Source organism: Duganella sp. GW821-FHT07G03 (genome assembly GCF_059418605.1).
The window spans coordinates 225144-269453 of sequence record NZ_JBWKQE010000006.1 but is presented as its reverse complement, the minus strand read 5'-3'; the positions used below and the strand labels follow the sequence as shown (position 1 = coordinate 269453).

The window sequence follows — 44310 nt, the reverse complement described above, 5'->3', positions numbered from 1 at the left end:
GAAAGTTAACAGCTTCCTCAAATGTTTACAAGAAATTTGAGGGGAAGGTTCAGGGTCAAGTCTGACATTCGGACACGAGCTCTGCCGTAACGCTTGATTACGGCAGAGCTCGTGTCCGAATGTCAGACTTGACCCCAGGGTTTTGCAACTTATTTCATGCCTTTGATCTTGTTCTTGTCGTCGACGAACACGACCTTCGGCTTGTAGTCGCGGGCCTGCTCTTCCGTCATCGGTGCGTAGGTGCAGATGATCAGCAGGTCGCCCAGCTGGGCGCGGCGGGCGGCGGCGCCGTTCAGCGAAATCTCGCCGGTGCCGCGCAGGCCAGGAATGGCGTAGGTGGCGAAACGCTCGCCATTGTTCACGTTGTACAACTCAATCTTCTCGTTGACCCAGATATCGGCCGCGTCCAGCAAATCCTGGTCGATACCGCACGAACCCTCGTAATTCAAATCCGCCTGCGTGACCGTCACACGGTGCAGCTTGGAGCGCAGCATAACTCGTTGCATAGACATCTTCTTCATCCCTCGATTAGTAAAAATTTAAGCTTTGCATCATAACAAACAGCCCTGCCGTGACGCGAGGCCGCCATCCTACCATTAGCGGCCCAGCGCGTCTCATTTCGCGCCGCCGCCACCGGCCCAACAACCACAGCCGCCACGCTTTGTGGCATATTGCCAGCTAGCAAAATGAAATGCAGGTTGGCAGCAATGAGATTAACCCGATTATTCGCCCTCACCGGCGCCGTGCTGGCGGTGCTGGTGTGCGGCATGCTGGGGCGGCTGCTGTGGGGCGAGTGGGAACACTACCGTGCCGCAGGCAGCGGCCACCACGCGCTGCAACTGATGCAGCGCGCCATGATCGCCGCGGAAAAACTCTCCTTCGAACGAGGCCCGGTCAACGCCGTGCTGGGCGACCACGTGCCGGCCGATCCGGCCTACCGCGCGCGCCTGCTGCGCGCGCGCGCCGACACCGACCAGGCGCTGGCGCAGCTGCGGCGCGAACTGGCCGCCGCGCCGGTGCCCGCCGCGCTGCCCGGCGCCCTGCCGCCAGCGCCACTGGGACCGCTGTACCAGGCGCTGGCCGCGGCGCGCCAGACGGTGGACCAGCTGGCCGCGCTGCCGCCGGCCCAGCGCACGCCGGAACGGCTGGGCGAAACCGTCGAACGCATGTTCCGCCTGGTGCCGCTGGCGCTCGACGCGGTGACCGGCTACACGCGCGCCTCCGAACAAGTCTATCCCCGCATCGGCCGCATCCTGACCAAGGCCCGCCTGACGGTCGAACTGCGCGAGTTCGCCGGCCGCCTCGGCTCGGCGCTGACGGTGCCGCTGGCCTCCGGCCAGCCGCTGACCGAGAGCGACCACGAACGCCTGCAATTCCTGCGCGGGCGCATCGAGCAGCTGCGCCAGCTGATCAAGATCCCCAGCGGCGACATCGACACCGAGCCGCGCGTGCTGGCGGCGGTGGCGCGCATGGACCAGCTGTACTTCGACACCGGCCAGCGGCTGGTGGTCGAGATCGAGCAGGCCAGCCGCGCCGGCCGCGCCTACGGCATGGACACCGGCCAGTTCGCGCAACGCTATGTGCCCTGCATGACGCCCATCCTGGCGCTGCGCGACGTGCTGCTGGAAGAGGCGCAGGCGCAGGCCCTGCGCGATTTCCAGGACGCCCGGCGCGAACTGATGCTGGCCCTGCTGGTGGGCGCGGCCATCCTGCTGGCCCTGACCCTGCTGCTGCTGATTTTGCGGCGGCGGGTGGTGATCCCGCTGCTGCGCGCCACGCGCGCGGTGGTCCGGCTGGGCAACGGCGACTTCTCGCTGCCGCCCAGCGGCGCCCGCCGCGACGACGAGATCGGCGACATGCTGCGCGCGCTGGCGACGCTGCGCGCCAACAGCATGGACCGCCAGCGGCTGGAGCAGGAACGACTGCACCTGATCGAGGAACTCAAGGTGCGCGCCGATACCGACTACCTGACGGGCATCCTGAACCGGCGCGCCTTCACGGCGGCCGGCAACCTGCGCCTGCGCGGCGCCTGCGAACGCAACGAGACGCTGGCGGTGATCTTGTTCGATGTCGACCACTTCAAGTCGGTCAACGACTCCTACGGCCACGACGCCGGCGACCAGGTGCTGATACGCATCGCCGAGGTGGTGCGCGACAGCCTGCGCGACGGCGAGATCGTGGCGCGCTACGGCGGCGAGGAATTCGTGGTGATGCCCGCCTGCTGCGGGCTGGAGGCGGCGCGCGCGCTGGCCGAGCGGCTGCGGCTGGCGATCGAACAGGAGCCGCTGACGCTGTCCGACGGCTACATCCTGCGCGTGACGGCCAGCTTCGGCGTGGCCGTGGCGCACGGCCCGCACGCGGCGCTCGACGACCTGTTCCACGCCGCCGACCTGGCGCTATACCGCGCCAAACACAACGGCCGCAACCGGGTCGAGAGCCAGGTCTAGGCCTGGCTTACTTCGCGACCTTGTCGGACTTGGGCGGCTTCACCGGCGTGAAGTTCAGGTCGCGGAAGTCGTAGCTGAAATCGGTCTCCATCGAGACCGGCGCCATCTTCATGCGCTCGATGCTGGCGTCCGGGTTCAGCGCGAACGTCACGTACGCATCGGCGTTGAAGTTGCGCTCCTTCCAGCGCACGATGAAGGTGTCGTGCTGGAAGTGCTCCAGCTCCCCCGTCAGGTCGGGCGTGCGGGTGAACGTCATGATGTGCCGCTTGCCCTCGGCGCGTATGGTCACCTTGCCGTACCACGGGTCTTCATACTCGCCGTCGTAGGACGCCAGCGGCAGCGACGGCGTCGACTTGGCGCTGCGCGCGCCGACCTCTTTGCCCTGGCGCTCCAGCTCCTCCTTGTGCGCCACCGCTTCCTGGTCGGCGTACAGCTTGATCCAGTCGCTGGCCGGCACGTCCAGGTACTGGTCCAGGATGCGCCAGTACAGCGACGCCATCGCCGGGCTGTTCTCGGCGTTGGTCAGGATGGCGATGCCCAGCTTCTCCTCCGGCACCATCAGCACCGTCGAATAAAAGCCCTGCAGCGCGCCGCCGTGCATGGCGATCTTGCGGCCCTTGTAGTCGCGCAGGTTGAAGCCCAGGCCATAGGCCGCGAAGTTGGGCTTGGTCGCGGCCAGCGCAGGTTTCGGCTCGCGGATGCGCATCGGCGTCTGCTCGGACCACAACTCGCCCAACTGCTTGGCGCTGATCAGCTGCGTGCCGTTTTCCAGCTTGCCGCCATTGAGCAGCATCGCCATCCAGCGCGCGATGTCCTCCGCACTGGTGTTGATGCCGACCGCGCCCACCGCGTTCTCGACCAGCATCGGCTTGACCACGGCCGCCTTGTCGTTGATCTTGCTGTGCGGCGCCGAGTAGTCGGACGTGGCCAGCATCTCGGCCACGCTGGTCTTGGTGCCATTCATGGCCAGCGGCGCCAGGATGCGCTCCTGGATCGCCGCGCCCCACGGCTTGCCGGCCTTGGCGGCGATGATCTTGCCGGCCACGATGTAGAGCAGGTTGTCGTAGGCGTAGCTGTTGCGGAAGCTGGTGGCCGGCTTCACGTAGCGCAGGCGCGCGATGATTTCGTCGGTGCTGAAACTGGTGGTCGGCCACCACAGCAGGTCGCCCGCGCCCAGACCCAGGCCGCTGCGGTGCGTCAGCAAATCGCGCACCGTCATCGCGCCGGTGACGTAGGAGTCGAACATCTGGAAGTCCGGCAGATGCTTGGTGACCGGATCGTCCCAGGCGAGCTTGCCCTCGTCGACCAGCATCGCCAGCGCGGCGGCGGTGAAGGCCTTGGAGTTGGAGGCCACTTCGAACAGCGTCTTGCCGTCCACCGGGGTCGGGTCGCCCAGCTTGCGCACGCCGTAGCCGTTGGCGGCGATCACCTTGCCGTCCTTGACGATGGCGATCGCCATGCCGGGAACGTCGAAGGTCTTCAGCGCCAGGTTGACGTCGGCGTCGAGGTTGTAGGCCGGCGCGGCGGCCAGCGCCGGCACGGACACCGCCAGCACCAGCAATGCGGTTGCAACAGTACGGGAGAATTTGAGCATCGTTATTTTTTAAATTGTTTGTCGACCGATCCCTGGGTGACCGGATGATAGTGCTCGCGCGCCTGGGCGTAGACCGACTTGGCCCATTCCCGGTCGCCGGGATTTTTCAGCAGCGCGGTGTACAGCGGCACCACGAACTTCTGGCGGCCCACGCTCATCAGGAAGGTGGTCAGCGGTTCGCGCACGTTGTAGCCGGCCTTGATCGAGGCCAGGTAGAAGCGGTAGGCGATTTCATTGTTGCCGCTCTTGCCCAGCGCGAAAGCCTGGTCCAGTTCCCGCAGCTGCGTGGCGTTGGCCTTGCCGTCGATATCGTTCAGGAAGTGCATCCATTCGAGCGCGATCCAGTTCTTGCCGTTCAGGTCCCTGGTCGGCAGCTCCCCCTTCAGCCACGCGCTGCGCTGCGCATCGAGCGCGGCCAGGCGCGGCGAGGCCGCGTGCTTGGCGCTGGCCGGAATGCCGGCGCCGTACAGCCACTCGTCCAACTCCGCCGGCGCCATCACTTCAGGATGCGCATCCAGCAGGTTTTTCTTCAGGTAGACCACGAATTCGTCGGTGGTGGCGGACTTGAACGCGTGCTGGTCGAACCAGCCGCGCAGGAAGGGATCGAACACCTCGCGGCCGGCGCGCTGCTCCAGGGTGCGCAGCAGCCACGCGCCTTTCGGATAAACCAGGCCGCTGTCGGTGTAGCTGGCGGCGCTGGTGTCGGCGTCGCGCGTGACCAGCGCCTGCTTGGCCGCCGGGATGGACGGCAGCGAGGCGAGCGCCTCCTCCTGCTCCACTTGCAGGTTCATCTCCGCCACTTCCTCGCCGTACAGCTTCTCGACGATGCGGGTGGTGACGTAGGTAGTGAAGCCTTCGTTGAGCCAGAAGTGCTTCCACGAGGCGTTGGTCACCAGGTTGCCGGACCAGGAGTGCGCCAGTTCATGCGCGATCAGGTCGACCAGGCTGCGGTCGCCGGCGATCATGGTCGGCGTGAGGAAGGTCAGGCGCGGGTTTTCCATGCCGCCGATCGGGAACGACGGCGGCAGCACGATCATGTCGTAACGCTCCCACCGGTACGGGCCATACAGGCCTTCGGCGGCGCTGATCATCTTCTCGGTGTCGGCCAGCTCGTAGGCGGCGGCGTCGATGCGGGCCGGCTCGGCGTAGACGGCGGAGCGCGGGCCGATGTTGCGCACGTCGATCTCGCCGATGGCGATCGCCAGCAGGTAGGACGGAATCGGCTGCGCCATCTTGAATTTCCAGCCGCCGGCGCCGGTCGATTGCTGGTCGTTCTCGGCGCTCATCACCACCCGCATGCCGGACGGCGCTTCGATGCGGGCGCTGTAGGTGAAGCGCACCGCCGGCGTGTCCTGCACCGGCGCCCACGAGCGGGCGTTGATTTCCTCGGACTGGCTGAACATGAACGGACGCTTGCCGGACATGGTCTGCTGCGGCGACATCCATTGCAGCGCTGCGGCCGACGGCGCGGTGCGGTAGTACACGCGCACCTTCTGCGGCTGGAACGACAGCGCGATGCGCAGCGCCCTGCCCTTTTCGGCGTCGGGCTTGTCCAGCATGAAGGAGGCGGCGCTCCAGCGGCCGTTCGGGTTCAGCACCTGCACCTTGGCGATATTGAGTTCGTTCGTGTCCAGCACCAGCGTGCGGGCCGCCGGGTCGATCCAGTTCAGCGTCAGCTCGGCGTAGCCGGCCAGGGTCTTGTGGCCAAAGTCGGCCTTCAGGTCCAGATACAGGTCGCTGGTGCGGACCTGGTCGTAGCGCGCGTAGCTCAGCGGATCGGCGTGGGCGGCGCCCAAGGCCATCAGCGCCGACAGGACGAACGCGGACAGTGGTTTTTTGATAGGCATGGTGGTCTTTTCAATGTGGTCCGAAGCGCGAAGCAGAATAGCATAGCCATGTATCGGCGGTGTGTACGCGGCTGCACCGTATGCTATCATTCAGGCCGTTAGTGGGGAGTAGTCGGCTTGCGCCGCCCCGGCGCAAGAACCTGTGTCAACATAATCGGTCCGCAGACCGTGGTGCAGGTGGTTGAAAAACTTGACGAGACCATGATCGAGGTGCGGCCATGATGGGCCGGAGTCGCGCCTGGATCATTGGTTAATCGTTTCCGGCCCGCGTACTACATACCATCCCATGGAAGCCTTCCTCGTCTCTACCGGCATCGTCGCCCTCGCTGAAATCGGCGACAAAACCCAGCTGCTCGCCTTCTGCCTGGCCGCCAAGTTCCGCCGTCCGCTGCCCATCGTCGCCGCGATTTTCGTCGCCACCATCGCCAACCACGCCTTCGCCGCCGCCGTCGGCGCCTGGATCACCAGCCTGCTGGGGCCCGATATCCTGCGCTGGGTGCTGGGCCTGTCCTTCCTGGCGATGGCCGCGTGGACGCTGGTGCCGGACAAGATCGACGAGGACGACCTGCCGCTGGCGAAGTACGGCGTGTTCCTGACCACGCTGATCGCCTTCTTCGTCGCCGAGATGGGCGACAAGACGCAGGTGGCCACGGTGGCGCTGGCGGCCCGCTACGACAGCCTGGTGGCGGTGGTGTGCGGCACCACCTTCGGCATGATGCTGGCCAATGTGCCGGCGGTCTACCTGGGCGACAAGATCGCCCACCGGGTGTCGCTCAAACTGGTGCACGGCATCGCCGCGCTGGTGTTTGCCGTGCTGGGCGTGGCCACGCTGCTGGGCGCAGGTTCCAGCCTCGGCGTGTAAGGTCAAGGCTTTTTTACTCCGTTCCGTGTGTTACCGCACGGAGATAAAAGAATTAACAATCTATTATACTTGTCACTTGATTACCGACAGGGCAGGGAATGCGATTGATGAGCAAAATAGCGGCGCTGTTATTGAGCGCCTCCGCGTTGAGCGTTCAAGTCTATGCCGCCGAGACGGCGCCGGTGGCCGCACAGGCCAGCGGCAACGTCAGGACGGTCAAGCCGGCGCCGGGCAAAACCAATATGGTGTCGGTGCCGGAGCCGGTGAACTACAAACTGACACTGCTCGGGATAGCGGTGCTGTTGCTGTTCGCGCGCACCAGCAAGAAGCGCGAACAGCCGTGGACCAAGTAAGCGGGCTTACTGCACGTTCAGCGTGACGTCGTCGATCAGGAACGCCGTCGATACCGTCGCATCCTCCACGCCCTCGAAGTAAATCCTCACCGTCTGCCCTTTATAGGCCGACAGGTCGAAACTCTTCTGCACATACGTGCTGCCCTTGTTCAGATTCGAATACGTCGCCAGCGTCGCCAATACCGCGTTGGCGCCGCTGCGTACCTGCACCTTGAGCGTGTCGTAGGCGGTGCTGGTGGTGGTCTCGCTGGACACCACTTGCAGCCAGAACGCCAGGGTGGCGCTGGTGGCGTCGGCCGGTATCGTCACGGTCTGGTACAGCGTATCCGTATGGGCGCTGCCATAGCCGTCCAGCCAGGCCTTGTAGCTGCCGCCGTGCGCGGCCTGGCTCGAATCGGAGCTGATGACGCCCGACGTCGCGGTCCATGAGGCGGCGCCCGATTCAAAGCCGCCGTTGACGATCAGCTGCGTGGCGGCGGGCGGCGTGGTGCCGCCACCACCGCTGGTCTGTGTAACCCACACCGGCGCCGACCACAGGATGTTGCCGTCGTTCTGGGTGATCTTGGCGTAGTAGAAGTGCTCGCCCACGGCCGGCGTGATGCTGGTGCTGGCGGTGGCCGACAACTGCGTCACCGTGCCGTTGCGGCCGGGGACACCCTCATACATCTTCACCGTCGATACCGTCTTGCCGCTGCTGCTGGCGAAGTTGGCGACCAGGTTCAGGGCGCCGCTGTTGGTGAAGCGCTCGCCCATCACGTGGCCGTTGGCGGTCAGGATCAGCTGCGAGGTCTTGTCCATGGTGGCGAACACGCGGCGCGCCTTGATGGCGGCGATCATGCTGGCGGTGCTCAGCGGCGTGCCATTGGGCAGCAGCACGCCGGTGCGGTTGGTGTAGGAAGCGCCCCAGTTGGCGCAGTGGTTATCCTGATCGCTGGAGAAGGCGACGTGGTAGCCCGCCTCCAGCGCCTTGTTGCAGGCGCCTTCGTAGGTGCTGCGGCCGGTCTCGGTCTCGCTGGTGTTGGTCGAGAAGGCCGAGGTGTTGAGCACTTCGCACAGCGCCATCGCCTGGTCGCCGTCGGCGGTGTAGCCCAGCGCCGTACCGTTGACCAGGAACTGGCCCGACGATTCCGGATGGTTGAACTGGCCGACGTAGCCACGCTGGCGCATCAGCGTGTACAACGCGGCGTAGTCGTTCTTCGGCGTCAGCGTGTCGGCGATCAGCTGGCCGCTGCCGTTGCTCTCCCAGCCCAGCAGCTCGGTGGTGTTGAAGATGTTCATATGGCCGCCGTTGTTGATCACGCCCCACTCCAGCCCATACATGCCGAGGAAGCTGGCGTGCGCGCTGTTGAAGTTGGCGGCGGCGGCCAGGCCGGACTGGAACAGCGCCTTGGCGACGGCCGGATCGGCCGCGGCGTTGGTGCTGTCGGAACCGTCGAACATGTGATTGTGCTCGGAGGCCATCAGGAAATCGAGGCCCTTGTCCATCGCGTACTGGTAGGCGTCGGCCGGTCCCAGCGCCGCGCTTTGCGGCGCCTGCGCGCCGGTGCAACTGCCCAGCGGGCCGCCGCCGTCGCTGTGGTTGGTCTGGCTGTGCAGGTTGCCCAGGTAGACCGTGTAAGGCAGCGACGCGGTGGCGGCGACGGCGCCCTGCACCACGCGGCCATTCGCGCGCGCGGCCGCAGAATGCAATGTCGGCAGCGCCTTGAAGGCCGGCATGGCCTGCGCCGGATTGTGGCCCACCGAGATGTCCCAGCTTTGCTCGACGGTCTCGCCGCCGGTGACGGCCTGCATGCGCGCCAGATAGACGCCGTCGGTCAGGATCAAGCCGTCGGCGCGGCCGTCCCACGCGATGCTGACGTCGACCGGCTTGCCAGCGATGCGCTGCACACCCCGCCACTGCTGCACCACCACGCCGTCGGGGCTGACCAGCTCCAGGCGCCATTGCACGTCCTGCTCACGCTCCAGCAGGGGGAAGTCGAAGGCGAGCTTGAAGGTACGGGCTTCCGGCCGTTCCCGGTCGGCGCCGTCGGCGGCGAAGGGCGCGTGCAGCGTGGCCTCGAACTCATGGTGATCGGCCTTGGACGCGTGGACCGCGCCAATCGCGCCGGAAGACAAAATCAACATCATCGCGAGCCGGGACAGCATCTTAGATTTGTTCATCACTTCTTTCTCTCTGCGGTTGGGAATCCAAAATTCTGGCAACTATGCATGACAGGAAGATGACGAACCAATTCGAATTTACTTGGCTATTCAGAGGTGTTTGGAATAAATGCGGTGGCGCCTGGGGCCGCACGCGACAACGGCGCGGAGTTAATTTTCCGCGCCGTTGTAACGAGGATGAAAATGTCCAGAATGGGACACTCTGTTAAGAATTGAACGTGGCCGGCACCAGCAATTCGACCTTGTGGATGCTGGCGGTATCGAGCAAATCGATCGCCATGCCCAGCTGGCGCACGCCGTCTATCGCCATGATCGGCGCGCCGGGTTCCGCCGACTTCATCACGCGTATCACATACGACGCCGCGCCGTAGCGATAGGTCAGCGTGAAGTGATCCCACTCGGCCGGCATGCGCGGCGCCATCGTCAGCTGGGTCGCGGTGCGGGTCAGGCCGAGCAGCGATTCCAGTATCAGCCGGTACATCCAGCCCGAGGAGCCGGTGTACCAGCTCCAGCCGCCACGGCCCACGTGCGGCGCCACCGCGTAGACGTCGGCCGTCACCACGTAAGGCTCGACCTTGTAGCGCGCCATGCCTTCCGGCGTGCCGCCGTGCTGCACCGGGTTGATCATGCGGGCCAGCTCCCAGGCGCGCTCGGTATCGCCCAGGCGGGCGAAGGCCATCGCGGTCCAGATGGCGGCGTGCGTGTACTGCCCGCCGTTCTCGCGCACGCCGGGCACGTAGCCACGGATGTAGCCCGGATTCGGACCGGACTTGTCGAACGGCGGATCGAGCAGCTGGATGATTCCAGAATCCCGGCGCACCAGGCGCTGATTGACCTGCTCCATCGCGCCGCGCACCCGCACCGGATCGGCGGCGCCGGACAGCACGCCCCAGCTTTGCGAGATCGAATCGATCTGGCATTCCTCGTTGGTGTGCGAACCGAGCGGCGTGCCGTCGTCGAAATAGGCGCGGCGATACCACTCGCCGTCCCAGGCGTTGTGCTCGACGTTGGCGGCCAGCTGCTTGGCCTCGCCGCGGCATTCGGTGGCGAAGGCCGGGTCCTGCATCAGGTCCGCCACCTCGGCAAAGCGCTGCAGCACCTCGCACAGGAAGAAGGCCAGCCACACGCTCTCCCCTTTGCCATGCTCGCCCACCTTGTCCATGCCGTCGTTCCAGTCGCAGGAGCCGATCAGCGGCAAGCCGTGCACGCCGAAGCGCAGGCCGTTGCGGATGGCGCGCACGCAGTGCTCATACAACGTTCCGCTCTGGCTGGAACGGCTCGGCATGTCGTAATAGGAGTCCTCTTCCGGCTTGACGGCGCGGCCCTCCAGGTAAGGCGCGCTTTCGCCCAGCACGCCGACGTCGCCGGTGGCGATGACGTAGCGCCAGGCGCCCAGCGGCAGCCACAGATAATCGTCCGAGCAGTGGGTGCGCACGCCGCGGTCGGAAGGCGGATGCCACCAGTGCTGCACGTCGCCTTCCAGGAACTGGTGGGCGGCGCACAGCATCAGCTGGTCGCGCAGCAGCTGCGGTTGGGTGTGGATGGTCGCCATCGCGTCCTGCAACTGGTCGCGGAAGCCGAAGGCGCCGCCGGACTGGTAGTAGCCGCTGCGCGCCCACATGCGGCAGGCGATGGTCTGGTACATCAGCCAGCCGTTGGCCAGCAAGTCCAGCTCCGGCTCCGGCGTGTCGATGCGCACCGCGCCCAGGGTCTGCTCCCAGTGCGCGTGCACGGCGGCCAGCGCCTCGTGCGCGGCGCCGGCGCTGCGGTGCTTCTGCGCCAGGCTGCTGGCGTCTGCGTTGCGGCGGCCGGCCACGCCCAGCACAAAGACGATCTCGCGCTCCTGGCCGGGCAGCAGGTCGAACGGCACCTGGATCGCGGCGCAGGCGTCCAGCCCCGCGCCGATCTTGCCGGACAGGCGGGAGCGGCGCATCGCCACCGGCGCCGCCAGCGAGCCGTTACGGCCCAGGAACTCGCTGCGGTCGCCGGTGTAGGTGCACAGCGTGGCGTCGCAGTTGAAGAAGGCCACGCGGCCGGTGAACTCGGTGTTGTAGGCGTTCTTGGCGAACAGCGCGCCGCTGACCGGATCGGCCTCGGTGACGATGTGCATGCCGGACTTGGAGCGCATGTCGCCCAGCACCCATTCGACATAGCCGGTGGCCGACAGGCGGCGCGTCACCAGCGAGTCGTTGCGCACCTTGAGCACGGTGTACTTGATCGGCGCGTCGGTGGCGACGAAGGTGGTCATCTCGGTGGCGATGCCGGTCTCGGTGTGCTCAAACACGCTGTAGCCGAAGCCGTGGCGCGTGACGTAGCTGCCGTTGCCGCGCGCCGGCAAGGCGGTCGGCGACCAGAACTGGCCGCTCTGTTCATCGCGCAGGTAGAAGGCCTCGCCGCTGCCGTCGCTGACCGGATCGTTGTGCCAGGGCGTCAGGCGGAATTCGTGGGCGTTCTCGTGCCAGGTGTAGGCCTGGCCGCTTTCCGAGATCACGCTGCCGAACTGCGGATTGGCCAGCACGTTGGACCACGGTGCCGGCGTGCGCTGGGCGTCGCTGGTGGTGATGACGTATTCGCGGCCGTCCGGCGTGAAGCCGCCGATGCCGTTTTCCAGCACCAGCTGGCGCGCGGCCGGCGTGGCCGCGCCGGCGTCCGCATACTCGCCGCGGTTGTCCACCATCAGCGGCGGCATGCGCATGGCCGGCGGGCCGGGACGCTTGATCTGCTCGGCCAGCGTGCCGCGGCTGTCGCTGAGGATGGCGCGCGCCACCGATTGCAGCAGGATGCGGTCCTCGTTGGCGATCTGGTCGGCCAGGCGCACGAAGATGCCGCCCGGACGGTCGATGGCCTGGGCGTCGATGCCGGAGGCGATCAGGCCCATGATCTGCTCGTGCAGCACCTGGCGGTAACCCGACTGGTCTTCGTACCAGATCACCAGGTCGACCACCAGCCCTTTCAGGCGCCAGTAGGCGTGCGCCTGCACCAGCTGGCGCGCCAGCTCGATGTTGGCCGGGTCTTTGATCTGCAGCAGCACGATCGGCAGGTCGCCGGAAATCGCGTAGGCCCACAGGCCGGACTGGCCGCGCTGGTTCTTGCCCAGCGTGCCGGCGTCGGCGCGCAGCGCGGCGTTCGGGTAGATGACCGAGTTGGCCAGGCGTCCGTACAGCTGGGCGTCCGCCTCGCTGGCGTTGAGCTGGCGCAGCACCACCTGGCTGTGGGTCCACGCCAGTTCGAACACGCGGTCGGCCAGGTGGCGGTCCTGGTATTTGTCGATCAGGTGCAGCGCGGCGTCGCGCTGCTCGGTCATGCCGGTGACGATGTCGACGATGGCCGTCTGGTCCGGCTTGAGCGTGATGGTGTAGCGGATCGCCACCACCGGATCGAGCACCGAGCCTTCGCTGCCGCCCAGGGCGTCCTCGCTCAGCATCGCTTGCGGCGCGGCGGCGGTGTTGCCGCGGCCGATGAAGCGCGAGCGATCGGTCTCGAACGAGACCCCGGTGACGGCGGCGTCGTGCACCATCATCGAGTGCATCAGCCACGGCATGGCGTCGGCCGGGCCGCGCGGACGGCGCGTGCACAGGATGGCGTTTTCGTCGCGCAGGATCTCGGTCTGCACGAACAGTTTGCTGAAGGCCGGATGGGCGGCGTCGGCGGCGGCCGGCGCCATCACCACCTCGGCAAAGCTGGTCACCTCGATGGTGCGCTCGCGGTCGGACTTGTTGGTGATGCGGGTGCGGCGCAGCTCGATGTCGTCTTCCGGCGAGACCACGATTTCCGTGTACAGGTCGATGTTGCGGTCGGAGCGGCGGAACTCGGCGCGGCCTTCGGAGAAGATCACCTCATGCTTGCGCGGCTCGACCAGCGTCGGTTGATAGGTGGTGGACCAGAACTGGCCGTCGTCCATGTCGCGCACGTAGCAGAAGTTGCCCCAGTTGTCGCGGGTGCTGTCTTCGCGCCAGCGCGTCACGGCCAGGTCCTTCCAGCGGCTGTAGCTGCCGCCGGCGTTGCTGACCATGACGTGATAGCGGCCGTTCGACAGCAGCTGGGTTTCCGGCACCGGTGTGCTGTGCTGGGCCAGCACGCGCATCGGCATGGCCTGCTCCGGCGCGTTGGAGCGGATCGCCGCCAGCTCGGTGGTGTTGGAGTAGAAGGCGCCCGCCTGCGGGCTGCGCTCCTGCAGCACCAGCAGCGTCGATTGCAGCAGCGGATCGGATTCGAAGCGGCGCTGCATCGGCCGGTCGTGCAGCAGGTAGCTCAGCGCCAGCAGCCCCATGCCCTGGTGGTGGACCATGAAGGAGCGGATCACCGCCGCCGTCTGGCCGCGCGGCAGGCGCGAGCTGGTGTAGTCGACCGCCTCGAAGAAACCGTAGCGGCCCATGTAGCCCAGCCCCGCCATCTTCTGCAGGTTGAGGCAGGCCGCTTCCGGCTGCACCATCAATCCCAGCATGGTGGCGTAGGGCGCGATCACCAGGTCGTCGACCAGGCCGCGCTTCAGGCCCAGGCCGGGCACGCCGAAGGCGCGGTACTGGTAATTGAGGCTGGCGTCGACGGTGTTGTAGCCGGACTCGGAGATCCCCCACGGCACGTTGCGGCGCTTGCCGTAGTCGATCTGGGCGTCGATCACCGCGTGGTAGGTATGGTCGAGCAGCGTGCTCGGATAGTTGGGCATCACCAGCAGCGGCATCAGGTACTCGAACATCGAGCCGCTCCACGACAGCAGCACCGGTTTGCCGGCGACGATGCACAGCTGGCGGCCCAGCGCGAACCAGTGCTCCTGCGGCAGCTGGCCCTGGGCGATGGCGACGAAACTGGCCAGCCGCACTTCGGAGGCCAGCAGGTCGTAGCAGCTGGCGTCGAGGCGGCGCTCGCTGACGTTGTAGCCGATCGCCAGCAGGTTGGTGGTGGTGTTGTACAGGAAGCCATATTCCATCTGGGCGTAGGCGCCGCAGCGCTGCGCCAGCTCGGCCAGTTCGCGCATGCGCTCGTGGGCGGCGCTGGCGCCCTGCGCGCACAGGCCGGCCAGCAGCAGCTGGCGATCGCGCTCGGCCGGGGCCAGGTCGTTGGCCAGCACGGTGTCGGCCTGGTTGATCATGGCGGCCAGTTCGCGCAGCGTCGGCACGCGCGCCAGGCTGGTGTCGAAGACGGCGTCCGCCGGCAGCTTGACCCACGGCGCCAGCAGCGCCAGTTCCGTCTGCGCGGCCTGACATTGCTGCGTCAGCGCGGCATGCCATATGGCCGCTTCGCTGTGCGCATCGGCCGGCGTCTGGAACGTGGCGGCGGCCGCGCTCACGCGGGTCAGCCAGGCGTGCAGTTGCTGCAGGTTGCCGGCGTCCGGCGTGGGGCCCAGCGCCGCCAGCAAGGCGTCCAGCGGCTCCGTGTCGGCGGCGCCTTCCAGCGACTCCTGCAGCACGCGGCAGGTGGCGACGATGCCGTCCACCGTTTGCGGTCCCAGTATCGGCTGGTCGTACAGGCCGGTCAGGCCGGCCTGCAGGGTAAGCAGGTGGCCGGCCAGGTTGCCGCTGTCGACGGTGGAGATGTAGATCGGGTGCAGCGGCTTGAGCGTCTGCGTGTCGTACCAGTTGTAGAAGTGGCCCTGGTGGCGTTCCAGCTGGTCCATCGTGGCCAGCGTGCTGGCGGTGCGCGCCATCATCTGGCCGACGGTGAGGTAGCCGAAATCGCTGGCGCTCAGGTTGGCCAGCAGCGCCATGCCGATATTGGTGGGCGAGGTGCGGTGCGCCACCACCTGCGCCGGGTGCTCCTGCATGTTATCGGGCGGCAGCCAGTTGTCTTCCGGGCCGACGTAGCGCTCGAAAAAAGCCCAGATGCGGCGCGCCAGCTGGTGCAGGAAGCGGTGCTGCTCCGGCGTGAGCTGGGCGTGGCGGCGCGCGATCGGGCGGCTGATCCGCTCGGCCACGGCCGGCGCCACCAGCCACGCCAGCAGGAACAGCGCGGCCGGCGCCAAGCTGACAGGCCGCCAGCCCCACAGTGCGCCGCCGACGAACAGCGCCAGCACCGGCGATACCCACATGGTGCGCCAGACGCCGGCCGCGCCTTGCGCCGCGCGCGACAGCGCCGAGGCGCGCCACTCCAGCAGGTGCTTGTGCGAGACCAGCATGCGCCAGGCGCTGCGCAGGATGGCGTCGAGGCTGAAGTAGGCCTCGTAAGGCAGGAACACCAGCATCAGGACGGCGTGCGCGAACTGCATGCCGCCGCGCCGCAGCGCGGCCCGTATGTGCTGGCTCCACAAGGTGTCTTCGGGGCGGCGCAGCAGGTCATGCAGGGTGCTGACGATGGGCGGCAAGAAGATCACGGCCAGCACGGCGGCGGTCCACAGCCACGGGTCGGGCAGCCAGCGCCAGGCGGTGATCAGCGACAGCACCAGCGCCGGCGCGGTCAGGCTGCGGCGCAGGTTGTCGAACAGCTTCCAGCGCGACAGCAGCGACAGCGGATTGCGTTCGCGCTTGCGGTTGGGCGCCGGCACGCGGCCGAACACCCACGAGGCCAGTTGCCAGTCGCCGCGTATCCAGCGCTGGCGGCGGCTGACGTCGTCGCTGTAGCGGGCCGGATAGGCTTCGTACAACTGGGCATCGCTCAGCAGGCCGGCGCGCAGGTAGCAGCCCTCCAGCAGGTCGTGGCTGAGGATGCGGTTGTCCGGCAGCCGGTCCCCCAGCACCTGCTCGAACACGTCGACATCGTAGATGCCCTTGCCGATGTAGGAGCCTTCGAAGAACACGTCCTGGTAAACGTCGGAGACGGTGCGGGTGTAGGGATCGATGCCCGGCTCGCCGCCGCACAGTTTTTCGTACAGCGAGGCGTTCTCGCTCGGCAGGCTGACCGTCACCCGCGGCTGCAGGATGCCGTAGCCTTCCACCACGCGGCCGCGCGCGCTGTCGATGCGCGGCTGGTTCAGCGGGTGCTGCATGGTGGCGATGAACTGCGCGGCGGCGTCGCGCGGCAGCTGGGTGTCGGTGTCGAGCGTGATGACGTACTTGATCGCTTCCAGCTCGCCGACGTCGCCCACCACCACGCTGAACTTGTCGCGCGCGCCGCCGCGCAGAAAGCGGTTCAGCTCCTGCAGCTTGCCGCGTTTGCGCTCGTCGCCCATCCACACGCCCTCCTGCGGATTCCAGCGGCGCGGCCGGTGCAGCAGCAGGAAGGGCGCGGCCGGATCGCCGTTGGGATGGGTGGCGTATTTGCGGTTCAGTTGTCCGATGCAGCGGTGCATCTGCTCCACCAGCGCGGCGTCCCCCGGCAGGGTTTCGGCGGCGGCGTCGGCGAAGTCGGTCAGCAGGCAGTACACCAGGTTGGGATCGCGGTTGGCCAGGAAGCGCACTTCCAGCTGCTCGCACAGGTCGGCGATGTTCTCCTGGCTGTAGACCAGGGTCGGCACCACCACGATGGCGCGCGCGTCGGCCGGCACGCCGTCGCGGAAGTCCATGCGCGGCAGCGGATTGGGGCGGGTCACCAGCGTGGCGATCCAGTTCACCAGGCTCAATGCCAGCTGGCTGCTGCCCAGCAGCGCCAGCACGCCGAGCAGCACGATCACCGCGCCATTGACGCCGTTGCGCGCAGCGCGCTCCAGCAGCAGCGCGGTCGACACCAGCGCGATGGCGGCGATGGCGCCCAGGTAGGACGTCAGCGGCGAGGCGCGCGAGGTTTGCTGCAAGGCCTCCAGCCACGGCCGGCGCATGCCGGTCTGCTTTTCCAGCGCGGCCAGGCCGCCGCCGATCAGGTAGAAACCCACGTGGCCGTGGCGGGCGTCGCCGCCTTCGTAGTGGGCCTGCGCCAGCTGCAAGGCTTGCTGCGCCACTTCGAGTTCCGAGTAGCGCGAGCGCTTGGCGATTTTTTCGATCGCGTGGCGGTACTGGTCGCGGGTGGCGAATTCCATGCGGCCGTAGATGGCGGCCGGGTCCTGGCGCAAGGTCTGTTCGACCACGCTCATGGTCTCGACGAACTCCTGCCAGTCCATGGTGCCGAGGAAGCGCAGGCTGCCGATGCTGTTGGCGATCGAGACCTGCTCGGCCGCCTGCTGCTGGATCTCGGTCTGGATCTGCTGCTCGATGGTCTGGTCGGTTTCGGCCAGGCGGTGCGTGATCCACGACAGCGCCAGGGTCAGCGCCGGGCTTTGTCCCTGCAGGCGGCGCGCCAGCTCGGCCACGAAGGCGCTGCTGATCGGTGGATTGGAGCGGGCCATGTCGGCCACCATCAGTATCAGGCCGCTGGGATTTTTCTCGGCGACGTCGGTCATCTGGTCGGCCCAGCTGTTGGCCAGGTCGCGGTGGCTGCGGTTGTCGGCCACGCGCGCGGCCACGCGCCGCAGGTTCTCGATCAGCGCCAGGCGCAGCATGATGGGTATGGCCCACAGCTCGCCCAGCTTGAGGCTGGCCACTTCCTGGTAGGCGTCGACGAAGCGGCACAGCGATTCGGGATCGACGCGGCCGTCGCCGTGCGAGATGATTTCCAGCGCGATCTTGTAGACCCGCGGCGTGCCTTCCGGCGCGCCCTTGCCCAGGCGCGGCAGCTGCTTGCTGTAGTCCTTGGGCAGGTGGCGGCGGGCGATGCGGATCTGGTCTTCGATCAGGTAGAAATTGTCGAGCAGCCATTCGGAGGCGGGCGTGATCTGGCGGCCGGCCTTGACGGCGGCGGTCAGCTCGTCGCAGGTGGCGTCGATGACGGCGGCGTTTTCGGTCAGCCGCGCCAGCAGGCGGTCGCGGCCGCCGCGCTTGCTCAGTTCGTGATGCGTGGCCAAGGTCTTGCCGTGCGCGGCCATCTGGGCCGCGCTGAACAGTTCGGCGCGCAGCGGCAAGTCTTCGTCGTCGGCGTCGGACAACAGGGAGCCTGAGGGGGATTCGCGGAAGCCCAGCGTGAGGTCGGGCATGAGGGGGGCGGGCTTGTTCAACGGTGTACCTCGTTTTGATTCTGCGAATAGGAAATTATCTGCCTAGGCATGGTACGGGGGCGCACGGCTGGCGACTGTACGCTGACGTACATATGGAATTTCCACGAAAAAAAAGGCCGCTTGCGCGGCCTTGTAAAGGAAGAAAACTTGATCGGCTGTGTTGCCCTAGGCGGCGTGCGCCAGCGGCGCCAGCGCCAATCCGCCGCTGAGGCTGTAGACCTGGGCGTGGCCCAGGCGGTGCAGCAACTGCGCGGCCTTCAGGCTGCGGTTGCCGCTGCGACAGAAGAACACCAGCGGGGTTTGCTCGCCTTGCAGCCACTCGCTGGCGTGCTCGGCCAGACGGCTCAGTGGCACGCTGCGGGCGCTGCGGCCGGCGGTTCCCGGCGTGATGGTGGCGGCGAACTCGTACGGCTCGCGCACATCGATCAGCTCGGTGTCGGGATGGGCTTGCAGGAAGGCGTCGAGCGCCGCGCGGTCGAGTTGCAACGCGGCTTGCGTGGCGGACGCGGCGGGCGCGGCCATGCCGACGCAGAACTGGTTGTGCTCATCGCGCGTCGGGCACAGCAGCGTCTGCGCGCAGGTCAGCGCACGCAGTGCTTCGACGGCGGGCCGCGCACTGAAGGCGAAGCGCACGGCCTGCGGCGGCAGCGCCGCATCGACGGCGGTGCCCAGCAGATAGTGGCGCGCCGCGCCGTCGGCCACGCTGAGCAAGGTCTGCGCGCCGAGCTCGATGGCATGGCCGGCGGCCGGCCAGCCGTAGGCGTCGGTGGCGACGTGGCTGTCGACGTGGCGGCCCAGCGCACTGATCAGCATGCCGCGGTCGATGTCGAGGGAGGTGCTGACGATGGCCTGCACCTGGTAGTTCTGGCAGCGCACATACGATACGATGCGGGCCGTCATGTCCGGCAAGGGATCGATGACGATGCAGCTGCGGCTGGCGGCGTCCAGCACCATCCAGCTGCACGCGCCTTCCACGCCCAGTTGCAGCAAGCCGTCGTGCGGCACGGCCGCGCGTTCGGACGGGATCAGACAGCTGGCGCGCAGCGCGGCGCCGCAGCGCTCGATGCGGCGACAGGCGTCCTCGATGGTGGCTTCGTCGGCCAGCGGGCCGAAGGACATGCGGATCGCGCCGGCGCTGCGCCACAGCGGCGCCTGCATGGCGTCCAGCACGTAGCTGGGCGCGGCCTTGGCCGCCGAGCAGGCGCTGCCGGAGCTGACGCGCACCTGGGCGGCGTCGAACACGTCCATCAGTTCGCGGCTCGACAGGCCGGGCACGGAAAAGTTCAGCGTGGTCGGCAGCGATTTGTCGAAGGGGTGGTTGAACACCACGCCGGGCAAGGCGGCGCGCAGGCTGTCGGCCAGGCGGGCGCGGAAGCCGGCCAGCTGCTGATGGCTGCGGAAGGTGTCGCCGCGTTCCAGCGCGGACAGCACGGCGCCCAGCGCGGCGATGCCGGCCATGTTCTCGGTGCCGGAGCGCTGGCCGCTTTCCTGGCCGCCGCCCATGATCAGCGGCGTGAACGGCGCGCCGGCGCGCACGTACAGCATGCCGATGCCCTTGGGCGCGTACAGCTTGTGGCCGGAGAACGGCGCGTAGTCGATGCGGGTGCTGGCCAGGTCCAGGTCCAGCTTGCCCAGCGCCTGCACGCAGTCGACCAGCCAGTAGGCGGCGCTGCCGGTCTCGGCCAGCAGCACTTCGATCGCGGCCAGGTCGGTGATGATGCCGGTTTCATTGTTGGCGGCCATGGTGCACACCAGCGCGGCCTGCGGCGCCCACTGGCGCAGCAGCGCCAGGTCGTGCGCGCCGTCCTGGTCGACCGGCAGTTTTTGCAGGCTCAGGTTCAGGCCCAGCAGGCGGTTCCAGTGCGCCAGGCTTTCCGGCACGGCCTTGTGCTCGGTGGCGCCGTAGACCAGCAGGCTGCCGATGGCTTCGCCACGCTCGCGGCGTTCGCGCAGCGCCACCAGCGCCGACAGCACCGCCGTCTGGATGCCTTCGGTGGCGCCGCTGTTGAACATCAGGCGGCCGTCGCCCACGCCCAGCAGGCGCGCGGCGCAGGCGCGGCTCTGGTCCAGCAGGACCTTGGCCTTCAGGCCGGTGCCGTGGCTGCTGCTGGGATTGCCGTAGCGCTGGCCCATGGCGTCGGCCGCGGCGGCGATCGCGGCCGGCAGCACAGCGGTGGTGGCGTTGCCATCGAGGTAGATTTCGGTCGTCATGATAGTGGTGCCTGTACTTATGTCATCGATACATATAGCTTACTCAGTCATGGCGAAATATATGTACTAAAATACTCCTGTTACGCACTCCATATAGCATTTTCATGCTGCCATTCGAGGAAAAATAGAATGAACGAACTTGATCGCTATGACTATGCAATTTTGTCGGCGCTGCAGGGCGACGGCACGCTGTCGATCGCCCAGCTCAGCGAGCGGATCGGCCTGTCCTCCACGCCGTGCTGGAAGCGGGTGCGGCGGCTGGAGGAGGAAGGCTATATCGAGAGCCGCGTGGCCATCGTCAACCGCCGCAAGGTGGGCTTGCCGGTGACGGTGTTCGTCAGCGTGCGCACCAGCCAGCACGACGACAAATGGCTGGCGCGCTTCGCGGCCGCCGTGGTCGCCTTGCCGGAAGTGCAGGAATTCCACCGCATGAGCGGCGACATCGATTACCTGCTGAAGGTGGTGACGAGCGATATCGAAGGATATGACCGGTTTTACAAGAAGTTAATCAAGGCGGCGCAGCTGAGCGGGGTGTCGTCGGCGTTTTCGATGGAGCAGATCAAGATCACCACCGCCCTGCCGCTGGAGCTGGTTTCGCACCAATAAAGTGCGGCGGCGGGCTGAGCATGGGATAATCATTGTCCCATATCAAATACTTGATTAAGCCCATGCGCGCATTCCTCGACCGCTGGCTGCCCAGCCCCACCACCGCCAGCCGCCGCGAGCAGCTGCGCGCCGCCGGCGGCGCCCTGTTCGGCCTGCTGCTGACCGCCCTGCTCGGCCTCACCCTGTCGCCCGGCGCCATCTTCCTGGTCGCGCCGATCGGCGCCTCTTCGGTGTTGCTGTTCGCGCTGCCGGCCAGTCCGCTGGCGCAACCGTGGGCCGCCATCGGCGGCAATGTCGTCAGCGGACTGATGGGGGTGATCTGCGTGCGCCTGTTCGGCGACTTTCTGCCCATGCCGCTGCTGTGCGCGCTGGCCGCCAGCAGCGCGATCGCCGCGATGTTCGCGCTGCGCTGTCTGCATCCGCCCGGCGGCGCGGTGGCGTTGACGGCGGTGATCGGCGGACCGGCCATCCACGCGGCCGGCTTCGCCTTCCCGCTGGTGACGGTGCTGGCCGACACTACGCTGCTGGCGCTGATGGCGATGCTGTACAACAACCTGACGGGACGGCGCTATCCCCATGCGCAGCTGGGCGCGCACCCGAATCCGCACGCCACCAAGGATGCGGTGCCGACCGTGCGGCTGGGCTTCAAGCCGGAAGACCTGGACGCCGTGCTGAAGCAGTACAACCAGGTGCTGGACATCAGCCGCGACGACCTGGAATCGCTGTTCATGCAAACCGAGCAGCGCGCCTACCAGCGCCGTTTCGGCATCATCAGCTGCGCCGACATCATGTCGCGCGATATCGTCAGCGCCGAGTTCGGCACCAGCCTGGAAGAAGCCTGGCAACAGATGCGCAGCCACCGCGTGGCGGCGCTGCCGGTGCTCAACCGCGCGCGGCGGGTGATCGGCATCGTCACGCAAACGGATTTCCTGGAGCACGGCGGGCTGGACGACTATCGCGGCATCCGTCAGCAACTTCAGCGATTTTTGCGCAAAAGCGGCGTAACCCACACTGAAAAGGCCGAAGTGGTCGGCCAGATCATGAGCCAGCACCCGACCACCGCGCGGCTGGACACGCCGATCGTCGACCTGGTGCCGCTGATGGCCGACTCCGGCTTCCACCACATCCCCATCGTCGACGCGGAACAGCGCTTCGCCGGCATCATCACCCAGTCGGACCTGGTGGCGGCGCTGTACGAGAGCCGCTTTGCCGAAGCGGCGGCCTGAGCAAAAAAAAAACCGCCACCCGAAGGTAGCGGCCAGGCTGTACTGCTTTGTTATTCTTGGATCTTGTTCTTGAACTCTTGCTGGTCTCCAGCATACTCCGGTTCACATGTGCCTTGCACAATTATATTTGCAAATCCGGATCTAAAATTTCCTCAAAAGAACAATGTATCGCCGATACAAAAATTGTCCCAGCGCCGCCCCGCAATGGCTTATGCTAGGCGCCAATTTTGTGACATCTTGAGGAAAAACCATGACGCGTCGCCGCAACACCCTTGCCGCTTTTGCCCCTCTCGCCGCCGCCGTGATGCTGGCGTTCGCGCCGCCGGCGGTCAACGCCGCCGCACCGGCCGCCGCCGTGCCGCAAGCCAGCGCCGCGCCCGCGCACAAGGCGCTGCTGGCGATCGCCGACCAGTACTATGACGCCACCGCCCGCTTCGAACCGCTGAACGCCACGGAAAACGGCGACAACCGTTACGACGACCAGCTGGGCCTGAGCATCGCCCCGGCCAAGCGCGCCCGGCAGTTCAAGCTGTATCGCCAGTTCGCCACCCGCCTGAAGGCCATCCAGCGCGCCCGGCTGGACAACAAGGACCGCATCAACTACGACATCCTGGTCTACGAGCTGGACCAGCTGCTGGCGATGGAGCGCTTCCCCGAGCACCTGCTGCCGATCAACCAGATGGATAGCGTGCCCGTCACCCTGGCCAACTACGCCGGCGGCGAAGCTTCGCAGCCGATCGGCACCGTCAAGGAATACGAGGCCTATCTGCACCGCATCGGCCAGTTGCCGGCCTGGATAGACCAGGCCATCGCCAATATGCGCGCCGGCATCAAGCAAGGCATCACCGAGCCGAAGGCCATCATGGAGTCGGGCTTGCCGCAGTTCCAGAAACTGGTCAGCGCCACGCCGGAAAGCAATATCTTCTACACGCCGATCACCAAGCTGCCGGCCGCCTTTGCCGCCGCCGACAAGGCGCGCCTGAGCGCCGCCTACCGCAAGACTGTCGGCGAGCAAGTGATGCCGGCGCTGGCCCGCCTGGCCACCTTCCTGGAAAAGGAATATGTGCCGGCCTGCCGCACCACGACCGGCCTGGGCGCGCTGCCGGACGGCGCCGCCTGGTACCAGGCGCGTGTGGCCGGCGCCACCACAACGTCGCTCAAACCCGACGAAATCCATGCCATCGGCTTGAAAGAAGTCGCGCGCATCCAGGCCCAGTTTGACGTGCTGGGCCCCAAGCTGGGCTACACCGGTCCGGCGTCGGGGCTGCCGGTATGGGTGGCGGCGCAGCCGAAGTTCTATCCGTTCAAGACCGAGCAGGAAGTCCAGGCCGTGTATCACCAGCTCAACGACGTACTGGACACCAAGCTGCCGCTGATGTTCACGCTGCTGCCTAAGGCCAAGCTGGACTTGCGTCTCGAGCCTGAGCTGAGCCGCGCCACCGCCTCGGACCACTACACCGCGCCGGCCGGCGACGGCTCGCGTCCCGGCGTGTTCTGGTCGGTGGTCAACGATCCCGCCAAGTACGGCAGCACCGGCATGACCACCTTGTTCCTGCATGAAGGCAAGCCCGGCCACCACTTCCACATCGCGCTGATGCAGGAGCTAAACCTGCCTAACTTCCGCAAATATGGCGGCAACAACGCCTATACCGAAGGCTGGGCGCTGTATGCGGAAACGCTGGGCAAGGAGATGGGCCTGTTCGACGATCCGGCCCAGTACTTCGGTCATCTGAACGACGAACTGCTGCGCGCCACCCGCCTGGTGGTCGACACCGGCATGCACGCGCAAGGCTGGAGCCGCGAGCAAAGCATCCAGTATATGCACGACACGCTGGGCTACGACAACTCCGCCAAGACCGAGACCGAGCGCTACATGGCTTGGCCGGGCCAGGCGCTGGGCTACAAGATCGGCGCGCTGAAGATCGTCGAACTGCGCCAGCGCGCGGCCAAGGCGCTGGGCGACAAGTTCAGCCTGCCGAAATTCCACGCCGTGGTGCTGGGCGACGGCACCCTGCCGCTGGCGCTGCTGGAGGAAAAGGTCGACCGCTGGATTGCCTCGCAACAATAAACCACCGAGGCGGGCCGCAATGGCCCGCCTGTCCGCGCTCCCTGGCCGGACGGGAACCCCTGGCGCCGACTTACGCCGCGCTTGTTTGATATGGCGCAAATAGTTATTCGATAATCAAGCGAGCGAGATCAACACGCGCAATACTGCGGGGTACCCCTCCAAAGTCCGTTGGAAAGAGCGCATGCATTCCCTATTGCCCGCCGTGGTCTCCCTGCTGTTCTTGTGTTACGGCGCCTACGTGCTGCATACGCGCGGGGTCAGTCGTATCAGCCTGGCGTCCTTCCTGCTGTGCGCCACCACGTTCTGCTGGCAATTCACCTGGGCCGTGCTGTTCCAGATCCGCGACGAGCACGAAGCGCTGGCGCTGGCCAAACTGGGCTACCTGCTCATCCTCTTCGTGCCGACCACGCTGTACCACTTCATCGCCGAATTGACGGCGCAGCGCAGCGAGCGCCGCTGGGTGGACCTGTCCTATGCGATCGCCGGCTTGCTGGGCGTCGTCCTGCTGAGCACGGACTGGCTGATCGCCGGCCTCTACCCCTATTTCTTCGGTTACTACCCCAAGGCTGGGCCTTTGCACCCGCTGCACCTGGTGCAGACCGGCGTGGTCGTGGGGCGCGGCCTGTGGCTGCTCTACCGCCGCCAGCAACTGGCCGTATCGACCGAGAAAACCCGGCTGCGCTATTGCCTGGCCAGCCTGCTGATCTATTTCTTCGCCTCGGTCGACTATCTGTGCAATTACGGCGTGCAGTTCTACCCGCCGGGTGTGCTGTTCGTGGCGACCAGCCTGGGCTTGATTGCCCAGGCGATGGTGCGGCACGACCTGCTGGCCGACCCGATGGAGGTGGCCGCCACCATGGCCCACGAAATGCGCACGCCGCTGGCGACCATCCGCAACCAGTCGCGGGTGCTGGCCAAATGCCTGCCGGATTTACTGGCCGGCTACCAGTGCGCGCTGGAAAACCGGCTGATCGAACCAATGTTGCGGCCTGCGCAACTCAATTACCTCAGCAAGCTGCCCCAGCACATTGAAGCGGAAATCAGCCGTTCCAATTTCATTGTCGATATGTTGCTGGCCTCGGCCCGCGCGGGCACCCTGAATCGCAACGACTTCGCCGATCATTCAATCAAGAAATGTGTCGACGAAGCCCTGGCCTGTTATCCGTTTGAAAGCTCAATGCGCGACAAGGTGGTGGTCAGGGCGGCCGAGGATTTCACCTTCTTTGGCTCGGACGTATTGCTGGTCTACGTTTTATATAACCTGTTTAAAAACGCATTGCATGCGATTAAATCCGCGGGACGGGGGGAAGTGGAAATTGCTTTCTTTACCCGGGGGAATAGCAAGCAATTACTGGTGACGGATACCGGCATGGGAATACCGGATGATGTGCTACCGCATGTATTTGAACCGTTTTATAGCACCCGGCATAATGTCGGCGGTACGGGAATGGGATTGGCGTTCTGCCAGCGCGTCATTACCGCATTCGGCGGCAAGATACATTGCGAATCCCAGGCGGGGCGTTATACCCGGTTTTCCGTATTATTCCCGCGAGAGCAGATATGGCATGCCGAGCGGGTAATGGATTAATTCACAACGACTTCTTCGCCGCTGATTTTATCCAGATCGGTTTCATCGCCCAATACGTAGATCTTCTGCTCCCGCAATACCTGGAGAATAAAAGGCTGCTGCTCGCGCAGCCGGCGTTTGAAGTCAGGGATCGAATACAGGTTGGGATTGATTTTACGGCGCAATAAGCGTTCGGCGACCGGCAGGCGGGATAATAGTTCGCCGTAGCTGGTGTTATCGCCGATCAGCATCAATTCCACCGGCGTGTCCATGCCCTCGTGTTCCTTGGCCGTGGCGCCATAAACAAAAGCCACATTCAGCACGTGTTGCAACGGCGCCAGCGCCGAATTCAACACGCTCACCAGGCCGAAGGTTTTCTTGACCAGGTTGCTTAACTCCCCGAATACGATGCATTCCTTGTTGGGCTTAAAGCGGCGCACGTTGCCGATGCGCTCGGACACGATAACGCCCGACTCATGCAGCCGTTTGAGCTCCCGCTGAGCCGAGGCGCTGCCCAAACCTGTCAGGCGCATGATCTCGTTCAAGTGGAAGCCTTGATTGACACGTACAAATAGCAAGCCCAGCAGCTTTTGCTGGGCAGGGGTGAAGAGTGCTTGAGCGATCATGAGCCAAATCTTAGCATGAACGCACTACTCTCTGGCATGTTTAACGTAGCGTTTCCGGGCTAACTTGCATCAGACTGAGTGAGGGATCAGTCCGGCGTGCTGCAGACAATCAATACCGGCCTGTCAAATTTAGCCGATATTGAAGACATGCACATACACGGGGGAGATTGCCATGACTTTAGACCTACACGAGCGGATTACTGCGGACAAGGCTCAGTGCGGTGGCAGAGCGTGCATACGCCACCTGAGACTTAGGGTGTGCGACATATTAAACCTGCTCGCGGCCGGTGAAAGCTATGAACAAATACTGAATGACTACCCTTTTCTGGAAAAAGACGATATCTATGCCGCGCTCGCCTATGCAGCGGAATATGCAATGAAAAATAACTTACTTATCATTACAAAGGATGCTGATTTTCCAAATCGATCGAGAATGCAGGGCTTTATACCGCCGCAGATGATGGGTTCGATGTGGCAATTGCAGCAAATCCGCCCTCTTTGCGAAATTCAGATCAGCTTTGCCGAATATCTATCCAGCGATTGCAGCCGGCCAGGCGATTATTGAAATTCATTAATCGCGCCGCCAAATAAAAAAACGGCACCCGAAGGTGCCGTTTTTATTTACGGGGCTAAAAGCTGAATTACGCTTCGCCGTCGTGCGGAGTAACCGTTTCGGTGACTTCCACGTCGTTGCTGGACATCGAGGCTTTCTCGGCCAGCAGCAGAGCTTGACGCTCTTCCACTTCCCAAGCCTCTTTCTCTTTGCGAGCGCGGTGGAATGCCAGACCGGTGCCGCCTGGAATCAGACGACCAACGATGACGTTCTCTTTCAGACCACGCAGACCATCGCGCTTGCCCATGATTGCGGCTTCGGTCAGAACACGGGTGGTTTCCTGGAACGATGCGGCCGAGATAAACGAATCGGTCGACAGCGATGCCTTGGTAATACCCAGCAGAACGTTTTCGTAAGTTGCAGGGATCTTATTCTCTGCATTCACTTTGTCGTTTTCATCCAGCAGTTCCGAACGCTCAACCTGCTCGCCAACGATGTAGTTGGTGTCGCCGGCATTAACGATCTGAACGCGACGCAGCATCTGACGCACAATCACTTCAATGTGCTTGTCGTTAATCTTCACGCCCTGCAGACGGTACACGTCCTGCACTTCGTCAACGATGTAACGCGCCAGCGCTTCGATACCCAGCAGACGCAGAATGTCTTGTGGATCGGCCGGGCCGTCGACAATCATCTCGCCTTTGTTCACTACCTGGCCGTCGTGGACCAGCACTTGCTTGTCCTTGGTGATCAGGAACTCGTGCTTGTTGCCGTCCATGTCCGTGATTTCCAGACGCTGCTTACCCTTGGTTTCTTTACCGAAGGCAACAGTACCGGTCACTTCCGCCAGCATACCTGCGTCTTTAGGCGAACGTGCTTCGAACAGCTCGGCAACGCGCGGCAGACCACCGGTAATATCGCGGGTCTTCTGCGATTCGGTCGGGATACGTGCCAGCACTTCACCAACGGTCACTGCCTGGCCGTCTTTCACCATGATCAGCGCGCCAACCTGGAAGCCGATCGCCACTGCGTGTTCGGTGCCGGCGATCTTCACTTCGTGGCCTTCTTCGTTCAGCAGCTTGACCTGTGGACGCAGGGTCTTGGTCAGCGAACCGCGACGCTTGGCATCGATCACCACCAGGGTCGACAGACCGGTCACTTCGTCCACCTGACGGGCTACGGTCACGCCTTCTTCGACGTTCTCGAAACGCACCACACCGGCGTACTCGGTAATGATCGGACGGGTCAGCGGATCCCAGGTTGCCAGGGCCGTACCGGCCTTGATCACCAGACCGTCTTTGACGATCAGGGTAGCGCCGTACGGCACCTTGTGACGCTCACGCTCACGGCCGTGGTCGTCGGTGATCAGCACTTCGCCCGAACGGGAAATGACGATCAGCGCGCCCTTGCCGTTGGTGACGTAACGCATGGTCGAGGTGAAGCGGATGGTACCGTTCGACTTCGCTTCCACCGACGATGCCACTGCCGCACGCGACGCCGCACCACCGATGTGGAAGGTACGCATGGTCAGCTGGGTACCTGGTTCACCGATCGACTGCGCTGCGACCACACCGACGGCTTCGCCGGCATTGACCAGCACGCCACGGCCCAGATCGCGACCGTAGCACTTGGCGCACAGGCCGAAGCGCGTGTCGCAAGTCAGCGGGGTACGGACCTTGACTTCGTCGATCGACAGACGCTCGATCTCTTCGACCATGTCTTCGTCCATCAGGGTACCGGCTTCGTACAGCGTCGCCTGGGTTTCCGGATTGATGACGTCGTTGACCACCACGCGGCCGAGGATACGGTCGCGCAGCGCTTCGATCACTTCACCGCCTTCGACCATCGCCTTCATCAGCGCGCCGTTGGTGGTGCCGCAATCGTCGGCGATGACGACCAGATCCTGGGTCACGTCGACCAGACGACGGGTCAGGTAACCCGAGTTCGCGGTCTTCAGTGCCGTATCCGCCAGACCTTTACGAGCGCCGTGGGTCGAGATGAAGTACTGCAACACGTTCAGGCCTTCGCGGAAGTTCGCGGTAATCGGCGTTTCGATAATCGAACCATCCGGTTTCGCCATCAGACCACGCATACCTGCCAGCTGACGAATCTGCGCCGCGGAACCGCGGGCGCCGGAGTCGGCCATCATGTAAATCGCGTTGAAGGATTCCTGGGTGGACTTGGTGCCGTCACGCTTGATGACGTCTTCCACTTTCAGTTGGTCCATCATGGCCTTGCCGACTTCATCCGAGGTCTTGCCCCAGATGTCGACTACCTTGTTGTAACGTTCGCCGGCGGTGACCAGACCCGAAGCGTACTGCTGCTCGATCTGTTTGACTTCGGATTCCGCGGCCGAAATCAGGGTCACTTTCTGAGGCGGTACCAGCATGTCGTCCACGCAGATCGAAATACCGGCACGGGTCGCCAGGCGGAAGCCCGACTGCATCAGCTGGTCAGCAAACACCACCGTCGCGCGCAGGCCGCACTTACGGAAGGACGTGTTAATCAGCTTGGAAATCTCTTTCTTCTTCAGCGCGCGGTTCAGCACGGAGAATGGCAGGCCTTTCGGCAGAATTTCCGACAGGATCGCGCGGCCGATCGTGGTCTCGTAACGGGTCACGGTGCGGACGAATTCGCCCGTCACTGGATCCTTAGGATTCTCGACGATACGCACGGTGATGCGGGTGGTCAGTTCCACTTCCTTGTTGTCGTAGGCACGAATGACTTCCGACACGTCCTGGAACAGCATGCCTTCGTTCTTGGCGTTGATCGCTTCGCGGGTCGCGTAGTACAGACCCAGCACGATATCCTGCGAAGGAACGATGGACGGTTCGCCGTTCGACGGGAACAGGATGTTGTTCGAAGCCAGCATCAGCGTGCGGGCTTCCATCTGTGCTTCGATCGACAGCGGCACGTGAACTGCCATCTGGTCACCGTCGAAGTCGGCGTTGAATGCGGCGCAGACCAGCGGGTGCAGTTGGATCGCCTTGCCTTCAATCAGGACCGGCTCGAAAGCCTGGATACCCAGACGGTGCAGCGTAGGCGCACGGTTCAGCATGATCGGGTGTTCGCGGATCACGTCTTCCAGGATGTCCCAGACGACCGGTTCCTGGATCTCGACCAGCTTCTTGGCGGCCTTGATCGTGGTGGCCAAGCCCATCAGTTCCAGCTTGTTGAAGATGAAGGGCTTGAACAGCTCGAGCGCCATCAGCTTCGGCAGACCGCACTGGTGCAGTTTCAGCTGCGGACCCACCACGATGACCGAACGGCCCGAGTAGTCGACGCGCTTACCCAGCAAGTTCTGACGGAAACGGCCGCCCTTACCCTTGATCATCTCAGCCAGCGATTTCAGCGGACGCTTGTTGGCGCCGGTCATCGCTTTGCCGCGACGGCCGTTGTCCAGCAGCGAATCGACCGCCTCTTGCAGCATGCGCTTTTCGTTGCGCGTGATGATCTCTGGAGCGCGCAGCTCCATCAGGCGTTTCAGGCGGTTGTTACGGTTGATCACGCGGCGATACAGATCGTTCAGATCCGAGGTCGCGAAACGGCCGCCGTCCAGCGGTACCAGCGGACGCAGTTCCGGCGGCAGCACCGGCAGCACTTCCATGATCATCCACTCAGGCTTGATGCCCGAACGCTGGAACGCTTCCAGCACTTTCAGGCGCTTGGCGTATTTCTTGATCTTGGCTTCGGACTTCGATTCCTTCAGTTCCACGCGCAGGGTCTCGGCATCGCGGTGGATGTCGATCGAGCGCAGCAGTTCGCGGATACCCTCAGCGCCCATGAAGGCGGTGAAGTCGTCGCCGTACTCTTCGTACTTGGCGGCGTAGTCGTCTTCCGACATGATCTGGCACTTCTTCAGCGGGGTCATGCCTGGATCGGTCACCACGTATGCTTCGAAGTACAGCACGCGTTCGATGTCCCGCAGGGTCATGTCCAGCACCATGCCCAGGCGGGATGGCAGCGACTTCAGGAACCAGATGTGGGCGGTAGGCGAAGCCAGCTCGATGTGGCCCATGCGCTCGCGGCGCACCTTGGCCAGCGTGACTTCGACGCCGCACTTTTCGCAGATCACGCCGCGGTGCTTCAGGCGCTTGTATTTACCGCACAGGCATTCGTAGTCCTTGATCGGGCCAAAGATCTTGGCGCAGAACAGACCGTCGCGCTCAGGCTTGAAGGTACGATAGTTGATGGTTTCCGGCTTTTTAACTTCGCCGTAGGACCACGAACGGATTTTTTCAGGCGAAGCGAGACCGATTTTGATCGCGTCAAAAGTCTCGTTCGTCTGTACTTGCTTGAATAGATCGAGCAGTGCTTTCATGTATCACTCCAGGTAGTGATGAATTCTTTAAACTGCCCCGCCGGCAACGACCGGCGGGGCCCGTGCGAGTGTTAGTTGCGTTCCAGGTCGATATCGATACCCAGGGAACGGATCTCTTTCACCAGCACGTTGAACGATTCAGGCATACCGGCGTCGATCACGTGGTCGCCTTTGACCAGGTTTTCATACACTTTGGTACGGCCGTTCACGTCATCCGACTTAACGGTCAACATCTCTTGCAGCACATACGATGCGCCGTATGCTTCCAGTGCCCACACCTCCATCTCACCGAAGCGCTGGCCGCCGAACTGGGCTTTACCGCCCAGTGGCTGCTGCGTTACCAGCGAGTATGGACCGGTCGAACGCGCGTGCATCTTGTCGTCGACCAAGTGGTGCAGCTTCAGCATGTGCATCACGCCAACGGTGACCTTGCGCTCGAACGCTTCGCCGGTGCGGCCGTCGTACATGGTGACCTGATTCTTCGACGGCGTCATGCCCAGTTTGGCGGCGATGTCGTCAGGGTAAGCCAGGTCCAGCATGCGGCGGATTTCCGATTCGTGCGCGCCGTCGAACACTGGCGTGGCGAACGGAACACCCTTCTTCAGGTTGTTCGCCAGCTTCATGATCTCTTCGTCGTCGAACTGGTCCAGGTCTTCCGGACGGCCGTTTTCGTTGTAGATCACGGTCAGATACTTGCGCATCTCTTCGGCCTTGGTGTGCACGGCCAGCATTTCGCCGATACGGATGCCCAGACCCTTGGCCGCCCAACCCAGGTGGGTCTCGAGAATCTGACCCACGTTCATACGGGAAGGAACACCCAGCGGGTTCAGCACCACGTCGGCCGGCGTACCGTCGGCCATGTATGGCATGTCTTCCACCGGCACGATACGGGAAACCACACCCTTGTTACCGTGGCGACCCGCCATCTTGTCGCCCGACTGCAGGCGGCGCTTGACGGCCAGATACACTTTGACCATCTTCTGCACGCCAGGTTGCAGTTCATCGCCCTGGGTCAGCTTCTTGCGCTTCTCTTCGAAGGCCAGGTCGAACTGGTGGCGCTTCTCGTTGATCGATTCCTTGATCGCTTCCAGCGCGGTAGCCGATGCGTCTTCCGATGGACGGATGTCGAACCAGTGGTACTTGTCCAGATCCGCCAGGTATTCCTTGGTGATCTTGGCGCCTTTGGCCAGCTTCTTCGGACCGCCGTTGACGACTTGGCCGATCAGCATTTTTTCCAGACGCTGGAAGGCGTCGCCTTCAACGATACGCATCTGGTCGTTCAGGTCCAGGCGGAAACGCTTCAGTTCATCGTCGATGATCTGTTGCGCGCGCTTGTCGCGAACGATGCCTTCACGGGTGAAGACCTGGACGTCGATCACGGTGCCGATCATGCCCGATGGCACGCGCAGCGAGGTGTCTTTGACGTCCGATGCTTTTTCGCCGAAGATCGCGCGCAGCAGCTTTTCTTCCGGAGTCAGCTGGGTTTCGCCTTTAGGCGTTACCTTACCGACCAGGGTGTCGCCCGCCTGCACTTCCGCGCCGATGTAGACGATACCGGACTCATCCAGACGAGCCAGCTGGTTCTCAGCCAGGTTCGAGATGTCGCGGGTGATTTCTTCCGCGCCCAGCTTGGTATCGCGTGCAACGACGGACAGCTCTTCGATGTGAATCGAGGTGTAGCGGTCGTCCTTAACGACGTTTTCCGAGATCAGGATCGAATCTTCGAAGTTCAGACCATTCCATGGCATGAAGGCCACGGTCATGTTCTGGCCCAGAGCCAGCTCACCCAGGTCGGTCGATGCGCCGTCGGCGATCACGTCGCGCTTGGCCACACGGTCGCCTACCTTGACGATAGGACGCTGGTTGATGTTGGTGTTCTGGTTCGAACGGGTGTACTTGATCAGGTTGTAGATGTCGACACCGACTTCGCCGGCGGTTGCTTCGTCATCGTTCACGCGAATCACGACACGGCCCGCATCGATGTAGTCGACGATACCGCCGCGCAGCGCCTGCACGGTGGTGCCCGAGTCGACTGCCACGGTGCGTTCGATACCGGTACCGACCAGTGCCTTCTCTGGGCGCAGGCAAGGAACCGCCTGACGCTGCATGTTGGCACCCATCAATGCGCGGTTCGCATCATCGTGTTCCAGGAACGGAATCAGCGACGCTGCGACGGAAACGATCTGGCCCGGCGCCACGTCCATGTACTGGATGCGCTCTGGGGATACCAGGATGGTTTCGCCGGCTTCACGGGCCGAGACCAGCTCGTCGCTCAGCATGCCGCTCTTGTCGATGGTCGCATTCGCCTGGGCGATGATGTAGCGGCCTTCTTCGATGGCGGACAGGTAGTCGATCTGGTCGGTGATCTTGGAGCCCTCGACCTTGCGGTATGGGGTTTCCAGGAAGCCGTATTCATTCAGGCGGGCGTACAGCGCCAGCGAGTTGATCAGACCGATGTTCGGGCCCTCAGGCGTTTCGATCGGGCACACGCGGCCGTAGTGGGTCGGGTGCACGTCGCGCACTTCGAAGCCTGCGCGTTCGCGGGTCAGACCGCCAGGTCCCAGAGCGGAGACACGGCGTTTGTGCGTGATTTCCGACAGCGGGTTGGTCTGGTCCATAAACTGCGACAGCTGGGACGAACCGAAGAACTCGCGGATTGCGGCCGAGATCGGCTTCGAGTTGATCAGGTCGTGCGGCATCAGGTTGTCCGCTTCGGCCTGGCCGAGGCGTTCCTTGACGGCGCGCTCAACGCGCACCAGGCCGGCGCGGAACTGGTTCTCGGCCAGTTCGCCGACGCAACGTACGCGACGGTTACCCAGGTGATCGATATCGTCGACTTCGCCGCGGCCATTGCGCAGTTCCACCAGGATCTTGATCACGGCCAGCACGTCTTCGTTCGACAGCGTCATGGCGCCGACCAGCTCGTCGCGGCCGATGCGGCGGTTGAACTTCATGCGGCCGACGGCCGACAGGTCATAGCGGTCAGGGCTGTAGAACAGGCCGTTGAACAGCGCTTCGACCGAGTCTTCGGTTGGCGGTTCGCCAGGACGCATCATGCGGTAGATCGCGACACGGGCGGCCATCTGGTCGGCGGTGTCGTCGATGCGCAGGGTTTGCGAGATGTAGGCGCCCTGGTCCAGGTCGTTGGTGTACAAGGTCTGGATGTCGGAGATGTGGGCTTCGCGCAGGCGGCCCAACACGTCTTCGGTCAGCTCGTCGTTGGCGGACGCGACGACTTCGCCGGTCTCAGGATCGACGATGTTCTTGGCCAATACACGGCCCAGCAGGTAGTCTTCCGGTACCGAGATGTGCTTGATGCCGTTCGATTCGATATCGCGCACGTGCTTGGCGTTGATACGCTTGTCCTTCAGGACCAGCGTCTTGCCTTCCTTGTTGACGATGTCGAAACGCGCGACTTCGCCACGCAGGCGCTCGGCGACGAATTCCATTTCCGCGCCTTCGGAGCGCAGGTTGAAATTGTCGAACACGAAGAAGTTCGCCAGGATCTGCTCGTGCGACATGCCGATCGCTTTCAGCAGGATCGTCACTGGCATCTTGCGGCGGCGGTCGACGCGGAAGAACAGGATGTCTTTCGGGTCGAACTCGAAGTCCAGCCACGAACCGCGGTAAGGAATGATACGCGCGGAGAACAGCAGTTTGCCGGACGAGTGGGTCTTGCCGCGGTCGTGTTCAAAGAACACACCAGGGGAGCGATGCAGCTGCGAAACGATAACGCGCTCGGTACCATTGATGACGAACGAACCGGTGGTGGTCATCAGGGGCAGTTCGCCCATGTAGACTTCCTGTTCCTTCATCTCTTTGACGACCGGCTTGGTCGGCGATTCCTTGTCCAGGATCACCAGACGCACCTTGGCGCGCAGCGGCGACGCGAAGGTCAGGCCGCGCAGTTGGCATTCCTTGACGTCGAAGGCGGGGTCGCCCAGGACGTACGACAGGAATTCGAGACGCGCAAAGCCATTGTGCGAAACGATAGGGAATATCGAGGTAAAGGCCGACTGCAGGCCGTCGTTCTTGCGGGTCGACGGTGCTACGTCTTCTTGCAAGAAACTATGGTAGGACTCGAGCTGGGTAGCCAGCAGGAACGGAACGTGGTGAACGTTGGCGCGCTTCGCGAATGATTTGCGAATGCGTTTCTTCTCAGTAAATGAGTAGTGCATGGACACTCCGTGAGTGACAGAAAGGATAAAAAATTCAGGTTTTGCCAGTGCAATGTGAGCCACTTCAGCAACAAGATCGGCTGCATGTCACACAGACGAAACCTGAAACTTCTACCATTTCCAGCTGATTCGATAAAACTGCGGCGTCGGACAAACGCTACAAATACGACGAGGACGACAAAGGAGCCAAAGCCGGATTTCCTCCCTTTCGAGAGGAAATCCGCAGCTTTGGCTCGTGGCGCTAACTAACTAGCCGCCGTACAACTTGATTACTTCAGTTCGGCCTTGGCGCCAGCTTCTTCCAGCTTTTTCTTAGCGGCTTCAGCGTCAGCTTTCGACAGGGCTTCTTTAACGGTCTTAGGAGCGCCATCAACCACGTCTTTGGCTTCTTTCAGGCCCAGACCGGTGATTTCGCGAACTGCTTTAATTACGCCAACTTTGTTCGCGCCGACTTCGGTCAGAACAACGTTGAATTCGGTTTGCTCTTCAACTGCCGCAGCAGCTGCGCCGCCAGCTGCTGGAGCAGCCATTGCAGCGGCCGAAACGCCGAATTTTTCTTCGAAAGCTTTGACCAGGTCGTTCAGGTCCATTACGGACATTTCGCTAACTGCGTTCAGGATGTCGTCTTTGCTAATTGCCATTTGAAACTCCAATAATTTTTTGATTCGTTAATACATCAGATTGGTACTTGAGAAAAAAACCGGTCGTTGCAATTAAGCAGCGGCTGGCGCTTCTTCTGCGGCCACTTCGGCAACAGCTGGAGCACCTTCGGATTTTTTCGCTGCCAGAGCAGCCAGACCACGTGCAAAGCCCGACACCGGAGCCAGCATAACGCCCAACAACTGCGAGATGAGAACTTCACGGCTAGGAATGCTCGCCAACGCTGCAACAGCTGCTTTATCCAGCTGCTTGCCTGCGTAGTTACCTGCAGTGATGACCAGTTTGTCGTTGGTTTTAGCGAAGTCAGCGATGACTTTAGCTGCTGCAACGGCATCGTCCGAGATCGAGTAGATCAACGGACCGGTCATGCTGTCTGCCAGGTTGGCGAACTGCGTGCCTTCGACGGAGCGACGTGCGAGGGTGTTTTTCAACACTCGCAGGTACACGCCTTGAGCGCGCGCTTTGGCACGAAGTTGCGTCAAGTGAGCAACCTGGATGCCACGATATTCGGCCACGACGATAGTTTGCGCAGTTGCTACTTTTGCGGAAACTTCGGCGACAACGGCCTTTTTGTCATTCAGATTGAGACCCACGGTCAACCTCCTTAAATGATGACGGGCAAACTGCCTGCCATCGGTTCGAACAACGGCGTCCGAGGTTTAGGAGTCCAATGGACTACGAAACTTGATCGGGTACACCATCTGCGTTGGGTGAAAAATTCAATTAACCAGTTGCCTACCTGATGCATCCGGCCCAACGGTCTTTGATTGCCTGGCCGCCGTTGCAAGCAACGACGACCAGCCCAAAGAACTGCCCCGCATCGCACAACGGCGACACAAGGACTTAATTTTTAAAACTTAAGCAGCCAGGGTGGTCTGGTCTACACGGACGCCAGCGCCCATGGTCGACGACAGCGATACCTTGCGCAGGTAAACACCCTTGCTGGTAGCTGGCTTGGCTTTGTTCAGTGCGTCGATCAGGGCAACCAGGTTGCTCTTCAGATCTGCATCAGCGAACGATTTGCGGCCGATGGTCGCGTGGATGATACCGGCTTTGTCGGTACGGTACTGAACTTGACCGGCTTTCGCGTTTTTCACGGCGGTAGCGACGTCAGCGGTTACGGTGCCGACTTTCGGGTTAGGCATCAGGCCACGTGGGCCCAGGATCTGGCCCAGGGTACCAACGATACGCATGGTGTCTGGCGAAGCGATGACGATATCGAAAGGCATGTCGCCGGCTTTGACGCGCTCGGCCAGGTCTTCCATACCAACGACGTCAGCGCCGGCGGCTTTAGCCTGCTCAGCTTTTTCGCCCGAAGCGAATACAGCGACGCGAACGGTCTTGCCGGTGCCAGCTGGCAGCACGACGGAACCGCGAACGACTTGATCCGACTTCTTAGGATCCACGCCCAGCTGTACCGACACGTCGATCGATTCATTGAACTTGGCGGTAGCCAGTTCTTTGATCAGAGCGACTGCGTTGTCGAATGCGTAGGACTTGGTGCTATCAACTTTGGCTTTGATAGCTTTAGCGCGTTTGGACAGTTTTGCCATGATTACAGACCTTCCACCGTGATGCCCATCGAACGTGCGGAACCAGCGATGGTGCGTACAGCAGCATCCAGGTCGGCAGCGGTCAGATCAGGGGTTTTCAATTTAGCGATTTCTTCAGCTTGAGCGCGGGTCAGCTTACCGACTTTGTCGGTATGTGGTTTCGGCGAACCTTTGACAACACCCGAGTGCTTCTTGATCAGGAAGGTTGCTGGAGGCGTCTTCATCACGAAGGTGAAGGACTTGTCGGCGAACGCGGTGATCACGACTGGAATCGGCATGCCTGGTTCCATACCTTGGGTCTGCGCGTTGAACGCCTTGCAGAATTCCATGATGTTCAGACCGCGTTGACCCAGAGCTGGACCGATCGGTGGGGATGGGTTTGCTTTACCAGCTGGTACTTGCAGCTTGATAAAACCAATGATTTTCTTTGCCATGATGGCTCCTATCTTGGATATGAGTAGTAGCGCCCCACCATGCGCAGTTGCAGGGCGGGGCTCCTCTTTGCCAGATGCGCTTGGGTTTTAACACCGTCGCCCGTTCTGGCGAACGGTGCTGCTTATACTTTTTCGACCTGGCCGAACTCAAGTTCCACCGGAGTAGCGCGGCCGAAGATGGTGACCGACACGCGTACTTTGGATTTCTCGTAGTTGACTTCTTCGACGTTGCCGTTGAAGTCGGTGAACGGGCCGTCCTTGATGCGGACTTGCTCGCCCACTTCGTACAGCACTTTCGGCCGTGGCTTCTCGACACCCTCTTGCATCTGCTGCATGATCTTGTCGATCTCGCGCGCTGGAATCGGGGTCGGCTTGTTCGATTTGCCCCCGATGAAGCCGGTTACCTTGTTGGTGTTTTTCACCAAGTGCCAGGTTTCGTCGGTCATTTCCATCTCAACCAGGACGTAGCCTGGGAAGAAACGACGCTCGGTGACGGACTTCTGACCGTTCTTGACTTCGACGACTTCTTCGGTCGGCACCAGGATCTGGCCGAACTGGTCCTGCATGCCGGCGCGCTCTACACGCTCCGTCAACGCACGCTGGACGCTTTTTTCCATGCCGGAATACGCATGTACAACGTACCAGCGCTTGTTGCTTACTGGCACGCTGATTGGCGCTGCGACAGCTTCCTGTGCCGGAACTTCGCCCGACACCGGTTCGCCGGCCGCCTCATCTTGCACATTTTCGTTCATTATTTTCGTATACCCAGAATGACGTCGTACAACAGGAACTCAAGTGTCTTATCCGTGCCCCACAGGAACAGCGCCATCACCAGCACGAAGGCAAACACGATGCCCGTGATCTGGGTAGCTTCGCGACGAGTAGGCCAGACGACCTTTTTCGTTTCGCGCACGGCTTCTTTGGCGAAATTCAGGAATTCACGGCCAGTCGTCGAGGTCCACAAGAGCAGAACGGCAAAAGCCAAACCAGCTACAAGTGCGCCTGCGCGTACGAGAGCTGGTTTGTCTGACAGGTAATAAAACCCGACCACACCTGCGATTGCCACGGCTATTGCCAGAGCAACCTTAATCTTGTCATTCGACGTGCTAACGGTCTGCACGGATTGATTTGACATTTATATTTACTTTCGGTGCCCTGCACCTGAAAACGGTGGCAGGGACGGAGGGCATCGAACCCCCAACCTTCGGTTTTGGAGACCGACGCTCTGCCAATTGAGCTACGTCCCTACGTAAAACTACAAAGGATATCGATTATACCACCAGAGACGCCCCTGGTGGTACGACCAGTATTCCTTAAGCGATGATCTTCGCTACTACACCTGCACCAACGGTACGGCCACCTTCGCGGATTGCGAAGCGCAGACCTTCTTCCATCGCGATCGGGTTGATCAGCTTGACGGTGATCGACACGTTATCGCCTGGCATAACCATTTCTTTGTCCGCTGGCAGTTCGATCGAACCGGTCACGTCAGTCGTACGGAAGTAGAACTGTGGACGATAGTTGTTGAAGAACGGCGTATGACGGCCGCCTTCGTCTTTCGACAGAACATAGATCTCGCCGGTGAAGTGGTTGTGCGGCTTGATCGAGCCTGGCTTGGCCAGAACCTGACCACGCTGTACGTCTTCACGCTTGGTGCCGCGCAGCAGCAGACCGACGTTGTCGCCAGCCATACCCTGGTCCAGCAGCTTGCGGAACATTTCCACGCCGGTGCAGATGGTCTTGACGGTGTCGGTGATACCGACGATTTCGATCTCTTCGCCGACCTTGATGATGCCGCGCTCGATACGACCGGTCACAACGGTACCGCGACCCGAGATCGAGAACACGTCTTCCACTGGCATCAGGAAGGCGCCGTCCACTGCGCGCTCTGGCGTAGGGATGTAGCTGTCCAGTGCGTCGGCCAGGGCCATGATGGCTACTTCACCCAGAGGACCGGTGTCGCCGTCCAGCGCTTTACGTGCCGAACCTTTGATGATAGGCAGGTCGTCGCCTGGGAATTCGTACTTCGACAACAACTCGCGAACTTCCATTTCAACCAGTTCCAGCAGCTCTTCGTCGTCAACCAGATCGCACTTGTTCAGGAACACGACGATGTATGGAACGCCAACTTGACGGGCCAGCAGGATGTGCTCGCGGGTCTGTGGCATTGGGCCGTCGGCTGCGGAGCAAACCAGGATCGCGCCGTCCATCTGCGCGGCACCGGTAATCATGTTTTTGATATAGTCGGCGTGGCCTGGGCAGTCAACGTGAGCGTAGTGACGGGTAGCGGTTTCGTATTCGACGTGCGCGGTGTTGATGGTGATGCCGCGTGCTTTTTCTTCTGGAGCAGCATCGATCTGGTCGTATGCTTTAGCTTCGCCGCCGAATTTCTTCGACAGAACAGTAGCGATCGCAGCGGTCAGGGTGGTCTTGCCGTGGTCGACGTGGCCGATGGTGCCGACGTTAACGTGCGGCTTGGTCCGCTCGAATTTCTCTTTTGCCATTTTAGACTCCTAACGATTTGGTGTGATTGCCTGGGCTCGTGCCCGACTGTCTTGATAGTGCTGCGTATATATTTATATGCTGCCGATTTACTGCAGATGCTGCGGGATACTGCGAATTCTGGTGCCCTTTACGTGGATTGAACACGTGGCCTCTCCCTTACCAAGGGAGTGCTCTACCACTGAGCTAAAAGGGCTTATGGGGTACTACTGCATTGCAACAATACTGGAGCGGGTGAAGGGAATCGAACCCTCGTCGTAAGCTTGGAAGGCTTCTGCTCTACCATTGAGCTACACCCGCGAGGATTGTTCAATTCTTCTTCATCTACTTGCCGCATCTACTTGCATACCCAGTCTTTTTGCAAAAACTTGGTGGAGGGGGCTGGATTCGAACCAGCGTACTCGAAAGAACAGATTTACAGTCTGTCGCCTTTAACCACTCGGCCACCCCTCCGCGAGGAACCGCAGAGTATGAAGCAACTTCTTTGACCTGTCAACCCCGCATCGCGCTTTTTGCTACTGCCTATTCGCGCCATGCAGATGAACCGTCTGCTTCGGGGCGAGATTTTAACTGCACCAACTGTAAATGTGCAAGTGTTGTTTTTACGTTCAACGAATTCCTATACAATCGGCCCACGATACTGAGACCTGGAGCCCCGCAGTTGAACAACCGTAGCGGTAGTTTGCGCAGCCTGGTGCTGGCCAATGTGGGCCTGTTGGCCTGTTACTTCGTCGCCGGCCGTCTGGGCCTGCTGTTGGCGCTGCCGCCCGGCTACGCCTCGCCCATCTTCCTGCCTGCCGGCCTGGCGCTGGCCTGTTGCGTGCTCGGCGGCGCCGGCCTGCTGCCGGCCGTGGCGCTGGGCTCGCTGACGGTCAACCTGATCTATCCCTTCCTCAGCCCCGGCGGCATCGGCGCCACCGCGCTAGCCGGCGCCTGCTTCGCGGCGCTGGGCGCCGCGCTGCAAGCCTGGGCCGGCAGCGCGCTGTTCCGCCGCTACATCGACCCCGCCATCGGCTCCGGCCGCGACGTGGTGCGCTTCATCCTGCTGGCGGCCGGCGTCACCGTCATCAGCAGCAGCGTCTCGCTGACCGGCATGGCCCTGCTCGGCATCCTGCGCTGGGACACCCTGATCCTCGACTGGCTGGCCTGGTGGATGGGCGACACCATCGGCATCCTGCTGGCGGCGCCGCTGACCTGGATCGTCATCGGCCGCCCGCACGCGCTGTGGTCGCGCCGCCGCCTGCTGGTCGGCCTGCCGCTGCTACTGTCGGCGGCGGCCTTCATCGCCATCTACCTGCAGGCCGACCGCTGGGAGAACAACCAGCAGCTGCAAGCGTTCCGCCTCAAGGCGCAGCAGACCGGCGACCTGTTGCAGGCGCAGTTCAGCGAGCACGAACGCTTCATCTACGCCATGGCCAAGGCCCTCAACGACCCGCGCCGCACGCTCAGCGCCGAAGACTTCGGCAACCTGGCGCACGGCTACCTGGACCAGCGCCCCGAGCTGCTGTCGATGGCCTGGCTGACGCCGGTGGCCGGCGACGAGCGCGCCGCCTTCGAAACCCGGGGCCGCGCCCAGATCGCGCCGGGCTTCGAAATCCGCCAGCGCAACGCCGACGGCGCCCTGGTCGCCGCCGCGCCGCGCCAGCGCTACTTCGTCGCCACCTACATCGAGCCGGCGGAAAGCCGGGTCTACCAGGGGCTGGACTTCCTGTCCGATCCGCAGCGCCGCACCGCGCTGGAGCGCGCCACCCAGTCCGGCCAGCCGACCGCCACCGCGCCGCTGCAACTGATCCGCACGCAGGCCAGCTCCGGCTTGCTATTGCTGCAAACTGTCTACCCCAACAACAACCGCCACCAGGCCATCGGCTCGCTGCTGATCTCGATGCAGTTCGACGCCTACCTGGACCAGGCGCTCAAGCGTTCCGAGTTCGGCCACTTCCTGATGCGCTTCGAGGACATGGACGACGACGGCCCGCGCCACGTGGTGCGCGACAGCCTGCAACGGGCGCCGGCGGCGGGCGACTTCCAGCGCCAGCTGCACTTCGGCGGCCGCATCTACGAGCTGACCCTGGCGCCGACCGCGGCCTACCTGCAACAGCAGCGCGGCTGGCAAAGCTGGACCGTGCTGACCTGCGGCCTGCTGCTGACCGGCCTGCTCGGCACCCTGATGATGCTGATCAGCGGCGAGCGCGCGCGCATCCAGGCCCAGGTCAAGGACAGCACCGCGCGCCTGCGCGAACGCGAGGCGCGCCTGCAGGCCATCCTCAACAAGGCGGCCGACGCCATCCTCACCATCGACGGCGACGGCCTGCTGATGTCGGCCAACGCCGCCGCCGGCCGCCTGTTCGGCTACGCGCCGGAGAACATGACCAAGCTGCCGCTGGACCGCCTGATCCCGGTCGGCGTCGGCGACGCCGCCGGCCTCGACGCGGCCGGCCTGCTGCGCATGATCGCCTGCGGCGTCACCCACGAATACGAGCTGACCGGCTGGCGCAGCGACGGCAACGAATTCCCGCTGGCGATGTCGGTGAGCGAAGTGGAGCTGCCCGACGAGCACCTGTTCGTCGCCATCCTGCACGACCTGACCGCGCAGCAGTTGGCGCAGGAGCGCATCCACCGCCTGGCCCACCACGACACCCTGACCGGCCTCGACAACCGGCTGTCGCTGAACCTGCGGCTGGACCAGCTGCTGGCCCAGACCCGCCGCGGCGGCGGCGCGGCGGCGGTGCTGTTCATCGACCTCGACCACTTCAAGAAGATCAACGACACCCACGGCCACCAGACCGGCGACCTGCTGCTGGTGGCCGTGGCCCAGCGCCTGCAGGAGCTGCTGCGCGAAGTCGACACCATCGCCCGCCTCGGCGGCGACGAGTTCATCGTCGTCACCTCCGGCAGCGTGACGCCGGACGAGGCCTCCAACATCGCGGTGCGCATCGTCGAATCGCTGGGCGCGCCCTACCACCTGCAGGGCAAGACGGTGCACAGCGGCGCCAGCGTCGGCGTCGCCATGTTCCCGTCCGACGGCGAGGACGGCAGCACCCTGCTGCGCCACGCCGACACCGCCATGTACGCCGCCAAGAGCCAGGGCCGCGGCAACTTCCAGTTCTTCTCGGCCGAGATGAACAGCGCCACCCACGAGCGCCTGATGCTGGAGAACCGCCTGTGGCAGGCGCTGGAGCAAAACGAATTCGAGCTGTACCTGCAACCGCAGGTCGAGCTGGCGTCCGGCCGCATCATCGGCGCCGAGGCGCTGCTGCGCTGGCACCATCCCGAGCTGGGCATGGTGGGGCCGGACCGCTTCATCCCGATCGCCGAGGAATCGGGCCTGATCCTGCCGCTAGGCGACTGGGTGCTGCAGCGCGCCAGCGGCCTGCTGGCCTCCTGGCGCGCGCCGGGGCTGGCGCACCTGCGGCTGGCGGTCAACCTGTCGGCGCGCCAGTGCCACGGCGCCGGCCTGCTGCCGCAGCTGGACCGGCTGATCGACGCCCACGGCATCGACCCGGCCCTGCTGGAGCTGGAGATCACCGAATCGGCGGCGATGCAGGACCCGGAACGCAGCCGCGCGCTGCTGATCGAATTGCGTTCGCGCGGCTTCAAGGTGGCGATCGACGATTTCGGCACCGGCTATTCCTCGCTGAGCTACCTG

At 63.4% G+C, this 44310-nt stretch carries 25 protein-coding genes, 4 tRNA genes and 1 riboswitch (1 of these 30 cut by a window edge); of the genes, 9 read left to right on the top strand and 20 right to left on the bottom strand.

What is annotated here, in order from left to right; translation table 11 throughout:
* Positions 1–149: 149 nt before the first annotated feature.
* Positions 150–506: an aspartate 1-decarboxylase gene (gene panD, locus AC07OK_RS11165; protein WP_026334859.1), complete on the bottom strand. Its 357-nt coding sequence runs from the start codon at positions 504–506 to the stop codon at positions 150–152.
* 201 nt (positions 507–707) lie between these two features.
* On the opposite strand from panD, the gene AC07OK_RS11160 reads away from it, so the two are divergent.
* The gene (locus tag AC07OK_RS11160; RefSeq protein WP_494690367.1) at positions 708–2447 is read left to right on the top strand and encodes a GGDEF domain-containing protein; all 1740 of its coding nucleotides are present in this window, start codon (positions 708–710) and stop codon (positions 2445–2447) included.
* Positions 2448–2454: 7 nt separating this feature from the next.
* Here the strand turns inward: AC07OK_RS11160 and AC07OK_RS11155 are convergent, their stop codons facing one another.
* Together AC07OK_RS11155 and AC07OK_RS11150 are read right to left on the bottom strand one after the other, a co-directional pair.
* Complete coding sequence (locus AC07OK_RS11155; RefSeq protein WP_494690366.1) at positions 2455–4041, bottom strand: serine hydrolase; 1587 nt, start codon at positions 4039–4041, stop codon at positions 2455–2457.
* 2 nt (positions 4042–4043) lie between these two features.
* Entirely contained in the window at positions 4044–5888 is a 1845-nt protein-coding gene (locus AC07OK_RS11150) for a M1 family metallopeptidase (RefSeq protein ID WP_494690365.1), read from the bottom strand.
* Between the two features lie 91 nt (positions 5889–5979).
* A riboswitch (yybP-ykoY riboswitch) is annotated at positions 5980–6164 on the top strand.
* 10 nt (positions 6165–6174) lie between these two features.
* On the opposite strand from AC07OK_RS11150, the gene AC07OK_RS11145 reads away from it, so the two are divergent.
* Positions 6175–6750 carry a TMEM165/GDT1 family protein gene (locus tag AC07OK_RS11145; protein WP_494690364.1) on the top strand — a complete coding sequence of 192 codons (576 nt, stop codon included), beginning with the start codon at positions 6175–6177 and terminating at the stop codon, positions 6748–6750.
* Positions 6751–6857: 107 nt separating this feature from the next.
* Positions 6858–7103, top strand: coding sequence for a hypothetical protein (locus AC07OK_RS11140; protein ID WP_494690363.1), 246 nt, complete (start codon positions 6858–6860; stop codon positions 7101–7103).
* A 6-nt stretch (positions 7104–7109) separates the two neighbouring features.
* Here the strand turns inward: AC07OK_RS11140 and AC07OK_RS11135 are convergent, their stop codons facing one another.
* From AC07OK_RS11135 to AC07OK_RS11125, 3 genes are all read right to left on the bottom strand, one after another.
* A complete protein-coding gene (locus AC07OK_RS11135; RefSeq protein ID WP_494690362.1) occupies positions 7110–9263 on the bottom strand; it encodes a CehA/McbA family metallohydrolase in 2154 nt (717 codons plus the stop codon).
* Positions 9264–9468: 205 nt separating this feature from the next.
* Positions 9469–18138 (bottom strand): glycoside hydrolase family 94 protein, encoded by an 8670-nt coding sequence (locus AC07OK_RS11130; protein ID WP_494690373.1) that lies wholly within the window; start codon positions 18136–18138, stop codon positions 9469–9471.
* Positions 18139–18324: 186 nt separating this feature from the next.
* Entirely contained in the window at positions 18325–20370 is a 2046-nt protein-coding gene (locus AC07OK_RS11125; RefSeq protein WP_494690361.1) for an aminotransferase class V-fold PLP-dependent enzyme, read from the bottom strand.
* A gap of 129 nt (positions 20371–20499) precedes the next feature.
* Here AC07OK_RS11125 and AC07OK_RS11120 point away from each other — a divergent pair, with 129 nt between their 5' ends.
* The 4 genes from AC07OK_RS11120 to AC07OK_RS11105 all read left to right on the top strand — a co-directional run bounded on the left by AC07OK_RS11120 (position 20500) and on the right by AC07OK_RS11105 (position 25858).
* Positions 20500–20976, top strand: a complete 477-nt coding sequence (locus AC07OK_RS11120; RefSeq protein ID WP_494690360.1) for an Lrp/AsnC family transcriptional regulator — start codon at positions 20500–20502, stop codon at positions 20974–20976.
* Between the two features lie 62 nt (positions 20977–21038).
* Complete coding sequence (locus tag AC07OK_RS11115; RefSeq protein ID WP_494690359.1) at positions 21039–22202, top strand: HPP family protein; 1164 nt, start codon at positions 21039–21041, stop codon at positions 22200–22202.
* A 250-nt stretch (positions 22203–22452) separates the two neighbouring features.
* Entirely contained in the window at positions 22453–24270 is a 1818-nt protein-coding gene (locus tag AC07OK_RS11110; RefSeq protein ID WP_494690358.1) for a DUF885 domain-containing protein, read from the top strand.
* A gap of 181 nt (positions 24271–24451) precedes the next feature.
* Entirely contained in the window at positions 24452–25858 is a 1407-nt protein-coding gene (locus tag AC07OK_RS11105) for a sensor histidine kinase (protein WP_494690357.1), read from the top strand.
* Here the strand turns inward: AC07OK_RS11105 and AC07OK_RS11100 are convergent.
* Positions 25855–26463, bottom strand: coding sequence for an ArsR family transcriptional regulator (locus AC07OK_RS11100; protein WP_494690356.1), 609 nt, complete (start codon positions 26461–26463; stop codon positions 25855–25857). The two genes, AC07OK_RS11105 and AC07OK_RS11100, sit on opposite strands and share 4 nt — an antisense overlap.
* A gap of 172 nt (positions 26464–26635) precedes the next feature.
* Here AC07OK_RS11100 and AC07OK_RS11095 point away from each other — a divergent pair, with 172 nt between their 5' ends.
* Positions 26636–27028 (top strand): DUF433 domain-containing protein, encoded by a 393-nt coding sequence (locus AC07OK_RS11095; protein WP_494690355.1) that lies wholly within the window; start codon positions 26636–26638, stop codon positions 27026–27028.
* 76 nt (positions 27029–27104) lie between these two features.
* On the opposite strand, the gene rpoC is transcribed toward AC07OK_RS11095, so the two are convergent.
* From rpoC to AC07OK_RS11030, 13 genes are all read right to left on the bottom strand, one after another.
* On the bottom strand, positions 27105–31337 hold the full coding sequence (rpoC, locus tag AC07OK_RS11090) for a DNA-directed RNA polymerase subunit beta' (RefSeq protein WP_494690354.1): 4233 nt from the start codon (positions 31335–31337) through the stop codon (positions 27105–27107).
* A 71-nt stretch (positions 31338–31408) separates the two neighbouring features.
* The gene (gene rpoB / locus AC07OK_RS11085) at positions 31409–35515 is read right to left on the bottom strand and encodes a DNA-directed RNA polymerase subunit beta (RefSeq protein ID WP_494690353.1); all 4107 of its coding nucleotides are present in this window, start codon (positions 35513–35515) and stop codon (positions 31409–31411) included.
* A gap of 269 nt (positions 35516–35784) precedes the next feature.
* Entirely contained in the window at positions 35785–36156 is a 372-nt protein-coding gene (gene rplL, locus AC07OK_RS11080) for a 50S ribosomal protein L7/L12 (RefSeq protein ID WP_494690352.1), read from the bottom strand.
* A gap of 72 nt (positions 36157–36228) precedes the next feature.
* Positions 36229–36768 (bottom strand): 50S ribosomal protein L10, encoded by a 540-nt coding sequence (rplJ, locus tag AC07OK_RS11075; RefSeq protein ID WP_217943558.1) that lies wholly within the window; start codon positions 36766–36768, stop codon positions 36229–36231.
* A gap of 264 nt (positions 36769–37032) precedes the next feature.
* Complete coding sequence (rplA, locus tag AC07OK_RS11070; RefSeq protein WP_494690351.1) at positions 37033–37728, bottom strand: 50S ribosomal protein L1; 696 nt, start codon at positions 37726–37728, stop codon at positions 37033–37035.
* A gap of 2 nt (positions 37729–37730) precedes the next feature.
* On the bottom strand, positions 37731–38162 hold the full coding sequence (rplK, locus tag AC07OK_RS11065) for a 50S ribosomal protein L11 (RefSeq protein ID WP_008444110.1): 432 nt from the start codon (positions 38160–38162) through the stop codon (positions 37731–37733).
* A gap of 122 nt (positions 38163–38284) precedes the next feature.
* A complete protein-coding gene (gene nusG / locus AC07OK_RS11060) occupies positions 38285–38914 on the bottom strand; it encodes a transcription termination/antitermination protein NusG (protein WP_026334849.1) in 630 nt (209 codons plus the stop codon).
* A complete protein-coding gene (gene secE, locus AC07OK_RS11055) occupies positions 38914–39297 on the bottom strand; it encodes a preprotein translocase subunit SecE (RefSeq protein ID WP_008444107.1) in 384 nt (127 codons plus the stop codon). Before secE ends, nusG begins: the two co-directional genes overlap by 1 nt.
* A 36-nt stretch (positions 39298–39333) precedes the next feature.
* Positions 39334–39409 (bottom strand) — tRNA-Trp (locus AC07OK_RS11050).
* 66 nt (positions 39410–39475) lie between these two features.
* On the bottom strand, positions 39476–40666 hold the full coding sequence (gene tuf, locus AC07OK_RS11045) for an elongation factor Tu (RefSeq protein WP_020704295.1): 1191 nt from the start codon (positions 40664–40666) through the stop codon (positions 39476–39478).
* Positions 40667–40785: 119 nt separating this feature from the next.
* Positions 40786–40860: transfer RNA gene (locus tag AC07OK_RS11040), tRNA-Thr, on the bottom strand.
* Positions 40861–40890: 30 nt separating this feature from the next.
* Positions 40891–40964, bottom strand: a tRNA-Gly gene (locus AC07OK_RS11035).
* Between the two features lie 69 nt (positions 40965–41033).
* Positions 41034–41117, bottom strand: a tRNA-Tyr gene (locus tag AC07OK_RS11030).
* A 208-nt stretch (positions 41118–41325) separates the two neighbouring features.
* Here AC07OK_RS11030 and AC07OK_RS11025 point away from each other — a divergent pair.
* Positions 41326–44310, top strand: the 5' portion of a protein-coding gene (locus AC07OK_RS11025; RefSeq protein WP_494690350.1) for a bifunctional diguanylate cyclase/phosphodiesterase. 288 nt of this gene lie beyond the right edge of the window; 2985 of the gene's 3273 nt are visible here — the first part of the coding sequence; the start codon lies at positions 41326–41328; the stop codon falls past the right edge of the window.

Coding starts and splice junctions, on each gene's coding strand:
- panD (WP_026334859.1), bottom strand. CDS start 506: ATGCAACGAGTTATGCTGCGCTCCAAGCTGCACCGTGTGACGGTCACG.
- AC07OK_RS11160 (WP_494690367.1), top strand. CDS start 708: ATGAGATTAACCCGATTATTCGCCCTCACCGGCGCCGTGCTGGCGGTG.
- AC07OK_RS11155 (WP_494690366.1), bottom strand. CDS start 4,041: ATGCTCAAATTCTCCCGTACTGTTGCAACCGCATTGCTGGTGCTGGCG.
- AC07OK_RS11150 (WP_494690365.1), bottom strand. CDS start 5,888: ATGCCTATCAAAAAACCACTGTCCGCGTTCGTCCTGTCGGCGCTGATG.
- AC07OK_RS11145 (WP_494690364.1), top strand. CDS start 6,175: ATGGAAGCCTTCCTCGTCTCTACCGGCATCGTCGCCCTCGCTGAAATC.
- AC07OK_RS11140 (WP_494690363.1), top strand. CDS start 6,858: ATGAGCAAAATAGCGGCGCTGTTATTGAGCGCCTCCGCGTTGAGCGTT.
- AC07OK_RS11135 (WP_494690362.1), bottom strand. CDS start 9,263: ATGAACAAATCTAAGATGCTGTCCCGGCTCGCGATGATGTTGATTTTG.
- AC07OK_RS11130 (WP_494690373.1), bottom strand. CDS start 18,138: ATGCCCGACCTCACGCTGGGCTTCCGCGAATCCCCCTCAGGCTCCCTG.
- AC07OK_RS11125 (WP_494690361.1), bottom strand. CDS start 20,370: ATGACGACCGAAATCTACCTCGATGGCAACGCCACCACCGCTGTGCTG.
- AC07OK_RS11120 (WP_494690360.1), top strand. CDS start 20,500: ATGAACGAACTTGATCGCTATGACTATGCAATTTTGTCGGCGCTGCAG.
- AC07OK_RS11115 (WP_494690359.1), top strand. CDS start 21,039: ATGCGCGCATTCCTCGACCGCTGGCTGCCCAGCCCCACCACCGCCAGC.
- AC07OK_RS11110 (WP_494690358.1), top strand. CDS start 22,453: ATGACGCGTCGCCGCAACACCCTTGCCGCTTTTGCCCCTCTCGCCGCC.
- AC07OK_RS11105 (WP_494690357.1), top strand. CDS start 24,452: ATGCATTCCCTATTGCCCGCCGTGGTCTCCCTGCTGTTCTTGTGTTAC.
- AC07OK_RS11100 (WP_494690356.1), bottom strand. CDS start 26,463: ATGATCGCTCAAGCACTCTTCACCCCTGCCCAGCAAAAGCTGCTGGGC.
- AC07OK_RS11095 (WP_494690355.1), top strand. CDS start 26,636: ATGACTTTAGACCTACACGAGCGGATTACTGCGGACAAGGCTCAGTGC.
- rpoC (WP_494690354.1), bottom strand. CDS start 31,337: ATGAAAGCACTGCTCGATCTATTCAAGCAAGTACAGACGAACGAGACT.
- rpoB (WP_494690353.1), bottom strand. CDS start 35,515: ATGCACTACTCATTTACTGAGAAGAAACGCATTCGCAAATCATTCGCG.
- rplL (WP_494690352.1), bottom strand. CDS start 36,156: ATGGCAATTAGCAAAGACGACATCCTGAACGCAGTTAGCGAAATGTCC.
- rplA (WP_494690351.1), bottom strand. CDS start 37,728: ATGGCAAAACTGTCCAAACGCGCTAAAGCTATCAAAGCCAAAGTTGAT.
- rplK (WP_008444110.1), bottom strand. CDS start 38,162: ATGGCAAAGAAAATCATTGGTTTTATCAAGCTGCAAGTACCAGCTGGT.
- nusG (WP_026334849.1), bottom strand. CDS start 38,914: ATGAACGAAAATGTGCAAGATGAGGCGGCCGGCGAACCGGTGTCGGGC.
- secE (WP_008444107.1), bottom strand. CDS start 39,297: ATGTCAAATCAATCCGTGCAGACCGTTAGCACGTCGAATGACAAGATT.
- tuf (WP_020704295.1), bottom strand. CDS start 40,666: ATGGCAAAAGAGAAATTCGAGCGGACCAAGCCGCACGTTAACGTCGGC.